The organism is Achromobacter deleyi, assembly GCF_902859705.1.
GTDB lineage: Bacteria > Pseudomonadota > Gammaproteobacteria > Burkholderiales > Burkholderiaceae_B > Achromobacter > Achromobacter deleyi.
The window spans coordinates 516,961-572,901 of record NZ_CADIJO010000001.1 but is presented as its reverse complement, the minus strand read 5'-3'; the positions used below and the strand labels follow the sequence as shown (position 1 = coordinate 572,901).

Below are 55,941 nucleotides of genomic sequence, written 5' to 3'. Positions count from 1 at the left end.
AACGGCGGGGCCAAGGAAGTGGTGGCTACCCTGGGCGGCATCCCCAAGGACCGCACGCAGGCCTCGGGCGAAAGCCGCGAAGTGCAGAAGGGTCAGCTTGGCCTGGCGCTGCGCCCGCTGTCGCCGCAAGAGCAGGAAGCGTCGGGCACGCAAGGGCTGTTGATCGAGCAGTCGGCCGGGCCCGCCGCCAAGGCAGGCATCCAGGCGGGCGACGTACTGTTGTCGCTGAACGGCGTGCCGGTGCACAACGTCGGCCAGGTCAAGGACGCGCTGTCCAAGGCCGGCAAGACCGTGGCACTGCTGGTGCAGCGCGGAGAAGACAAGATCTTCGTGCCGGTGCAGTTGGGTTGAACCGCGGGGATTGAACCGCGGGATTGAACCGCTGATTTGAGCCGCAGCGCTGCACCGCGGCGTCACACCGACCGGCCGGGACTCCATCTGGAGCCCGGCCGGTTTGGCTTTATTCGGCGTCCGGCTGCTTGCCCGGCGCGGCCGCGTCGAAGGCGGCCAATTCGCGGCAGGCGGCGTCGATGCGCACCACCGTGGGCATGGCGCTCAGGTCGCATTCCAGGCGGCGCGCGTTGGCCACCTGCGGCACCAGGCAAAGATCGGCAATGGTGGGCGTATCGCCATGGCAGAACTTGCCGGTGGCTTGGGAGCCCGTCAATTGCGCTTCCAGGGCTTGCAGCCCCTGATCCACCCAGTGCCGATACCAGGCGTTCTTGGCGGCTTCGTCCACGCCCAGCGTGTGCTTCAGGTATTTCAGCACCCGCAGGTTGTTCAAGGGATGCGTGTCGCAGGCAATGCCCAACGCCAGGTCGCGCACCCGCGCGCGGCCGATCGGGTCCGCCGGCAACAGCGGCACCTGCGGATGGGTTTCTTCCAGGTACTCGATGATGGCCAGCGACTGGCCGATGACGGCGTCGCCGTCGATCAGCGTGGGCACCAGGCCCGTCGGATTGACCTTGCGATAGCCGGGCGACAACTGCTGCCCGCCATCCTTCAAGAGATGCACAGCCAGGTATTCGTACGGCAGGCCTTTCAGGTTCAGGGCGATGCGCACCCGGTACGCGGCCGAGCTGCGGAAATAGCTGTACAACTGCATGAAGTCTCCTTGGTTCTTGTCGCGCGCAACGCCCGCCGGGCGTTGCGTCTATCGGGGTGCGCTCGAGCGCTGCGCGTCTATTCCAGCGATTCGGTCTGCGCGGCCTTGCGCGACAGGCCCTTGGGCAGCGGGAACGCCACGTTTTCTTCCAGGCCCGGCATGGTGCGTACCGACACCGCGCCCAATTCCTTGACGCGGGCGATCACCTGCTGCACCAGGATCTCCGGCGCCGAGGCCCCGGCAGTGACGCCGATGCGCTTGCGCCCGACCAGCCAGGCCGGATCGATGGATTGCGCGCCGTCGATCAGGTACGACGCCACGCCCATGCGGTCGGCGACTTCACGCAGGCGATTGGAATTTGAGCTGTTGGGGCTGCCCACCACCAGCACCAGGTCGCACTCGGGCGACAGCACCTTGACCGCGTCCTGGCGGTTCTGGGTGGCATAGCAGATGTCGCTTTTCTTGGGCTCGACGATGCTGGGAAAGCGCGCTTTGAGCGCCTTGGAGACAGCCGCGGCGTCGTCCACCGACAGCGTCGTCTGCGTGACGTAGGCAAGGTTGTCGGGATTGGTGACTTCCAGGCCGGCCACGTCTTCGACGGTCTCGACCAGATACATGCCGCCCTGGGCCTGGCCCAGCGTGCCCTCGACTTCCGGATGGCCCTTGTGGCCGATCATGATGATCTCGCGGCCGGCCGCGCGCATGCGGGCGACCTCGATGTGGACCTTGGTGACCAGCGGGCAGGTGGCATCGAACACCTGCAAGCCGCGGGCGTCGGCCTCGGCCCGGACCGCCTTGGACACGCCATGGGCCGAGAAGACGACGATCGCGCCCGCGGGCGCATCTTCGAGTTCGTCGATGAAGATGGCGCCCTTGGCGCGCAGGTCTTCGACCACGTAGCGGTTGTGCACGATTTCGTGGCGCACGTAGATCGGCGCGCCGTGAAGTTCGAGCGCGCGCTCGACGATGTCGATGGCGCGATCGACGCCGGCACAGAAGCCGCGCGGCTGCGCCAGCAGGACTTCGGCGTCGGCAGCGGTGACGACCTGGCTCATCAGAGAACTCCCAACAGCGCCACGTCGACTCGCAACCGGACGCCCGCAAGCGGGTGATTGAAATCGAACAGCGCCGATTCCTCGTTGATTTCCTTGAGCACGCCCGAATAGCGCCCGCCGTTGGGCGCGGCGAATTCGACCAGGTCACCCGGCTCGAAGGTGGCGTCCGCGCCGGCATGTTCGGCCAGCATCTTGCGCGTGACGCGCTGGATCAGTTCAGGGTTGCGGTCGCCATAGGCGTCGGCGGGCTCGATGGTGACGCTGAAGCGGTCGCCCTCGGCCTTGCCCAGCAAGGCGGTTTCCAGGCCCGGCGCCCATTGGCCGCTGCCCATCTGCAGCGTGGCCGGACGGCCGTCGAAGGTGTCGGTGAACACCGAATCCTGGCCCGGCCCGGAGGCCAGCGTGATGCGGTAGTGCAGCGTCAGGTAGGAGTCCGGACGGACCAAAACGTTCACTTCATTAGAGGCGATGCTCACGATCTGCCACCGTGTTTAAACAGTAAGTAAACCCTGATTTTAGAGCCTCTTATGAAATTGTCTGTGCGGGTGTCCAAACACGAGCGTCCCCGAGAGCGTCTGCTGCGTCACGGCGCCGCCGCGTTACAAAATGCCGAGCTGCTCGCCATCGGCCTGCGCACCGGGGTGCCGGGCCTGAACGTGCTGGACCTGTCCGGCCGGCTGCTCGAACGTTTTTCCGGGCTGCGCGGGCTATTGGGGGCCACGCCGGAAGAATTGCTGGCCGTGCCCGGCCTAGGCACCGCCAAGGCCTGCTCCCTGGCAGCGGTGCTGGAACTGGCCAAGCGCGCCGTCGAAGAAGAACTCACCCGTGACAGCACGCTGGACCACCCTGCCCGGGTGAAACAATATTGCAAGGTCACGCTGGCGCACCGCCGCGTCGAACACTGCATCGCCCTCTACCTGGACAGCCAGTTGCGGCTGATCGCCAGCGGCGAACTGGCGCGCGGCACGCTGTCGCAGGCGTCCGTCTATCCCCGCGAGGTCGTGCGCGAGGCGCTGCGGCACCACGCGGCGGCCCTGATCGTGGCGCACAACCATCCATCGGGCCTGGCCGAACCCAGCGCGGCCGACCAGGCCTTCACCCGGCACCTGAAACAGGCGTTGGCGCTGGTGGACGTTTCGCTGGTGGACCACCTGATCGTCGCGGGCGACGAAGTCGCATCCATGGCGGAGCTGGGCCGCTTATGAACGCGGCGCCCGGGGGCTGCGTCCCAACCGGGATTTCGTTAGACTACGGCCCGAGATTGTTTTAGGCTTAACCTAATTTCCGCTTTCGCGACCCAGCGACTTCCATGAAACGCCTGTGGGACATTTCCCCGCCCGTCTCCACGGCTTCGCCCGTGTTTCCGGGCGACACGCCGTACCGCCAGCAATGGAAGTGGTCGCTCGCGCCCGGCTGTCCGGTCAACGTCAGCGAAATCACGCTGTCGCCGCACGTGGGCGCGCATGCCGATGCGCCCCTGCACTACCAGAACGGCGCCGCCGCCATCGGCGCGGTGTCGCTCGAGCCGTTCCTGGGTCCTTGCCGCGTCATCCACGCGATCGACTGCGGCCCGCTCATCACCCCCGAACACCTGCTGCACGCGGCCGCCAACCTGCCCCCGCGCATCCTGGTGCGCACGGCCAAGCACGCCGCCCAGGAATGGTGGACCGACGACTTCTCGGCCTACGCGCCCCAAACCATCGAATGGCTGGCCGAACGCGGCGTCATGCTGATCGGGTTGGACACCCCCAGCATCGACCCCGCGTCCAGCAAGACCCTGGACAGCCATCACACCATCTTGCGCCACGACATGCGGGTTCTCGAGAACCTGGTGCTCGATGACGTACCGGAAGGCGATTACGAACTGATCGCCCTGCCGCTGGCTCTGGTCCAGGCTGACGCCAGCCCGGTGCGCGCCATCTTGCGCGAACTGGGCTGAAACACCGGCCGTCGGGCAGGCCGGGCGCAACCAGCATTGCGGCGCGGCAAGCGCGCCCGTGCCTTGCGCCGGCCGCCCGCTTTGTGAAAGAAGCACGACCATGACACACCTATCCGATCCGCGCATGGCGCTTGCCTGCGCCTGCCTGCCTTTCTCTGGCTGGCGCAGCCTGCCCGCGTCCGCCCGCCGCGCCGCGCCGCCCTGCGGAGGCCAAGCATGAGCCGCCCCGAACGCCCCGAAGACATCGTCCGTGAAGAAAAGGCGCAGCTGGATTTCACGCGCGACATGACCTACGGCGACTACCTGCACCTGGATGCGCTGCTGGGCGCCCAGCACCCGCTGTCGCCCGAGCACAACGAGATGCTGTTCATCGTGCAGCACCAGACCAGCGAGCTCTGGATGAAGCTGATGCTGCACGAGCTGCGCGCGGCCATCGCCAACCTGGCCGCGGACCGCCTGCAGCCGGCTTTCAAGATGCTGGCCCGCGTCAGCAAGATCATGGAACAGCTGGTGCACGCCTGGGACGTGCTGGCGACCATGACCCCGCCCGAGTATTCCGCCCTGCGCCCCTACCTGGCGCGGTCCAGCGGCTTTCAGAGCTACCAGTACCGCCAGATCGAATTCCTGCTGGGCAACAAGAACGCAGCCATGCTCAAGCCGCACGCGCATCGCGAAGACCTGCTTGCCCAGGTGCGCCAGGCCTACGAGGCGCCGTCGCTGTATGACGAATCGCTGCGCCTGCTGGCCCGCCACGGCGTCACGGTGCCGGCCGACCACCTGGAACGCGACTGGACCCAGCCCTACCAGGCGTCGGACGGCGTCGAGCAGGCCTGGCTGACGGTCTACCGCGACACGGACCGCTACTGGGACCTGTACCAGTTGGGCGAAAAGCTGACCGACCTGGAAGACGCCTTCCGCCTGTGGCGTTTCCGCCACGTCACCACGGTCGAACGCGTCATCGGCTTCAAGCGCGGCACCGGCGGCACGTCGGGCGTGGATTACCTGCGGCGCATGCTGGAAGTGGTGCTGTTTCCCGAAATCTGGAAGCTGCGCACGGAACTCTGATCGCCGGCCACCCTGTCCCCATATAGAGGAACGCGGGCGGCGCTGCGCAGCGCCACCCGCAACCCCTGGCCGATCCAGCCGATCCCATGCTAGAATTCGCAGTTACTTTTCGGATACGTGGCAAGAACAGCGGCAGTCCATTGTGGCAACCCCAGTGGCACCCCACAGCGGCACCCCGCGCGATCCTGCTGGCGACCCTAACTTTTGAACGGCTCTTGTCTGAGCCCTAGGAAAGCACCATGAAAGAAGGCATTCACCCCGAATACCGCGAAGTCGTCTTCGCCGACCTGCAAACGGGCAACAAGTTCATCACCCGTTCGACGGTCCACACGCGCGAATCCATCGAACTCGATGGCAAGACGTACCCGCTCTTCAAGTGCGACGTGACCTCCGAATCGCACCCGTTCTACACGGGCGCCCAGACGCGTATCGTCGAAACCGGCCGCGTGGAAAAGTTCCGCGCCCGTTTCGCCCGTACGGCCGGCACGGTCAAGTCCGCTTCCTGATCCTGTCGCTCCTGCGGGAGTCACAGCAAAAAGGCAGCCTTCGGGCTGCTTTTTTTTCCCCGGGCCCTGCTCATCGTCACACCAGGGGCTGGCGCTTCCCGATCACTCGGTTACATTAACGCCCGTGTCCCCACTTTCTATTTCCACTCCGGCCCGGCTCACGTCGGTTGCCACCGCAAAGCTGCCCAGGCTGATTCTGCTTGGGCTGGCGCTGGCCTACATCGTAGCGGGCCTGTTCATGCGCGACCCGTGGAAAACGGATGACGCGGTCGGCCTGGCCACGATGATCACCGCCATCCGCGAAGGCGGCATCACCTGGCTGCTGCCGCAAGTGGGGCACCTGGCCCATGCCGAGGAAGGCCCGCTGATCACCTGGGTGGGTGCGGTATCGATCTGGCTGTTCGGCCCGTTCATCGGCGACATCACCGCCGGCCGTCTGCCGAACCTGCTGTGGTTCGGCATTACGGCCATGAGCGTCTGGTACGGCACCTACCTGCTGGGCCGCCGCAGCGAAGCCCAGCCGCTGGCCCTGCCGTTTGGCGGCGAACCCGAACCACGCGACTACGGCCGCATGCTGGCCGACGCCGCGCTGCTGTTGCTGCTGGCAACCGTCGGCATCCTGCAGCGCACCCATGAAACCACCGTCGTGCCGGCCATCATGGCATGCCAGGCCCTGGCGTTCTATTCGATGGCGCGCACGGTGGATCGCCCGATCTCCGGCGCCACCACGCTGGGCATCGCGGTCGCGGCCAGTTTCCTCACCCGAGGCTGGGTCGGCGCCTTGCCGGTCATGGTCGCCGCCCTGCTCGCCTTCTATCCGCGCGGCCCCTTGTGGAAGCACAAGCGTTGGCTGCCCTGGGCCGCACTGGTCGCCGCCGCGCTGATCCTGGCCTGGTGGATACCGGCAAGCCATAGCAGCGAATACTGGATCCGCAACTGGAAGAGCTGGAACCTGTCGTCGTTCGCCGTGCCTCCGTGGCGCGACGTCGGCCGCACCCTGCGCGATCTGCCGTGGTACCTGTGGCCCACCTGGCCACTGGCGCTCGTGGCCATCTGGCGCTGGCGCGCCTGGATCTACGCGCCGCATATCTGGCTGCCGCTGATGCTGCTGATCTGCGCGGCGCTGGTGCTGTTCGGGCTGGACGAAGCCAGCGATTCCGAATACGTGCTGATGGCCGTGCCGTGCGCAGTGCTGGGCGCATTCTCGCTGCCGACCCTGCGGCGCGGCGTGGTCAATACGCTGGACTGGTTCGCGGTGATGTGTTTTTCGCTCACGGCCGCCACCGCCTGGCTGGGCTGGGTCGCCCTGCACTTCCAATGGCCCGCCCAGATTTCGCGCAACATCGGCCGCCAGACGACCGGCTACGAGCCGGTGATTTCCTGGGGCGCGTTTGCCCTGGCGGTCGTGTTCACCCTCAGCTGGATCGCGCTGGTGGTCTGGCGCCTTCGGGTCAAGCCGCAGGCCCTGTGGCGCGGCACCGTGCTGTCGGCCGGCGGCCTGACCGTGACCTGGATCCTGCTGGTGCTGCTGTGGCAGCCCGCGGTCGACTACGCCCGCAGCTATCGCACGGTGTCGGGTGAACTCGCCCAGGCCGTGGCGCAGAACACCCGTCCTGGCGAATGCGTGCGCGGACTCAGCCTGGGCAGCGGCCAGCGCGCGTCGTTCCTGATTTTCAATAATCTGACGTTCACCTTCGACTCCAAGTGCACGCTGGTGCTGCAGCAGACCACCAACCAGAGCCTGCGCGACAACACCGCCGCCTACAGCGACAGCGCCGACGTGCTGTGGCAGGGCGGACGTCGCGCCGACCGCCAGGAGGTGTTCCGCCTGCTGCGCGTCGGCCCCAACCGATGACCCCTTCCCTCGCGGCGCCGATCTCTTTCGGCGCCACCCTGCGCGGCATCGCCAAACAGGCCTGGCCGGTGCTGATCAGCCAGTGGGCCGGCATCTCGTTCGGCGTGCTGGACACCGCCATGACCGGCCACGCCAGCGCCACCGACCTGGCGGCGATGGCGCTGTCCGCCTCTATCTACATCACCATTTTCGTGGGGCTGATGGGCGTCGTGCACGCGCTCATTCCCATCCTGGCGCAGCACTTCGGCGCCGGCAACAACCTGGAAGTCGGCCGCAGCTGGGGCCAGGGCGTCTGGCTGGCGCTGGGCCTGTCGGTGGTGGGCGCCATCCTGATGCTGTTCCCGGACCTGTGGCTGTCCATGTCGGGCAATGTCGACCCCGCCGTGCGCGACCGCGTCGCGTCGTACCTGCGCGCACTGGTGCTGGCGCTGCCCGCCGCCCTGGTGTTTCGCACCATCTACGCGCTGGGCACGTCGGTGTCGCGCCCCAAGCTGGTCATGGCGATCAACCTGACCGCCATCGGCTTCAAGGCCTTCTTCAACTGGCTGTTCATCTACGGCAACCTGGGCCTGCCCGCCATGGGCGCCACTGGCGCCGGGCTGGCCACCGCGCTCGTCTCGTGGATGAGCCTGGGGCTGGGCCTGTGGGTGGTCACCCATGACCGCTACTACCGCCGCTTCCACCTGCACGTGGGCCGGCCCGACTGGAAGTCGCTCAAGGAACTGCTGCGCCTGGGCATCCCGATGGGCGGTTCGTACCTGGTGGAAGTGTCCGCCTTCACCTTCATGGCGCTGCTGGTGGCACGCGAAGGCACGTACGTCACCGGCGGCCACCAGATCATGTCGAACCTGGCGGCGCTGTGCTACATGATGCCGATGGCGCTGGGGGTGGCCACCGCCGCGCTGACGGCGCAGGCGATCGGCGCCGGCAATCTGGCGCACGCGCATCGCACCGGCATGGCCGGCCTGGCGCTGGGGCTGATGGGCGCGCTATTGACGGCGGTGGTGTTGCTGGCCGGCCGGCCGCTGATCCTGGCCGCCTACACGGGCGATCCCCAGGTCGCCGCGGTCGCCACCACGCTGCTGGCGGTGCTGCCGCTGTTCCACCTGTTCGACTCGATGCAATGCATCAACTCGTACCTGCTGCGGGCCTACAAGGTGGCCGTGGTGCCGCTGCTGCTGCAGACGGTGGCGCTGGCCGGCGTTGGCCTGGTCGGCGGCTGGTGGTTTGGCTTCGGCCCGGGACGCGGCGGCCTGGACGGGCTACGCAACGTTCTGGTGCCGGGTTCACCGCAAGGCGCCGGCAGCATGTGGCTGATGGCGATGGTGGGGTTGGCGCTGTCCGCAGCACTGCTGCACTTCTGGTACCGGCACATCGTGCGCACCGTCGCGAAATAGGCGGGACCCGCCCAAAAAAAAGGCAGCGATGGCTGCCTTTTTTATTGCGAAGCAGCGTCGCTGCGCCGCCTGTGCGCGGCGCGGGACGCTGCACCCGCCTCAGCCCTTGGGCCGCTTGTCGATCACGCGGCGGGCCTTGCCCGTCAAGGTGCGTTCGACATGGCCCGATTCCGACACCTGGATGCGGGCGCTGACGCCGATGTGCGTCTTGACCGCATGCTGCAATTGCTTGCCCAGGGCGGCGCGTTCCGCATCCGACAGGGTCGAGAATTCGGCGCGCACTTCGGTCAGGATCTCGAGCTCGTCCATATTGCCCGAGCGCGACAGCACCAGTTGGTAGTGCGGCGCCAGTTGCGCGATCTTCAGGACCAGTTCTTCGACCTGCGTCGGGAACATGTTCACGCCGCGCACGATCAGCATGTCGTCACTGCGGCCGGTGATCTTGCCGATGCGGCGCATGCTGCGCGCGGTGGGCGGCAACAGGCGCGTCAGGTCGCGGGTGCGGTAGCGGATGATGGGCATCGCTTCCTTGGTGAGCGAGGTGAAGACCAGTTCGCCCGGCTCGCCGTCCGCGACGGGCTCGCCCGTGTCCGGATTGATGATCTCGGCGTAGAAATGGTCTTCCCAGACGACCGGGCCGTCCTTGGTTTCGACGCACTCGCTGGCCACGCCGGGGCCCATCACTTCGGACAGGCCGTAGATGTCGACGGCGTCGATGCCGGCTTCGGCTTCGATGTCGGCGCGCATCTGGCCGGTCCAGGGTTCGGCGCCGAAGATGCCGATGCGCAGCGAACTTTGACGCGGATCAATGCCCTGGCGACGCTGTTCTTCGAGAATATTGCAGAAATAGGAGGGCGTGACCATGATGATGTCCGGACGGAAATCGTTGATCAGCTGCACCTGCTTTTCAGTCTGTCCGCCCGACATCGGGATGACCGTGCATCCCAGCCGCTCGGCGCCGTAATGCGCGCCCAGGCCGCCCGTGAACAGGCCGTAGCCGTAGGCCACGTGCACCGTATCGCCGGGCTTGCCGCCAGCCGCACGGATCGAGCGCGCCACCAGGTTGGCCCAGTTGTCCAGGTCGCTCTTGGTGTAACCGACCACCGTGGGCTTGCCGGTCGTGCCGCTGGACGCGTGGATGCGCGAGATGCGCTCGCGCGGCACGGCGAACATGCCGAACGGATAGTTCTCGCGCAGTTCTTTCTTGGTGGTGAACGGGAACTTGGCAATGTCGGACAGCTGCTTCAGGTCGTCCGGATGCACGCCGGCCTCGTCAAAGGCCTTCTTGTAGTGCGGCACATTGTCGTAGGCATGCTTGACCGACCACTTCAGGCGTTGCAGCTGCAGCGCCCGCAGTTCGTCCTGGCTGGCATGCTCGATGGGGTCCAGCCCCGGCTTGCTCATGGTGTTGGACATGGTTATCTCTCTCCTGGAATTCTCTTTACGCCGGTCCGGGCGGCGCGGATTCGCTCCGCGCGCGCCTCGTCCGGCGGCCTTGTCTTGGGGGGATGGGCGGGTTCAGCCTTCAGCCGGCGTGCCGACGATCTGCCCCTTGATCCGGTACGAACGGCCGCGGAACAACGCGACGTTGCGGCCATCCTGGTTGGTCACGGTGACGTCGTAGACGCCGGTGCGGCCGGCCAGCGAACGCTCTTGCGCCACCGCCGTCAGCAGGTCGCCTTCGAAGCCGGGCGCCAGGTAGTCGATGGTGCAGCCCGAGGCCACGGTGCTGACGTTGCGCGAATTGCAGGAAAAGGCAAAGGCGCTGTCGGCCAGGGCGAAGATGAAGCCGCCGTGGCAGGTCTTGTGGCCGTTGAGCATGTCGGGACGCACCCGCATGGTCAGGCGGGCGTAGCCCGGCGCCATTTCCTCGACCTTCATGTCCAGGCCTTGCGACGCGGCGTCGCCGGCATACATCACCGTGCCCACGGCCTGCGCCAGTTCCTGGGGATCGGCCGGCGCCTCGACGGGCGGAACGTGCGTGCTCATCATTGCCCCTTGAACTGCGGTTCGCGTTTGCCCAGGAAGGCCGCCACGCCTTCGGCGTAATCGGCGCTGCGGCCCAGTTCGCGCATCATGTCGCGTTCCAGGTCCAGCTGGGTCGCCAGGTCGTTGCCCAGGCTGGCCTGCAAGGCCCGCTTGGTAAAGGCCAGGCCCTTGGTCGGGGCGCGCGAGAAATGCTGCGCCAGCTGATCGAGCGTGGCGTCGAACGCATCGTCGGCCACGCATTGCCAGATCAGGCCCCAGGCTTCGGCCTGGCGCGCGCTGAGCTTGTCGCCCAGCATTGCCAGCCCCATCGCGCGGGCACGTCCCACCAGGCGCGGCAGGACGAACGTGCCGCCCGTGTCGGGGATCAGGCCCAGCTTGCAGAACGACTGGATGAAGTTGGCCGATTCCTTGGCGATGACGATGTCGCCCGCGAATGCCAGGTTGGCGCCCGCCCCCGCCGCCACGCCGTTGACTCCCACCACGACGGGCAAGGGCAAGGCGTTCAGGCGGCGCACCAGCGGGCCGTAGAACTTGTCGACGGTCTCGCCCAGGTCGGGCGGCGTGCCGTCCGGCGCGGGCTTGCGCTCGCTCAGGTCCTGGCCGGCGCAAAAGCCGCGGCCGGCGCCGGTCAGCACCAGCACGCGCGCGCCTTCCGTTTCGACGCGCGTCAGGGCGTGGGCGACTTCGCCGTGCATGTTGGCGGTGAAGCTGTTGAGCTTGTCCGGGCGGTTCAGCGTCAGGCGCGCAATGCCGTTGGCGAGTTCGAACTGGATGTCTTGATAGTTCATGTCCGGGTCCGCCGCTTAGATGTGACGGCGGGTCTGCACCACGCGGAAGCGGTTCGACACGAAGGCCGTGTCGGACAGCGCCGCATTGGCGGCCGGGTTGGCGCCGGTGCCGTGGAAATCGCTGAAGGCGGCCGTCTGGTTGACGAAGACCGCGCCCGTCAGGTTCAACGACAGCGACACGCCGGATTCTTCGGCGGCGTCCTGCACCTGTTCAGCCACCTCGTTGTTGGTGGTGTAGGCCGACAGCGACAAGGCGCCGTGCTGGATCACGCTGTCGCGCGCCAGCTGGATGCTGTGCGCGGTGGAATCCGTGGCCACCACGAAGGCGATCGGGCCGAACCATTCCTGGCTGATGGCCGCGTTACCGGCTTCGGTGCGCAACACCAGCGGCGTGCGCACGCGGGCATTCTCGAACTGCGGGTGTACCAGCGTGCGGCTGTCGGCCACCACGGGCATGCCCAGCGCACGGGCCTTTTCGATGCGTTCCACGATGCCTTCGTTCTGGATCGCGCCGGTCAGTTCCACAGCCTTGGCGGCGTCGGCGCCCAGCTTGTCGACCGCGGCGCCCAGAGCGGCGGCAACCTCATCAAAGCTGACCCGGCCTTCCGGCGTCTGGATGCCGTCGCGCGGCACGTAGATGTTCTGCGGCGCCGTGCACATCTGGCCCGAATACAGGGCCAGCGAGAACGCCAGGTTGCGCGCCACGCCCTTCAGGTCGGCGGCCGAATCAATGATGACCTGGTTGACGCCAGCCTTCTCGGTGTAGACCAGCGCCTGGCGGGCGTTGTTCTCGAGCCAGTCGCCGTTGGCGGTGCTGCCGGTGAAGTCGATGATCTTGACGGCCGGGTCCAGCGCCAGTTGACGGGCGGTGTCTTCGTCGGCGGCATGCGCGGCCAGCTGCACCACGTCGGGATCGAAACCGGCTTCCTGCAGCACTTCGCGCGCCACCTTCACGGTGAGCGCCAGCGGCAGGATCGCGCCGGGGTGCGGCTTGACGATGACGGTGTTGCCGGTGGCCAGGCTGGCGAACAGGCCGGGGTAGCCGTTCCAGGTCGGGAAGGTCGAGCAGCCGATCACCAGGGCCACGCCGCGCGGCACCACGGTGAAGTGCTTTTCCATGCGGATCGGCTCGTTCTTGCCCTGCGGCTTTTCCCAGATGGCCACGCCGGGAATGCGCGACATTTCCTGCCAGGCATACACCACGGCTTCAAAGCCGCGATCCTGCGCGTGCGGGCCGCCGGCCTGGAAGGCCATCATGAAGCCCTGGCCGGTGGTGTGCTGCACCGCGTAGGCCATCTCGAAGCTGAGCTTGTTCAGGCGGGCCAGGATCTCGAGCGACACGCCCACCCAGGCCTGCGGGCCGGCACGGCGCCAGTCTGCCAGCGCACGCTTGGCGGCCGCGACCAGCTTGGGGGCCGGCACGTGGGGATAGGTGATGCCCAGGTCGAAACCGTAGGGGGACTTTTCGCCGCCCACGGTGCCGTCGGCATCGTGCTGCGTCAGCGGAAACGGCTTGCCCTGAAACGCTTCGAAGGCGGCGCGGCCGTCATCGTTGGCGGTTTCGCCGTAGTTGCGGGGGCTGGGGGATTCGGCAAACGGGCTCCAGTAGCCGCGCAGCGAGGCGGCGGCCAGGGCCTGTTCCAGCAGGGCTTGATGGCGTTCGAAGAATTTCTGGGACACTGCGTCTCTCCAAATATTGAATATTCTCTGCCCGGCCAGACCGGCCGGAACCGATGACTTGTCTCGCGGCGGTCAGGTTTCCTGGTCGAAATCGATGACCAGGCGGTCGCTGACCGGAAAGCTCTGGCAGCTCAGGATGAAGCCCCGAGCCACCTCGTAATCTTCGAGGGCGAAGTTGGCATCCATGTCGACTTCGCCTTCCACCACCTTGCAGCGGCAGGTGGAACACACCCCGCCCTTGCACGAATACGGCAGCTCGATACCTTGCGCCAGCGCCGAATCCAGCACGCTGTCCTTGTTCTTGTCGATGACGAACTTGCGGCTGTGGCCGTCCTGCACCACGGTCACCTCGCATTGCCCCTTGCCGGGGGCCTGGCGGGCTTCCTGCCCGGTGCGCAGCGCACGCGGGCCCTTGGGCGCGCCGAACAGCTCGAACTTGATGTTCGCCTTCGGGATGCCGCGAGCCTGCAGACGTTCGACCACGCTTTCGGTCATGGTCTGCGGACCGCACACAAAAGCGTAATCGATATCCTCGGGGCTCATCCAGGCCGACATCAGCTGGTCGACCTTGTCGCCATCCAGGCGGCCATTGAAGAGTTCGATGTCCTGGGTTTCGCGGCTCATCACATAGACCAGCGAGAACCGTTCCATGTACAGGTTCTTCAGGTCTTCGATTTCTTCGCGAAACAGCACGGCCGACGACGCGCGGTTGCCGAAGAACAGCGTGAACTTGCTGTCGGGCTCGGTCGACAGCGCGGTCTTGACCAGCGAGAACACCGGCGTGATGCCGCTGCCCACCGCGAAGGCCACGTAGTGGCGCGCGTTCTCGGGCGAAAAGTCGACGGTGAAGTTGCCCGCCGGCGCCATCACTTCCAGCGTCTGGCCCGGTTGCAGTTCATGGTTGGCCCAGCTGGAAAACGCGCCTTCGTCGACTTTCTTGATGGCCACGCGCAAGAGCTTGTCGCGCGGCGCCGAACAGATCGAATACGAGCGGCGCAGTTCTTCGCCGTTCAACTGCGTGCGCAGCGTCAGGTATTGCCCGGGCAGGAAGGCGAATTCATCGGCCAGCGTGTCGGGCAGGTCAAAGGTGACGACCACCGCGTCGCGCGTGTTGCGCGCCACCGAGGCCACCTTCAGGGAATGGAATTGGTTCAGGCTCATGGGAAACCACGCTCAGTGAGTCTTGAAATAATCGAAGGGCTCGCGGCAGGCGACGCAGCGATACAGCGCCTTGCACGACGTCGAGCCGAAATTGCTGACCAGGCGCGTATCGCGCGAACCGCAGCGCGGGCACTCGATGGCCGGGCCGGCGGCGCGCCGGCTGATGCCCGAGATATCGATGGCCTGCTGCGCGGGCGCGGCGATGCCGTAGCCCTTGAGCGCGGCGCGCCCTTTTTCGCTCATCCAGTCGGTGGTCCAGGCAGGCGACAGGCGGGTCTGCACGTGGACTTCGCCAATGCCATGGCGCGCCAGGACCTGGCGGATGTCTTCGGTGATCTCGCGCATCGCGGGGCAGCCTGAATAGGTAGGCGTGATGACGACCACACAGGCCTGCCCGTCCCAGGACACCTCGCGCACCACGCCCAGGTCGACCACCGACAGCACGGGGATCTCCGGATCGGGGACCTCCTGCAGCCAGGCGTAGACCTGGTCGATGGACACGGGCGCCAGCGCGTTCACCAGGTGGCTCCCGGATAGGCGCGCGGCAGGAACTGCATCTCGGCCAGCACGTAGCCCAGCTCTTCGGTGTGCTTGCCTTGCCGGCCGCCGCGATACGCCAGGTGGTCCGCGGCCGCGGCGTCGGGCACCGTCAGGGTGGCTTCCTGCAGCACTTCGCGCACGTGCTGGTCCCAGGGGCCGCGCAGGGCAGCCAGTTCACAGCCGATGCCGCGCGCGGCCATGTCCTGGTCGATCGCATCGTCGGCGAACAGCTCGCCGGTGAAACGCCAGGCGTCATCGAGGGCCGCCTGCATGCGCGCATGGCTGACCTCGGTGCCGTCGCCCAGGCGCACCACCATGTCGGACGAGCGCCGCACGTGGTAGGTGACCTCTTTGATCGACTTGGCGGCAATGGCGGCCACGCGCTCGTCGGACGATTCGGCCAGGCGCTGCAGCAGGAAGTAATGCCACACGTCGAACAGGAACTGGCGCGCCATGGTGTCGGCGTAGTTGCCGTTGGGCCGTTCGACCAGCAGCGGGTTGTGGAACTGGTGGGCGTCGCGCAGGTAGGCCAGCGCGTCTTCGTCGCGGCCGGCGCCTTCGACTTCACCGGCCAGCGTCAGCCACATGCGGGCCTGGCCCAGCAGGTCCAGCGCGGTGTTGGTCAACGCCAGGTCTTCTTCCAGGATGGGGCCGTGCCCGGTCCAGGCGCCCAGGCGCTGCGACAGGATCAGCGAGCTGTCGCCCAGGCGCAGCAGGTATTCAAAGAAAGTCTTGTCCATGTCTCCCCCGCCGTCTTACATGTGCTTGATTTCTTCGGGCATCGGGAAAAACGTCGGATGCCGGTAGACCTTGCTGTTGGCCGGCTCGAACAACGGGTCCTTGTCGCCGGGGCTGCTGGCCGAGATGTCGGCGGCGCGCACGACCCAGATGCTCAGGCCTTCGTTGCGGCGCGTGTAGACGTCGCGGGCGTGGTTGATCGCCATTTCCGCATCGGGGGCGTGCAGGCTGCCCACGTGCTTGTGCGCCAGGCCGTGCTGGCTGCGGATGAACACTTCCCACAGAGGCCAGTCTTTGCTCATGATGGATATCCTCGAATGCCGGGCGCGCGGCGCCCGGGTATGAATAAGTGATGGAGTGGCAGTGCCGGGCCGGGGCCCGGCCAGGTTCAGGCAGCCTTGCGTTCGGCCTGCTTGTCGGCGTAGGCGACCAGCGCGTCGCGCACCCAGGCGCCGTCTTCGTGCGCCTTGACGCGCGCGGCCAGGCGCTCGCGGTTGCAGGGGCCGTTGCCCTTGAGCACCGCATAGAACTCGGACCAGTCGATTTCGCCGAAGTCGTAGTGGCCGCGTTCGGCGTTCCACTTCAGTTCGGGATCCGGCACGGTCAGGCCCAGGAATTCGGCCTGCGGCACGGTCTGGTCGACCATCTTCTGGCGCAGTTCGTCGTTGGAGAAGAGCTTGATCTTCCAGGCCATCGACTGGGCGCTGTTGGGCGAGTCGGCATCAGAGGGGCCGAACATCATCAGCGCCGGCCACCACCAGCGGTTCAGGGAGTCCTGCACCATCGCCTTCTGTTCGGGCGTGCCGTGCAGGCACATCTGCATCAGCAGGTCATAGCCCTGGCGCTGGTGAAAGGACTCTTCCTTACAGACGCGCACCATGGCCCGCGCGTACGGGCCGTACGAACAGCGGCACAGCGGGATCTGGTTGATGATGGCCGAGCCGTCGACCAGCCAGCCGATCATGCCGATATCGGCCCAGCTGAGCGTGGGGTAATTGAAGATGCTGGAGTACTTGGCGCGGCCGGCATGCAGGTCGTCGATCAGGTCGTCGCGCGACACGCCCAGGGTTTCGGCGGCGCTGTACAGGTACAGCCCGTGGCCGGCTTCGTCCTGCACCTTGGCCAGAAGGATGGCCTTGCGCTTGAGCGACGGCGCGCGGGTGATCCAGTTGCCTTCGGGCAGCATGCCGACGATTTCAGAGTGCGCGTGCTGCGAGATCTGGCGCACCAGCGTCTTGCGGTAGGCCTCGGGCATCCAGTCCTTGGCCTCGATCCGCACGCCATCGTCGATGCGGCGCTGGAACGTCTGTTCCGGGCCTTCGAGCTGGTCCGCGGTCTTGACCTGCTTGACGCCGGTTTCGACGAGTTGAGCGTACATGGTTGTCTCCTTGAGACGGTTTGCGCAAACGCAAAGCAAACGTCGCGCAGTGCCGTCATGTCATAGGTGGATTATTTAATACAAAAAAACCATTGTCAAACTCAAATCTGTATCACATTGGATTTATGTATCATATCGAGGATCCCGATACCGGCCGTCCCCGGCCCCCCTTATGGCAAACCCTCAGTCGCCCCTGGACCGTTACCTGTCACGCCTGATCAAGAACGATCCGCCGCGGGCCAAATCCCTGTGCGTGAGCCTGCTGGGAGACGCCCTGACGCTGCATGGCGGCGCCATCTGGCTGGGCGACCTGATCGAGCTGCTGGCCCCCCTGGGGATCAACGAGCGCCTGCTGCGCACCAGCGTGTTCCGGCTGGTGGCGCAGAACTGGCTGCAATCCGAACGCCACGGCCGGCGCAGCCTCTACCTGATTTCCGAACACGGCGCGCGCCATACCGCACACGCCTCGCAGCGCATCTACGAGGGCGCGCCGCGCGACTGGAACGGGGAATGGACGCTGGTGGCTTTGCCGCGCACCGGCAACGGCCTGGCCGAACGCGCCGAGCTGCGCCGTGAATTGGTCTGGGAAGGCTTCGGCATGATCGCGCCGGGCCTGTTCGCCCATCCGCACACCGAGGCCCGCGCGGCCCACGAAATCCTGGAAAAGCTGGGCATCCCCGACCGCGCCCTGGTGCTGTCGGCGCGCGACCTGGCCGGCGCGGGCGGCCTGCCCATCGCCAGCCTGGCCTCGCAATGCTGGAACCTGGACGACGTGGCCGAGCAATACCGGCAATTCATCAAGAATTTCGGTCCGCTGGAAAAATTGCTGGAAGACGCCCCGGCGCCCGCCGAGGCGTTCATCGCCCGGGTGCTGCTGCTGCACAGCTGGCGCCGCATCGTGCTGCATGACCCCCAACTGCCCACGCCCATGCTGCCGGACAACTGGCCGGGCCACGCGGCGCGTGAATTGTGCGGGCGGATCTACTGGCGGGTCTTCGATGCGTCGGAAGCGCACCTGGACGCCCTGGCGGGCAAGGACAACGACCGCTATACGCCGTTGACGGCCGAAGGCGAGTCGCGCTTCGGCGGACGGCCGCCTGCCGCCTGACTGACGCGCCCAGGCAGCAACGGGTCAGTCCGTGGCCGCGGGCGGCGGCATCGCCACGCCCAGGTCATGCACATGGCATTCACCGGCCGCATCGCGGCCCGCCCCCGGCGCCTCCAGCCCCCGCGCCATCGCAATGAAACTCAGCGTCCAGCGGGCGCGCACGGGGCGGCCCAGCGCCTGGCCGGTATCTGCGTCGATGCCGCTGGGCACGTCCAGCGCCAGTACCGGCGCGACACCGCTGTTGAGGCGGTCGATCAGGACCTGCCAGGACGCTTCCAGGGGACGATTCAGGCCGATACCGAACAGGCCATCGATGACAACGGCATAGCCGTCGGGATCAGGCAAGGCGGCAAGCGAAGCGCCGCCCGCTTCATGCCAGCGCAGCCAGGCGCGGGAGGCATCGGGCGGCAAGGCATCCGGCCCGGACGGCAGATAGAGGTCGACCGCGTAGCCAAGCGCCTTGAGCCGCGTGGCCGCGGTGAGCGCATCGCCGCCGTTGTTGCCCGGGCCGGCCACGGCCAGCACCCGGGCGGGCGGCACAAACCGCGACGCGATGAAATCGGCCGCGGCGGCGCCCGCGATGGGCATCAGTTCCCGCCCCTGCGCCAGGGCCAGCCGTTCGGCCTGGCGTATCCGGGCAACGGGAAAGGACGCCATGGTGCTTACACCTTGAGGAAGTGCTCGCGGTAGTACTTGAGTTCGTCGATGGATTCGTAGATGTCGGCCAGCGCTTCGTGGCGGCTTTTCTTCTCGAAGCCCTTGTATACCGCGGGGGCCCAGCGACGCGCCAATTCCTTCAGCGTGCTGACGTCCAGGTTGCGGTAATGGAAGAACTGTTCCAGGCGCGGCATGTAAGCAAACATGAACCGGCGGTCCTGGCTGATGGTGTTGCCGCACAAGGGCGATTTGCCCGCCGGCACGTGCTGCGCAAGAAACGCCAACAGCGTATCCTCTGCTTGCGATTCGGAAATCGTCGATGCGCGCACCTTGTCGATCAGGCCGCTCTTGCCGTGGGTGGACTTGTTCCAGTTGTCCATGGCGTCAAGCTGGCTGTCGGACTGGTGCACCACCAGCACGGGGCCTTCGGCGACCACGGTCAGGTCGGCCTCGGTCACCACCACGGCGACCTCGATGATGCGTTCTTTTTCAGGGTCAAGGCCGGTCATTTCCATGTCGAGCCAGACCAGGCGGTTTTCGTTCACAGCCATATAATTTGCCTATAAAACACGCGATTTTCGCACATACCTACTTGAGCCTGCCGCATTGCCCATGTTCACACTGCTGTTCGTTGCCTTCCTGCTGACCGATATCGCCGTGCGCATGTGGCTGGCCACCCGGCAGATCCGCCACGTGGCCCGCAACCGCGACCAGGTACCGCCCGAATTCTCGCATCGTATCGGCCTGGCCAGCCACCAGCGGGCGGCCGACTATACGGTGGCGCGGGTCAGGCTGGGCATGCTCGAACGCACCTACGACGCCATCCTGCTGGTATGCCTGACGCTGATGGGAGGATTGCAGGCGATCGATCTGCTGGTAGGCCAGCTTACCAGCAATGATTTCCTGCGCCAGATGCTGTTGCTGGTCGCCGTGGCGCTGCTGCTCGGCCTGCTGGGCCTGCCCTTCACATTGTGGCGCCAGTTCAAGCTCGAAGCCCGTTTCGGCTTCAACCGCATGACGCCCGAACTGTTCCTGTCCGACGCATTCAAGGGCCTGCTGGTCGCCGCCGCGCTGGGCCTGCCGCTGGCCGCCGCGGTGCTCTGGCTGATGGGTAGCGCCGGCCAATACTGGTGGGTCTGGGCCTGGGCGCTCTGGACCGCCTTCAACCTGGCGCTGCTGATCATCTACCCGATGTTCATCGCGCCGCTGTTCAACAAGTTCACACCGCTGTCCGACCCCGAACTGGCCGGACGCATCCAGCGCCTAGCCCAGCGCTGCGGCTTTGCGCTGAACGGCCTCTTCGTCATGGACGGCTCACGCCGCTCGGCGCATGGCAACGCCTATTTCACCGGCTTTGGCCGCTCGCGCCGCATCGTGTTCTTCGACACCTTGCTGGCCCGCCTGAACGCCGACGAAATCGAAGCCGTGCTGGCCCACGAACTGGGCCATTTCGCCAAGCGCCACATCATCAAGCGCATCCTGTTCAGCTTTGCCGCCGCACTGGGCTTTTTCGCCATCCTGGGCTGGGTCGCGCAGCAACCGTGGTTCTACGAAGGGCTGGGCGTACTGCCGCAATTGGGCGGGCGCAACGATGCCATGGCGCTGTTGCTGTTCTTTTTGGCCATCCCGGTCTTCACTTTCATCTTCACGCCGCTGGCCAGCTGGTATTCGCGCCGCGACGAATTCGAAGCCGACCGCTACGCGGCCGAACAAAGCTCGCCCGACCGCCTGGTATCCGCCCTGGTCAAGCTCTACGACGACAACGCCGCCACCCTGACACCCGATCCCGTGCACTCTGCCTTCTACGATAGCCATCCCCCCGCCGCCGTGCGCATCCGCCACCTGATGGCGCCCGCGGCATGAGCCTGTCCGACCGCTCCAAGGCCACCTTCGCCAGCGCGCCGCAAGACAGCGCGCCTGCCAATGCCGCCAACGAAGGCCGCATCATCGCGGCCCACGGCCGCCACTACACGGTAGAACTGGCCGACGGCAGCCTGCGCAAGTGCTTCCCGCGGGGCAAGAAGGCCGGCGCGGCCGTCGGCGACCGGGTCCGCATCACGCCCCAGGGCCAGGACGAAGGCGCCATCGACGCCATCCTGCCGCGGCGCAACCTGCTGTACCGGTCAGACGAAATGCGCTCCAAGCAGTTTGCGTCCAATGTCGACCAACTGCTGATCGTCGTCGCGGTGCAGCCCACGTTCTCGGACGACCTGACCGGCCGGGCGCTGGCCGGCGCCTGGAGCGCCGGCATCGCGCCGCTGATCATCCTGAACAAGACCGACCTCGTCGACGCCCTGCCCGCCGCCCGCGCGCGCCTGGCGCCCATCGCCGCGCTGGGCGTGGACATCGTCGAACTGAGCGCGCTGGAACCCGAAAAGGTGCATACCGTGCTGGCCCCGCGCCTGGCGGGCCGCACCAACCTGCTGCTGGGGCAAAGCGGCATGGGCAAGTCCACGCTGCTGAACGCCCTGATCCCCGACGCCCTGGCGGCCACGCGCGAACACTCCACGGCGCTGGACATGGGCAAGCACACCACCACCAGCACCCGCCTGTATCACCTGCCGGCGCCCGGTGGCGACCTGATCGATTCGCCTGGGTTCCAGGCCTTTGGGCTGCAGCACCTGACCCGCGAAGACATCATTCGCGGCTTTCCCGAATTCACCCTGCCGATCGAGTCCTGCCGCTTCTACAACTGCACCCACCGCCACGAGCCGGGCTGCGGCGTGGTCGCGGCGCTGCAAGCGGGCAAGATCGACCCGGCCCGCTATGCGCTGTACCAGCGCATCCTGGAAGAAAACCTGGCGGGCCAGCAGCGGTACTAGGAATCAGCGCGGCTGAAAGCCGTTGCGCAGCAGGTGGTACAGGTTGCGCAGCATGCCGGCCGTGGCGCCCCAGATGAAGTGCCGGCCGTAGGGCATGCCGTAGTAGTGGCGCACCCGGCCATCGTCCAGCCGCGCCTCGTACAGGCGGTGGTTGGCCGGATCCATCAGGAACGACAGCGGCACCTCGAACACCTCGGCCACCTCGAACGCATCAGGCGCCAGCTGGAAGCCGGGCGTGACCAGCGACACCACCGGAATGATCGAAAAACCCGTGGCCGTCAGGTAGGGCGGCATGCTGCCCAGCACTTCGACGTGGTTGGCGGGCAAGCCGGTTTCTTCCTGCGCCTCGCGCAGCGCCGCGGCAATCGGCGTGGCATCGCTGGTTTCGATGCGGCCACCGGGAAAGCTGACCTGGCCCGCATGATCGTGCAGGTGCGCAGCGCGCTGGGTCAGCATGATGTGCACGCCATCGGTGCGCGTCACCAGCGGAATCAGCACGGCTGCCGGCACCGGCACGCCTTCGCGGCCGGGATAGCGCAGATCGTTGTCGCGCGACAGTTCCAGCGTCCAGGTAGACGGCTGGCTGAGTGTGCCGCGCAGCAAGTCGGGCGTCAGCAGATTGGCGGGCACCGCCGGCAGGGAATCGTTGGCGACAACCCATGGCTGCGACGCCGGATCGAATCCGGGACGCGCCAGCGGCCGCCTGGGCCGAGCAGAAGACGAGGAATCAGACATTCGGCTTTTCAAATAGAAAAAGGCACCCTCGCAGGTGCCTTTTTAACCCGGAAACCCGTGCCGAACGAAAACGCTGGATGGCGTGTGCGTCCGACACTGGTAGGGCCGTGTGCCGATAAGCGATCAAGCCGCCGAGGCTTGCTTGCTGACCAGCTTTTCCTTGATACGTGCCGACTTGCCCGAGCGGTTGCGCAGGTAGTACAGCTTGGCGCGGCGCACGTCGCCGCGGCGCTTGACTTCGATGCCGGCGATTTGCGGCGAGTACAGCTGGAACGTACGTTCCACGGCTTCACCCGACGAAATCTTGCGCACGGTGAACGCGGAGTTCAGGCCGCGGTTGCGCTTGGCGATCACGACGCCTTCGAAGGCCTGCACGCGCTTGCGGGTGCCTTCAACGACGTTCACGCTCACGATGACGGTGTCACCGGGAGCAAATTCAGGCTTGGCTTGGCCGCCGGTCAGGCGGGCAATCTCTTCCTGTTCCAGGATAGCGATAAGGTTCATGAGAACTCCTAGATCATCATGCCTTGCGGACTAAAAACGCTTTGCCAGTCAATGTCGTTTTAGTGTTGATCGGGTCGTTGGAATCCTGTTGGAACCCATTGACCATGTACCGCAAGCAGAGGATGAGATTTGGCAAACCAATGATTCTACACCAAAATTTGCCTGGAGCGTCAGGTAACATGGCGGCCTGCCCACCGCTTTGCGGTACCCTAGCAGTTCCTGTAACAAACACGTCACAAGACGCTGTCTTTCCCCATGTCGTATTCGTCCCTGATATTGGTCGTCCTGGCGGCGATGGCCCACGCAACGTGGAATCTCCTCGCCAAGCGCGCGGCCATGGTGGGCGCTCCCTTCGTGTTTGCCTACGGGCTGTGCGCCTCGGTGCTGTATGCCCCCTGGGTGATCTGGGTGCTGCTGCACGACGGCATGACATGGACCTGGCCCGTGGTGGCCGCGATCCTGACGTCCAGCCTGTTGCACCTGGGCTACAGCCTGTGCCTGCAACGCGGCTACCAGGTGGCGGACCTGTCGGTGGTGTACCCCATTGCCCGAGGTACCGGCCCCCTGCTCTCGACCACCGGCGCCTTTCTGCTGCTGCGCGAACCCGCCACCGGCACCGGCATTGCCGGCATGCTGTGCGTGGTGATCGGGGTGCTGCTGATCGCCACCCAGGGACGGCTGTCGATTTTCCGCAACGCCCAGGCCTGGGTGGGCGTGCGCTGGGGCATGGTGATCGGCCTGTTCATCGCCGCCTACACGGTGGTGGACGCCTACGGCGTGAAGGTACTGTTGATCAGCCCGGTGCTGTTCGACTGGTTTACCTGCGTGACCCGCACCACCATGATGACGCCCCACATGCTGCGCCGACGCACCCAGGCCTGGGAATCCATGCGCGGCCACTGGCACCTGGCGCTGGCGGTAGGCCTGCTGTCGCCGCTGGGGTACATCCTGGTGCTGTATGCCTTGCGCAACGGCGCGCCGCTCAGCCTGGTGGCCCCCGCCCGGGAAATGTCGATGATGCTGGGCACCCTGGCCGGCATGTTCCTCTTGCGCGAGAAAGTCGGCCCGGGCCGGCTGGCCGGCTGCCTGTCGATTCTGGCCGGCGTGGTGCTGCTGGGGTCGACCTGACCCCGGCGAGGGTCAGAATCCGCCGGCCGCGCCCAGCCACATCAGCGCGGGGATCATGGCGCCCCATGCCAGCACCAGCACCACATCCACCACCATGCTCTTGACGCTGACCTGATCGGACACCGGTTCGACCGTGGCGTTGCCCAGGCTGCGTTCGCGCGGGCCGCGCACGACGTTGCCGGCAGCGGGCGCCGCCACATCGGTGGCGGCCGGGGGAAACGGCCACTTGCCCGGCAGGGTGCCGAACGTACGGACACGTTGCACGGCACGGCGCAGCGGGGTCAGCGATACGGCGGCAAGATCGTCCGGCAGGACGGAGAGTTGAGCGGTGTTCATGGGAACTCCTTGGTAGCGCGGTAAAAACGACAGTCAGAATCGACGGGCAACAGCAACGGACTCGGGCGAACAAGGTCGGGCGAACGGCAAGGGCCGTCCGGCGCCATGGCGTCAGTCAAACAAGGACAACTGCCCGGCAGCCACGGCGCGCCATTGGCGCTCGCCGCGCCCAAAGGCGCCGGCCGCCGGTGAGCGGCTGGGCGTGGCACCGGACGGGGTGCCGGAAAAAGGGACCCCTGAAGACGCTTTCGCGCCAACCGGGGATAGGGAAACGGGGGCCGCCCCTGCGGCCGTTGAAAACAGGGCTCCGGCGCCACCGGCCGCCAAGGGCGGCTGGAAACGGTCGGCATCCAGCGCCAGGCGATGGCGATTCAGGCCCAGCTTGCGCGTGGCCACCGCGAACCGCTGGCGCAGCAGGTCGGCCCAGATGCCGGTGCCGCGCATGCGCGAGCCGAAGTTGGGATCGTTGCGGCGGCCGTTGCGCAGGTCTTCGATGCGATGCAGCACGCGCTGGGCGCGATCCGGGTAGTGGGCGTTGAGCCAGTCTTCGAACAGGGTTTTGACTTCCCAGGGCAGCCGAATGACGGTGTAGCTGGCATAGTGCGCGCCGGCCGCCTTGGATTCCTGCAGGATGTGCTCCATGGCGTCGTCGTTGATGAACGGGATCACGGGCGCTACCAGCACCCCTACGGGCACCCCGGCGGCCGTGAGGTTGCTCACGGCTTCCAGGCGGCGCCAGGGCGCGGCCGCGCGGGGTTCCAGCGTGCGGGCCATGCCGGCATCCAGCGTGGTGATGCTCATGTAGACCACCACCAGCTTCTGCTCGGCCAGCGCGGCAAGGAGATCCAGGTCGCGGGCGACCAGGGCGTTCTTGGTAACGATGGTGACCGGGTGCCGGGTTTCCAGCATCAGTTCGAGCATGCCGCGCGTCAGGCGCCAGTCGCGTTCGATGGGCTGATAGGCGTCGGTGGCCGACCCGATATTGATGGGCGACGGCTTGTAGCCCGGGCGGCTGATTTCGGCCCGCAGCGCCTCTACCGCATTGGCCTTGGCCACCAGGCGGGTTTCGAAGTCCAGCCCGGGGGAATAACCCAGGTAGGAATGCGTGGGCCGGGCGTAGCAGTAGACGCAGCCGTGTTCGCATCCCCGGTATGGGTTGACCGCCACATCGAAGGGAATGTCGGGCGAATCGTTGCGCGACAGGATCTTGCGGGCTTCTTCGGCCGTGACGGTCGTCTTGGGGGCCGCGGGCGCCAGTCGGGCGTCGGGCAGGATGGGAATGACTTTGGGGGAAATATCGGGGACAGCATCGACGAAATCAGCCGGGAGGCCCGAAGCGGACCAGCCGTCGTCGACCTGCACGCGATCATCGCGCTGAAAGCGATGCCGAACATTAGTAACCGCACCCCGACCGCGCAAGGCGGCGGGGGCGGCAGCCGGGGACCCAGAACCGGCGGGAAAAGAATGATCGGTGCGTGCCATGAAAACTACTGTACAAAAACACAGTGGTTTTGACAAGCACCAAAAGCCTTTTCGTAAGACAGCCCCACTTTACCGCAAGACGAAGACGCCGTCCGGACAATTCGATTTCATCTTGCGATATCGGCCGGAAACCCGCACCAGCATTGGGTTTGGAATAAAAACAACACCCCTTTTTCGGGGCTACAGGGGTGTTGTTTCGCGGCCTGCTTGCGGTTTACCGAAGCATGCCCGCCGCCGCCGTCTGATGCGTGGCCTCGTCGATCAAAATGAAGGCGCCCGTGGCCGCGACATCGTCGTACCGATCGACCGCCAACGCTTCGCGCGTGGTGAACGTGACGCGGCCGATGTCGTTCATGCGCAGCGTGCCTTCCGTGTTCTGCACTTCCTGCAGTTCGTGGATATCGCGATGCGACAGCACCGCGCGGATCTTCGCCGACGTCAGTCGCGTGCCGTGCTTGAGCAAGTACTTGCGCGCCGGGTTCAGCGGTTGCGCGTCGAGCCAGCACAGCTCGGCTTCGAACTCGCGCGCGACTTGCGCTTGCGCCTCTGAATGCACGATCACGTCGCCGCGCGACACATCGACATCGCGATCCAGCACCAGCGTGACCGAATCGCCCGCCACCGCTTCATCCAGCACGCGGTCGAACACGCGCACTTCGCGCACGCGCGCCGACACGCCCGACGGCTGCACCGTGACCTCGTCACCCGGGCGCAGCACGCCGCTGGCGATGCGGCCGGCATAGCCGCGGAAGTCTTCCTTGCGATCACCGTCGTGACGCGCCACCCATTGCACCGGAAAGCGCAGCGGTCCGCTGCGGCCATCGCCGGACAGGTCCAGCGATTCCAGCAGCGTCAGCAGCGGCTGCCCCGTGTACCAGGGTGTCTTGTCCGACAGCGTCACCACGTTGTCGCCGTTCAGCGCCGACAGCGGCAGCGCGTCGAAGTGCGCGATGCCCAGCTTGCCCGCCAGGTCGGCATAGGCGTCGCGGATGCGTTCGAACACCGCGCGGTCCCAGTCCACCAGGTCCATCTTGTTGACCGCCACCACGATGTGGCGGATGCCGAGCAGCCGGGCGATGGTGCTGTGGCGCTTGGTCTGCGGCAGCAGCTTGCCGTCGGCAGCGCGGGTAGCGTCGATCAGGATCACGGCCACGTCCGCAGTGGACGCGCCGGTCACCATGTTGCGCGTGTACTGCTCGTGGCCCGGCGCGTCGGCGATGATGAACTTGCGCGCCGGTGTCGAAAAGTAGCGGTAGGCCACGTCGATCGTGATGCCCTGCTCGCGCTCGGCCTCCAGGCCGTCGGTCAGCAGCGAGAAGTCGATACCGCCTTCGGCCACGCGCTTGTACTTGGCGCGCGAGATCGCATCCAGCTGGTCGGCAAACACGCCCTTGCTGTCATACAGCAGGCGGCCGATCAGCGTCGATTTGCCATCGTCGACCGAACCGGCCGTGATCAGGCGCAGCACGCCCGTGCCGGCGCCCGAAAGAAAAGAATCGTTTACTGCATTCATGTGCGTCCCCTGTGGCCGGCGCTGCGCCGGCCGCTCGTGCAATCAGAAATAGCCCTCTTTCTTGCGGCGCTCCATCGAGGCCTCGGAAGTCTGGTCGTCCATGCGCGTGGCGCCGCGCTCGGTGATGTCGGTCACGGCCGTCTCGGCGATGATGGCGGCGGTGTCGGCGGCGTCGGACGCCACCGGGCAGGTGCAGGAAATATCGCCCACCGTGCGAAACCGCACCGGCAGGCGCTCGACCGTCTCGCCGTCCTGCGGCGGCGTCAGGCGCGTGACCGGCACCAGCAGCCCCTTGCGCCGGACCACCTCGCGCTCGTGGCTGAAATAGATCGGCGGCAGGGCCAGCTGCTCGCGCTGGATGTACTGCCAGACGTCCAGCTCGGTCCAGTTCGAGATCGGGAACACCCGCATGTTCTCGCCGCGGTGCACCCGCGTGTTGAACAGGTTCCACAGTTCCGGGCGCTGGGCCTTGGGATCCCATTGGCCGAACTCGTCGCGGAACGAAAAGATGCGTTCCTTGGCGCGCGCCTTTTCCTCGTCGCGGCGGGCGCCGCCGATGCAGGCGTCAAAGCCGAATTCCTCGATGGCCTCCAGCAGCGTCACGGCCTGGGCCGCATTGCGTGAATCGGTCTCGCGGCGCAGCACCACGCTGCCCCGCTTGATCGAGTCTTCCACGCTGCGCACGATCAACGTCTCGCCCAGCTCGGCGGCGCGGGCATCGCGAAAGGCGATGACCTCGTCGAAGTTGTGGCCCGTGTCGATGTGCATCAGCGGAAACGGAAAGCGCCCGGGGCGGAATGCCTTCTCGGCCAGGCGCAGCAGCACCACCGAGTCCTTGCCGCCCGAGAACAGCAGCACGGGCTTTTCGCTTTCCGCGGCCACCTCGCGCATGATGAATATGGCTTCCGATTCCAGCCAGTCCAGGTGGCTGCGTTGGATCACTGCGGACATAGGTATTCCCCTAAAACAGATTTCTGATGAGCGGCGGGCGTCACGTGCGCGCCGGCACGACGCTGATGACGCGGTTGCCAGCGTGCAGGCCGCATTCCTTGGAATCGGACGATTCCCACCACCACCGCCCCGCCCTCAGGTCTTCGCCTGGACGGATCGCGCGGGTACAGGGCTCGCAACCGATGGACGGGTAGCCCTGGTCGTGCAGCGGGTTGTACGGAATGCCCAAGGCGCGAATCGCGCCCCAGACGTCCGCCTCGCTCCAGTCGGCCAGCGGGTTGAATTTGTAGAGGCCGAAGGTCTTGTCGTCTTCTTCCAGGTGCAATTCGCCGCGCGTGGCCGACTGCGCTCGCCGCTGGCCTGTGATCCAGGCGCCCCGCCCGGCCAGCGCACGCTTGAGCGGTTCGACCTTGCGGATCTGGCAACAGGTCTTGCGCAGGTCCACGCTTTCATAGAACGCAAAGGCGCCGTGTTCGGCCACGTGACGCTCGACCGCCTCGGCGACCGGCCGGTACACGGTGATGTCACGGCCGTAGCGCTCGCGCACGGCGTCCAGCACGCCCAGCGTTTCCGCATGCAGGCGGCCGGTGTCCAGCGTGAAGACCTCCAGGTCCAGCCCGGCGTCATAGATGGCGTGCGTCAGCACCATGTCCTCGGCCGCCAGCGACGAGGCCAGCGCGGCGTCGGGATAGCGCTGGCGGATGTCCGCCAGCCTGGTGATCAGGTCAGCCCAGCGGGCGGCCAGCGCCGGATCGGCATCCAGTGCGGCCTGCGGGGACAGTTCAGTTGTCGTCATGATTGCACCGCGAAAATGCGCGCCCGGCGCGGACGCGCCAGCAGGGTTTCACCGTCCTGCAGCCCCAGTTCCCGGTACAGGTGCTCGGGCACTTCGGCTTCAAGGATGGCGTCGGAATCCTGGCGAGTCAGTTCCAGGTAGGCGCTGGGGCCGGCCAGGTAGGCGTGCGCCAGGCGCACCGGGATGCCGTCGCCGCCCGCGCGATAGCGTTCGATATCGAACTCGTGCGGCCGCACGTAGGCTGTGGCGCGCTGGTTTTCGGCCTGCGCCAGTTCAGGCGCCGGCAGCGACAGGCCGGCGCCTTCCCAGACGCCGCGGCTGGCCACGCCCTGCAACTGGTTCACGTCGCCCAGGAAGCCGTAGACGAACGGCGTGGCCGGGCCTTCCCAGACTTCGCGCGGCGTGCCCACCTGTTCGATCTTGCCGGCGTTCATCAGCACCACCCGGTCGGCCACTTCCAGCGCCTCTTCCTGGTCATGCGTGACGAACACACTGGCTACGTTCAGCTCGTCGTGCAGGCGGCGCAGCCAGCGGCGCAGTTCCTTGCGCACCTTGGCGTCCAGCGCGCCGAACGGCTCGTCCAGCAGCAGCACGCGCGGTTCGACCGCCAAGGCGCGCGCCAGGGCAATGCGCTGACGCTGGCCGCCCGACAGCTGGGCCGGATAGCGGTCCGCCAGCCAATCCAGCTGCACCAGCCCCAGCAGGTCATGCACCTTGCGCTGGATCTGGTCTTCCGACGGCCGCTGCGAACGGTGCTTGACCCGCAGTCCGAAGGCCACGTTCTCGAACACGGTCATGTGCTTGAACAGCGCGTAATGCTGGAACACAAATCCCACCTGGCGCTGGCGCACGTCCACGGACGTCGCGTCTTCACCGGCGAACAGCACGCTGCCGCTGTCGGCCGCTTCCAGCCCCGCGATGATGCGCAGCAACGTGGTCTTGCCACAGCCCGATGGCCCCAGCAGCGCCACCAGCTCGCCCGTCTCGATGTGCAGGGATACGTCGTTCAGCGCCCGGAACTGGCCGAAACGCTTGGATAGGTTGCGAACTTCGATGCTCATGCTTGTCTCCGTCTGGCCGGCCGCATCAGGCGGCGGCCGGCTTGATGGCCGTCACGGGCCCGGGATATTCGACCGGCAGTTCCGCCGCCCGCAGATAGCGCGCGTTGCGCCACTCGACCACGTTCTTGGCCACCAGCGTCACCAGCGCCAGGAGCGCCAACAGCGAGGCCACCGCGAACGCCGCCGAGTACTGATATTCGTTGTAGAGAATCTCGACGTGCAGGGTCATGGTGTTGGTCAGGCCGCGGATCTGGCCGGACACGACCGACACCGCGCCAAACTCGCCCATCGCGCGCGCATTGCAGAGAATCGCGCCGTACAGCAGGCCCCACTTGATATTGGGCAGCGTCACCCGCCAGAAGATCTGCCAGCCGCTGGCGCCCAGCGTCAGCGCGGCCTGCTCTTCTTCGCTGCCCTGCGCCTGCATCAGCGGAATCAGCTCGCGCGCGACGAACGGAAAGGTCACGAACAGCGTGGCCAGGATGATGCCGGGCACGGCGTAGACGATCTTGATGTCGTTGTCCTGCAGCCAGCCGCCGAACCAGCCTTGGGTACCGAACAGCAGCACGAACACCAGCCCCGCCACCACTGGCGACACCGAAAACGGCAAGTCGATCAGGGTGATCAGGAACTGCTTGCCGCGGAACTGGAATTTGGTGATGGCCCAGGCCGCGGCCACGCCGAACACCAGGTTCACCGGCAGCGCAATGGCCGCCACCAGCAGCGTCAGCTTGATGGCCGACCAGGCATCGGGTTCGACGATGGCATCCAGATACAGCTGCCAGCCCTTGCGGAACGCCTCGATGAACACGGCGGCCAGCGGCACCAGCAGAAACAGCGTCAGAAAGCCCAGCGCCAGAAACAGCAGCACGCCGCGCACCCAGCGCGGCTCGGTCAGGTGGGCCGGACGGTCTACAGCGCTCATGCCTGTCTCCCCAAGCCGCGACGGGCTTGCCAGCCCTGCAGCAGATTGATGACCAGCAGCAGCACGAAGGACAACGCCAGCATCACGGTCGCGATCGCCGCAGCGCCGGCATAGTCGAACTGCTCCAGCTTGGCGATGATCAGAAGCGGCGTGATCTCGGACACCATCGGCATGTTGCCGGCGATGAAAACCACCGACCCGTATTCCCCCACTGCGCGCGCGAATGCCAGCGCGAACCCGGTCATCAGCGCGGGCAGGATCGTGGGCAGCAGCACGCGGCGGATGGTCTGCCAGCGGTCGGCGCCCAGGCTGGCCGCGGCTTCCTCGATCTCGCGTTCGACGTCTTCCAGCACCGGCTGCACCGTGCGCACCACGAACGGCACGCCGATGAAGATCAGCGCAATCACGATACCCAGCGGCGTGAACGCCACTTTCAGACCGAACCACTCGGCCAGCGGCGCGCCCAGCCAGCCTTTTTCGGAATACAGCGCCGTCAGCGCGATGCCGGCCACCGCCGTGGGCAAAGCGAACGGCAGGTCGACCAGGGCGTCCAGGATCTTCTTGCCGGGAAAGCGATAACGCACCAGCACCCAGGCCACGATGGTGCCGAACACCAGGTTCACCAGCGCCGCCAGCAGCGATGCGCCGAAGGTCAGCTGGTACGACGCCACCACGCGCGGCGCCGTCACGGCGTCCCAGAAACCCTGCCAACCGAGCGAGGCGCTCTTGATCGGCAAGGCCGCCAGGGGGATCAGCACGAGCACGCTCAGGTACAGCACCGCGTAGCCCATGGAAATGCCGAAACCGGGCAGCACGCCCGGGCTGTTGCGCCGAACGGCAAAAGGCGCCTGCGCGCCCTTTGCCGCCGGAATCGAGGCTGAAGTCATGGCCGTCGTCCGCTGGTTGTCCGCTTATTTCTTCTGCGGCTGGTAGATCTGGTCAAACGTGCCGCCGTCGCTGAAGTGATCCTTCTGCGCCTTGCGCCAGCCGCCGAAGATCTTGTCGTCGATCGTCACCAGCTTGACCTTCGGGAATTTGCTTTCGTACTTGGCGGCCACGGTCTTGTCGATCGGGCGGTAGTAGTTCTTGGCGATGATTTCCTGCGCGGCGGGCGTGTACAGGAATTCAAGATAGGCTTGCGCCGCGGCGCGGGTGCCCTTCTTGTCGACGATCTTGTCGACGATGGCCACGGGCGGCTCGGCCAGGATGGACAGCGACGGCACCACGATATCGAACTTGTCCGGACCCAGTTCCTCGAGCGCCAGGAAGGCCTCGTTTTCCCAGGCCAGCAGCACGTCGCCCACGCCGCGCTCGACGAAGGTGGTGGTGGCACCACGGGCACCGGTATCCAGCACCGGCACATGCTTGAGCAGATCGCCGACGTAGGCGCGCGCCTTCTCTTCGCTGCCGCCGTTCTTTTCCAGCGCGTAGGCCCAGGCCGCCAGGTAATTCCAGCGCGCGCCGCCCGAGGTCTTCGGGTTGGGCGTGATCACCTGCACGCCGTCCTTGATGAGGTCGTCCCAGTCCTTGATCTGCTTGGGGTTGCCCTTGCGCACCAGGAACACGATGGTCGAGGTGTACGGCGAGCTGTTCTGCGGCAGGCGCGCCTGCCAGTTCTCGGGCACCAGGCCGCGATCGGCGATGGCGTCGATGTCGTAGGCCAGCGCCAGCGTCACCACGTCGGCTTCCAGCCCGTCGATGACCGAGCGCGCCTGGCGGCCCGAACCGCCGTGCGACTGGCGAATCGTCAGATCGACGTTGGCCTTTTCCTTGTATTGCTTGATGAAGGCGTCATCGATGGCGCGGTACAGCTCGCGCGTCGGATCGTAGGACACGTTCAACAGGGTCTGCTTCTGCTGCGCCTGGGCCGGCGCGATCGCGGCAAAGGACACCGTCACTGCGGCCAAGGCGGCCAACCAACCCGCTTTCCTGAAAGACATTCCTTGCTCCCTTCCCGTGTTTGGCAATGTGGAAGCAAGTTTGCCGGGGGCCTGTTCTGAACGGAACGAATCATTCTTTGATTGCTCATCGCTCCCAGGCATATAGCGCAGCGGTGCGCGGCGCCCCCAAAATGCAAAAAAGCCGCGCTTTCCCAGGGGAAAACGCGGCGCTACGGGCCTTGCCCGCCGAAATCGGGCAAGGCGGCGCGGGCCGCCTTGCGCACGATTTTCTTATTTACTTATTCGGTTGCGGCGTAATGCGCAGGTACGGGCGCACGGCCTTGTAGCCCTTGGGGAATTTCTGCTTGATCACGGCTTCGTCCTGCAGGGACGGAACGATGATCACGTCGTCGCCGTCTTCCCAGTTGACCGGCGTGGCCACGCTGTGGCTGTCGGTCAGCTGCAGCGAATCGATGACGCGCAGGATCTCGTTGAAGTTGCGGCCGGTGCTGGCCGGGTACGTGATGGTCAGGCGAACCTTCTTGTTCGGGTCGATGATGAACACCGAGCGCACCGTCAGGGTGGCGTTGGCGTTCGGGTGGATCATGTCGTACAGCTCGGACACCTTGCGGTCCTTGTCGGCCAGGATCGGGAAATTGACCTTGGTGGACTGCGTGTCGTTGATGTCTTCGATCCACTTGCTGTGCGAATCGGCGCCGTCCACGGACAGGGCCAGTACTTTCACGTTGCGCTTGGCGAATTCATCGGCCAGCTTGGCGGTGTAGCCCAGCTCGGTCGTGCAGACCGGCGTGAAGTCGGCCGGATGCGAGAAAAGGACACCCCAGCTATTGCCCAGATACTCATGGAAGCGGATCGGGCCGGCCGAGGATTCCTGTTCGAAATCGGGGGCGGTATCGCCCAGGCGTAGATGACTCATGGTGTCTCCTGCGTGCGCATTCAGGTTTGCGGAACCGGCGGGTCTCCAGGCCCGGGACCCACCGGGTAATCGTTTCAGTGGCGGCAAGGGCCGCCCCGGAAATCGATTCTTCCATCAAACCTGTTGCGGGGGAAATACGCAAGGCATATAACCTTATGCAATATTCGCAGCGGCCCCGCACGCGTCCGCGACCACCCCGGCGCGCACCGCGGCGGACAGCGCCAAGGCGCGCGGCAGGATGTGCGCCGCATAGAACAATCCGGTGGCCAGCTTCTCGCGGTGGAACGGATCGGTCGAGCCCCCGGCCAGACGCCGGCGGCATGCCAGCACCGCGCGCGCCATCTGCCAGCCGCCATGCACCACGCCGGCCAGCATCAGGTAAGGCACGCTGCTGGAATAGACCGCGCGGATGTTCGCGGCCGATTGCTCAAGTATGAATTCCACCCCGGCCTCATAGGCCTGGATCGCGCTGTCCAGGTTGTCGCGCAGCAAGCGCAGGCCATCGCGCTCGGCGCCCGAAGCGCGCGAGGATTCGGCCTCGACCGCCCGCAGCGTTTCGCGCATGGCAGCGATGGCGGCGTAGGCCGTGGCGCCCGCGTCGCGTTGCGTCTTGCGGCTGACCAGGTCGTTGGCCTGGATCGCGGTGGTGCCTTCATAGATGGGCAGGATGCGGGCATCGCGGTAATACTGCGCCGCGCCGGTCTCTTCGATGTAGCCCATGCCGCCGTGCACCTGGATGCCCAGCGACGCCACCTCGACGGCGGACTCGGTCGAAAAGCCCTTCACGATGGGCACCATGTATTCGTAGAACGCCCGGTTGCGGGCGCGCTGCTCGGGATCGGGATGGTGCGTGCCCTTGTCGTGCGCCGCCGCCGTCACATAAGACACGGCCCGCGCCGCCTCGGTCAGCGCCTTCATGGTCAGCAGCATGCGCTGCACGTCCGGATGGCGCGCGATAGCGACCGGCGCGGCCGAGCCTTCCACTGCCCGCCCCTGCACCCGCTCGCGTGCATAGGCCAGCGCGTGCTGGTAGGCGCGTTCGGACACGCCGATGCCCTGCTGCCCCACCGAATAGCGGGCGGCGTTCATCATGATGAACATGTATTCCAGCCCGCGGTTCAGCTCGCCCACCAGGTAGCCCACCGCGCCCTCGCCGGCTTCCCCCTTGCCCGAGCCGTACAGCAGCACCGCGGTGGGGCTGCCGTGGATGCCCAGCTTGTGCTCCAGCGACGCGCACCAGACGTCGTTGCGCGCACCCAGGCTGCCGTCGGCGCCGACCAGGAACTTGGGCACGATGAACAGCGAAATGCCCTTCACCCCAGGCGGGGCGTCCGGCGTGCGCGCCAGCACCAGGTGGATGATGTTCTCGGCCAGGTCGTGCTCGCCGTAAGTGATGAAGATCTTCTGGCCGGACAACCGGAAGCTGCCGTCTTCCTGGCGCACGGCGCGCGTGGCCACCTGCGCCAGGTCCGAACCGGCCTGCGGCTCGGTCAGGTTCATGGTGCCCGTCCACTTGCCGCCGATCAAATTGGGGACGAACTTTTTTCGTTGCTCGTCGGACCCCACCGTCAGGATGGCCTCGATCACGCCGTCGGTCAGCATCGGACACAACGAGAATGCCAGGCTGGCCGCCTGGATGTTTTCGCCAGGCGCGGCGGCGACCAGCTTGGGCAGCCCTTGCCCGCCCCAGGCCTGCGGATGCTGCAGGCCCTGCCAGCCCCCGGCGGCATAGTCCTTGAAACCCTGCGCGTAGCCCGGCGTGGCCGTCACGTGCCCATCGTTCCAGACGGGCGGCCGGGTGTCGCCCGGCACGTTCAGCGGCGCAATCGCCTGCTCGACGAAGCGGCCATTTTCTTCCAGGATGGCGTCCACCAGGTCGGGCGTCACCTCTTCGAAGCCGGGCAATTTCAGGACGTCGTCCAGGCCAGCCAGTTCTTTCAGCGCAAAGCGGAAATCCTGCAGAGGGGTAAGGTAGGGCATCGTGTCTCCATGAGCCTGTCGTCCGTGACGGCGGACGCGGCGGTATGCGGGGGGGCGCCGCCTTCGGTGACACGCGTGGCGCGGGTCGATGGACGGTCTCGGTGGTTTCCCTAACCGATCTTAAACCCTCAACCGCGGTTTGCGGGCGCGCCGCTCGCAAAGTCGCCGCGACAACCGCGCCGCATCACCGGCACCGCACTGCGCGGTCTACTCAGCTCAGGTGATACGCCAGCGACACGATGATCGGCCCCAGCACCGGCAGCAGCACGTTGGCGATGGCGTAGGTGACGGTATAGCCCAGCAGCGGCACGGCGCTGCCGCTCGCCCCCAGAATCGCGCTGATGGCCGGCGTGCTGACGTGCTGGCCGGCGATGGCCCCCACCAGCAGCGGCCCTTCTATCTTGAGCAGCTTGTGGCCGACCCACAGCGACAGGCAGGCCGGCCCCAGGGACACCAGCAGCCCGATCAAGGGCAGCACGGCGCCATGCTCGCGGATCAGCGACACCGCTTCGGGCCCGGCCGACAGCCCGACGCAGGCCACGAACACCGCCAGCCCCAGGTCCTTGAGCAACTGCACCGCGTGGTCGGGCATATGGCCCAGCGCGGGCCGCTTGGCGTTGATCCAGCCGCACACCAGGCCGCTGACCAGGGCGCCGCCACCGCTGCCCAGAGAAACCGGAATGCCCCACAGGCGCGCGCTCAGGCTGCCTATCAGCAACCCGGCCAGGATGCCGAACGCCAGGAACACCAGGTCGGTGACGCCGCTGCGGCGCAGTTCGTTGCCCAGCGCCGCCCCGGCCTCGGACAGTTCCGGCTCGGTGCCCACCAGCGTCACCAGGTCGCCGTACTGCACCACCGTGGCGGGCGTGACCGGCAACATGTGCCCGGATCGCTGGATCGATTGCAGAAACACGCCGCGGGCCCGCTTGGCGCGCGGCCGCTGGGCCAGTTCGCCCACCGTATGGCCGTTGACTGCCTTCTTGCTGACGATGATCGCCAGCTCGCTCAACTGCAGATCATCGGCGTGGGCTTCGGGCAGCTGGATTTCCGGCCCGATCACCGAGCCGGCCCGCAACGCGAAACGGCGCAGGCCCAGCACCACCACGATGTCGCCAGTCGCCAGCGTGTCGCCGGGTTCGGCGTCGACCGCCTCGCCATTGCGCAGGATGCGGCTGATGGCCGTGCGCCCGCCCAGCGCCGCCTCGACCTCGGCCACCGTCTTGCCGTCCGCATCCTTGACCACGTGCGAACGTCCCACCAGGCGCGGCAGCGTCGGCAGGTTGCTGTCTTCGCTTTCCCCCGAGGCCACGCCCAGCTTTTCTTCCAGCGCCTTGGATGCCTCGCGCAGATTGATGCGCAGCAGGGCCGGCGCCACCTGGCTGGTGAAGAAGACGATGCTGATCAGTCCCACCAGGTAGGTCAGCGTGTAGGCCGTGGCGATGTTGGCTTCCATGCGCTGCACGTCGGCATCGGGCAGGCCCAGGTGCTTGAGCGCTTCGGCGGCGGTACCCACCACCGCCGATTCGGTCGCCGCACCGGCTGCCAGGCCGGCCGCGGTGCCCGCGTCCAGCCCGAACAGCGGCACGGCCGCCAGCACGATGGTCAGCACCAGCAAGGCTTCGATCACCGGCAGCACGATGTAGCGCAGGCTGGAACGGTTCAGGTTGGCAAAGAACTGCGGCCCGCCTGAATAGCCCATGGCGAAGATGAACAGGGCGAACGCGACCTCTTTCAGGTCGCCGCGCATCTGGCAGCCGGTCTGGCCGATCAACAGGGCGACGATCAGCGTGCCGCACACGCCGCCCAGTTGAATCGGCCCGACCTTGAGCTTGCCGATCAGGTATCCCAACCCCACCGTCAGGAACAGCACCGCGATGGGAACGCTATTGAAAAACCCGACTGAGCACGTCATAAGGTCATGTCGCCCTGGTGGTTGCTGCTGGGTGCTACTTGCCCGCCGTGGCCTTCTTGGCGGAACGTTCCGCCTTGGCGGCCTGCTTCACCGCTTTTTTGACGGCCTTCTTGGCGGCGCCCTTGTCGCCGGCCTTGCGCTTGGCCGCCGATGCCTTGACGGTCTGGCCCTTGCCCGCGGTCGGGCCCGAACGCACCAGCTGGCCGGCCTTCCAGGCTTCGACGTATTCCGTGGCGGCCTCGACCATGTGCTTGCCGATCTTGGAATAGTCGCCATCGTCCAGGTTGGCCAGCGAGATGCGGATGGACCAAGGCGGGCCGCCGAAGCCGCCGCCGTCCATCAGCACCACGCCCGACTTCTCGGCCAGGCGGAACAGGAAGTCCACCGGTTCGTAGTTCGTCGTCATGTACTTGCAGAAGGCGTCGCCGTAGGTGTTCTTGGCCCACACCATGAAGTCCAGCTCGACGTAGTACCAGCCGCGCATCGGATCTTCCGGCGGCAGCGGCGCCCCCAGGCCGCGCCACAGCGCATCGCGGCGCGCCCGCACGATCTGCATCGTCAGGTGCTTGTACGCATCCTTCAGGTCCAGCAGGTGCGACAAGGCGAAAAAGCCCATCTGCACCTGCTGCGGCAGCGACAGGCCGGCGGTGTGGTTCAGCGCCACGTTGCGGCTGTCGGCCACCATCCGGTCAATGAACTTGAGCTTTTCCGGCTCCATCGTCATGGCACCATAACGCTTGTTCAGGCGCTGCTTCCACGACGCGGGCAATTCAGCGATGCGGCGATCCATCGTGTTCTTTTCGTGGGTCGCGATCACGCCCAGGCGCCAGCCCGTGCACCCGAAGTTCTTCGAGAACGAATAGACGCAGATGGTGTTGTGCGGCACCTCGGCCATCAGCGAACGGAAGTTCGGCACGAAGGTGCCGTACACGTCGTCGGTCACCAGCACCAGGTCCGGATTCTTGCGGATCAGGCCCACGATCTGCTTCATCTCTACCGGGCTGAACGCTACCGACGGAGGATTGCTGGGGTTCACCGTCACCGCCAGCTTGATCTTCGGGTTCTCCAGCTTGGCGATCTCGGTGGCCGGATAGTGCCAGTCGTGGGTGCCGTCGGCGCGCACGCTGCTGGCATTGATGGCCACGATCTTGAACTGGAAGCGCTCCAGGTGCGCGATTTCGATATACGGGGTGAAGGTCGGCAGGAACAGCGCGATGGTGTCGCCCTGCTTGAGCAGGCCGTTCTGCATCAGCGAGTCGAAGATGTAGCACATGGCCGCCGTGCCGCCTTCGACCGGGAACAGGTCGAACTTGCCCTTGGGCGGACGGCCGTCGCACATTTCCTTGATCAGGTAGTCGTGCACCACCTGCTCCAGGTGCACCAGCGACCGGGGCGGCACGGGGTAGTTGTCGCCGATGATGCTGTCGGTCAGCTCATGGATCCATTCGTCCGGCACGAAGTTCTTGATCTTGACGCCATACTCCAGCACCCCGGCCAGGAAGTCCGCCCCGGCAGCGCCCTTGTTCTTGGACAGGAACTTGCGCAGCCGGTCGGCGCAGCCCTTCTTGGGCGGCATGCCCGCCAGGATCACGTCATCGCGCACCCGGCGCGCTTCCTTCATGGCGAACTGGCCCAGCAGGAAGAACGCGTCGCGCGGTTCGGTGGCGATCCAGTTGGGGTTGCCGCGGCCGGCGTTCAGCATGGTCAGCGCGGCGGTCTGCTGGCTGTCCTTGGCCAGGGTGATCAGGTAGTCCTTCAGCTCGAAGGGCGACAGTTGCTCCAGGTCGCGCTGGCGGGAACGGGTGGTTTTCAGGGCCGAGGCCAGGCTGACGGTGAGAGGCGCGGTGGAAGCCATTATTCAGTACTCCTGGTTTGCGATTTGACAGGCGCTTGCCGGGGATTTCCCCCGTATCCGCTTGATGCCCCGCCCGCGCTGCGCGAGCGGGGATTTGCCGCTAGGTCATCAACATGACGATGACGATGCCCCAGATGATGAGCAAGGTGTTACCGATGGCATAAGGCACGGTGTAGCCCAGCGCGGGCACCTGGCTCTTGGCGGTCTCGGTGATCTGCCCGATGGCCGCCGTGGTGGTGCGGGCGCCGGCGCAGACCCCCAGCACGATGGCCGGGTGGAACTTGAACACGTAGCGGGCGATATACACCCCCAGGATCATCGGTATGCTGGTGGCGATGATGCCGGCGATGAACAGCTTGGCGCCCAATTGCTGGAAGCCCAGCACGAAGCCCGGCCCGGAACTGATGCCGACCACTGCCACGAAGGCCGTCAGGCCGACGGATGTCAGGAACCAATGCACGGGCTCTGGCACCCGCCCGAACGTCGGATGCACCGACCGCAGGTAGCCGAAGATCAGGCCGGCGATCAGCGAGCCGCCCGAGGTCGACAGGGTGATGGGAATGCCGCTCACGGTCAGCACCAGCGTGCCGAACAGGCCCCCCAGCAAGATGCCGAAGCCCACGAACACCATGTCGGTCTGCTCGGTGGGACGGTCCACGTAGCCCACTTTGCCGACCACCCGTTCCACGTCGCGCTTGGCGCCCAGGATGAACAGGTGATCGCCGCGGTCCAGCTTCAGCCCCCAGTTGACCGGCATTTCGTGGCCGCCGCGCACCACTTTGCGCAGGAACACGCCCCGGCCCAGCTGGCGCACCGATTCCAGCTCGGAAATCTCCTTGACGGTCTTGCCGGCCAGGTTCTTGTTGGTCAGCACCACCTCGATGATTTCGGCGGGCAGGTTGAGCAGGTCGCGGTCCTCGACTTCGGTGCCGATGATGCCGGCCGCCTGCAGCACCAGCGCATCGTGCCGGCCGGTCACGCCCAGCACATCGCCGGCCTGCAGCACGGTGGTGGAATCGTTGTCGATGATCTGGTCGCCGCGGCGGATGCGTTCGACGAACACGCGCGCCTCGACGAAGTGCGATTCCAATTCACCGACAGTCTTGCCGACGTATTCCAGGTGCTCGAGCTTGTAGGCGCGGGCCGTGAACTTGCGGTAGCCGGACAGTTCCATCGAATCGGAAGAGCCAGACATCTTGGCCTCGTACTCCTTGCACTCCTTGACGATGTCCACCCGCATCAGCTTGGGTCCCAGCGATGCCAGCAGCCAGGCGCTGCCGACCGTGCCGAAGATGTAGCAGACGGCATAGGCCACCGGAATGCTGTCGATCCATTTCTTCTTGGTCGCCGCATCGATGCCCAGGCCGTTGATCGTGTCGGTCGCCACGCCCATCACGGCTGAAATCGTCTGCGCGCCGGCCAGCAAGCCCGCACCGGTACCCGCGTCAAAGCCAAAGCCCACGGCTGTCGCCCAGGTGACCAGCAGGCAGATGACGCAGATGACGACGGCGAAGATGACCTGCGGCAGGCCATCGCTTTTCATGCCACGGAAGAATTGCGGTCCGACGCCGTAGCCCAGGCCGAACAGGAACAACAGGAAAAAGACTTGCTTGACGATAGGGGCGATGGTGATGTCGAGCTGGCCGACCAGCACGCCGACCAGCAAGGTGCCGGTCACTGCCCCCAGGTTGAATCCGAATATTTTCTTGGCCCCTATCCAGTACCCCAGACCCAGGGTGAGGAAGATTGCAAGCTCCGGATATTTTCGCAGAGTGTCAAAGAACCATTCCATCCCGAATCTCCTTCGTTATGTATAGGCCAAGCACTTGCGCGAATCTAGCTGCGCGCGGAACACATTATCAGAATCTTTCCAAAGATCAAAAGTTTTAGTGGGTCGATATCAAATAGTTTCGATTGTCAGCCGGCCATGAAAAAACCCGCGGACATAATGTCCGCGGGTTTTGGGTACCACTGGAATATCGAGGCTTACAGCGCGCCGGTCAGTTCGGGAACGACCTGGAACAAATCGCCCACCAGGCCATAATCGGCCACGCCGAAAATCGGCGCCTCGGGGTCTTTGTTGATGGCCACGATGACCTTCGAATCCTTCATGCCGGCCAGATGCTGGATGGCGCCCGAGATGCCCACCGCCACGTACAGCTGCGGCGCAACAATCTTGCCGGTCTGGCCGACCTGCCAGTCGTTGGGGGCGTAGCCCGCGTCGACGGCTGCGCGCGATGCGCCCAGCGCGGCGCCCAGCTTGTCAGCCAGCGGATCCAGGATCTTGAAGTTCTCGGCGCTGCCCAGGCCACGGCCGCCGGACACGACGACGCGGGCGCCGGCCAGTTCCGGACGGTCGCTCTTGGCGACTTCGCGGCCGACGAAGCTCGACAGGCCCGAATCGGCCACGGCGGCGACGTCTTCCACGGCGGCCGAGCCACCCTGCGCGGCCACGGCGTCAAAGCCGGTGGTACGCACGGTGATGACCTTGACCGAGTCGGCCGATTGCACGGTGGCAATGGCGTTGCCGGCGTAGATCGGACGCTGGAAGGTGTCGGCGGATTCCACGCCGATGATGTCCGAGATCTGGGCGACATCGAGCTTCGCGGCCACGCGCGGGGCCACGTTCTTGCCCGAGGCGGTAGCCGGGAACAGGATGTGGCTGTAGTTCGAGGCCACGGCCAGCACCTGGGCCGCGACGTTTTCGGCCAGGCCATCGGCCAGTTGCGGGGCATCGGCCAGCAGCACCTTGGCCACGCCGGCCGCTTGCGCGGCCTGGTCGGCCACGGCGCGGGCGTTGGCGCCGGCGACCAGCACGTGGACGTCGCCTCCGATCTTGGCGGCGGCGGCGACGGCGTTCAGGGTTGCGCCCTTGAGCTGGGCGTTATCGTGTTCGGCAATAACCAGCGTCGTCATCTCAGACCACCTTCGCTTCGTTCTTGAGTTTGTCCACCAGGGCCGCGACATCGGCCACCTTGATGCCGGCCTTGCGGGCGGGCGGCTCGCTGACCTTCAAGGTCTTCAGGCGCGGCGCGGGGTCCACGCCCAGGTCTTGCGGCGTGACGGTGTCCAGCTGCTTCTTCTTGGCCTTCATGATGTTGGGCAGCGTGACGTAACGCGGCTCGTTCAGGCGCAAGTCGGTGGTGACGATGGCGGGCAGCTTGAGCGTCAGGGTTTCCAGGCCGCCGTCGACTTCACGGGTGACCGTGACCTTGCCGTCGGCCAGTTCGACCTTGCTGGCGAACGTGGCTTGCGGCCAGTCCAGCAGCGCGGCCAGCATCTGGCCGGTCTGGTTGGCGTCGTCGTCGATGGCTTGCTTGCCCAGGATCACCAGTTGCGGTTGTTCCTTGTCGACCAGGGCCTTGAGCAGCTTGGCCACGGCCAGCGGCTGCAGCTCGGCGTCGGTCTGGACCAGCACGCCGCGGTCGGCACCGATTGCCATGGCGGTGCGCAGGGTTTCCTGGCATTGCGCAACGCCGCAAGAAACCGCCACGACTTCGGCCACGGCGCCCTTTTCCTTCAGGCGGGTGGCTTCTTCGACGGCGATTTCGTCAAAGGGGTTCATGGACATCTTCACATTGGCGATATCCACGCCAGTCTGATCAGACTTGACGCGCACCTTGACGTTGTAGTCAACGACGCGCTTGACAGGTACCAACACCTTCATCCCGCTGCCTCCAAATGGAAATTAATTACCCGGCGTATGCGCCGGGATCGCATTGCACAATTTTTTCCTGATTCTACAGCTTCGCCAGCGCCCGTATATGCGCCACGACGCTGCGGCCCAGGGCGGACAGGTTGTAACCGCCCTCGAGCGTGCTGACGATCCGGCCCTGGCAGTGGCGTTCGGCCACGTCCACGAGCTGCTCGGTGATCCAGGCATAGTCGGCCTCCACCAGCCCCATCTGCCCCATATCGTCCTCGCGATGGGCATCGAAGCCGGCTGATATCAAGATGAGTTCCGGGCGGTGCGCTTCCAGGCGCGGCAGCCAGGTATCGGTGACGATGGGGCGCACGGCCGCGCCCGTCGTATAGGCGGCCACCGGCACGTTCAGCATGTTGGCGGCCGGGTCGGCCGTGCCGCTGTTGGGAAAGAACGGGTGCTGGAAAAAGCTGCACATCAGCACGCGGTCGTCGCCCGCGAAGACATCTTCGGTGCCGTTGCCGTGGTGCACGTCGAAATCGACGATGGCCACTCGCGACAGGCCGTGGAAATCCAGCGCATGGCGGGCCGCGATGGCCACGTTGTTCAAGAAGCAGAAGCCCATGGCCTGCGAGCGGCAGGCGTGGTGCCCGGGCGGACGCACCGCACAAAAGGCCGTGCGGGCCTCGCCGCCCATCACCGCGTCGACCGCCGCCACCCCTGCGCCAGCCGCATGCAGCGCGGCCTCGTAGGTGTGCGGGTTCATGAGGGTGTCGGGATCTATCGGGTAATACCCGTGGTCCGGCGTATGTTCGCGCAAACTGTCCAGATACTGGACAGTGTGCACGCGCAGCAGGTCGTGGCGGGACGCCTGAGGCGCCTGCCGGTCGTCCAGATAAGGCATCAAGCCGCTGGCGAGCAATTGGTCGGAAATGGCATCCAGCCTCTGCGGGCTCTCCGGATGCCAACTGCCCATTTCATGCAAGCGGCATGCCGGGTGGGTAAGATACATGGTCTCCATAAGGAAGATTATGTTCATCTGTCGGCGAATACTGCAACTCGGAACCCTGACGGCCCTCCTGGCCGGATGCTCCACCACCGCTCCCACCGCCCCGAATTCGACCGCCGCCCTGACGCCGGCGGCCACCGGCACCGCTCCCATCCGCATCGGACCCACCACGCCGACACCCGGCTCCGACACGGCGGATGACGGCCCGGCCACCCTGACGCCCTCGGGCGCCCTGCGGCCCGAGGTGCGCGCCTTCGTCGAATCGCTGGCGGCCGAACGCAACCTGCCGCTCAAGCCAATGGTGTCGGCGCTGGAAGGCGCGCGCTACAACGCCACGGTGGCGCGCCTGATCGCGCCGTCGCCCCCGGGCAAGAAAATCTGGCGCAGCTGGCTGACCTACCGTTCGCGGTTTGTGGAACCCAAGCGCATCGGCTGGGGCGTGGAGTTCTACAACGAACACCGCGACCAGCTCAACCAGGCGGCGCAGCGCTTTGGCGTGCCGGCCCCGATCATCGCGTCGATCATCGGCGTTGAAACGCTGTATGGCCGCAACATGGGCAACTTCCGCGTGCTCGACGCGCTGGCCACCCTGGCCTTCGACTACCCGGACCCGGCCAAGCCCGAACGCGCCACCATGTTCCGTGGCCAATTGGCCGACTTTCTGACGCTGGTCATGAACGGCAAGCTGGATCTCGAAACTCGCGGTTCGTATGCGGGCGCCATCGGCATGCCGCAGTTCATGCCCACCAGCATCAAGCACTACGCGGTGGACGGCGACGACAGCGGCCATATCGACCTGACCAACAACACCCGCGACGCGATCATGTCGGTGGGCAGCTTCCTGGCGCAGCATGGCTGGCAACGCGGCCTGCCGGTGTTCGCACCGGTGACCCTGCCGGCAGACCCCACCGCGCTGGTCGATGGCGGCCTGGAGCCCAAGCAAAGCTGGACCAGCCTGACCGCCGCGGGCGCACGCCTGCAGCCCGGGGCCTCGAGCACCGGCTGGGGCAACCAGCCGCTGGGCGTGGTGGATCTGGTCGAAGAAGCCCGCGGCACCGCCCAATACCGCGTGGGCACGCCCAACTTCTTCGCGCTGACCAAGTACAACCGCAGCTATTTCTACGCCACCTCGGTGGCCGATCTGGCCAGCGAAATCGAGGCCCGGGTCGGCCGCTGACCCCGCACGCCGCACAGACAACGGGCCCGGCTTGCCGCCGGGCCCGTACTTTTTCAGCCGAACGCTTTCAGCCGTGGGGCACCGCCGCTCAGACCGTGGCCACCGGCGTGGCAGGCGAACCGACTGCACCCGGCAGATTCAAGGGCGGTGCGGTCAACAGGAACCGGCTGCGGCCATGCGCGGCCAGCCAGCGGGCCAGCGCGCCCAGGTACCACATCTCACCGATCGGCATGCCCAGCTTGAAGATGCAATGGTGATGCAGCGGCAATGCGGCGCAGCAGGCGTTGGGCTTTTGCGTCGGGTAGATTTCCAGCGCGTGGTTGTCCGACGCCATGGCGGCCACTTTCGAATCGGTGATCCACCGCAGCAGCCTGTCGTCGCTGCCATCCAGGCCGGCGCAGATCTCGTGCAAGGTGTGGGGGTCCGGCTCGCGGTTCTTTTCCAGCAGGGCATCGCCGAATTCGGTATGGAACAGCACGATATCGCCCTGCTCGATCTCGATCCGGTCCGCTTCCAGGATACGCATCAGGTCGTCGTAGCCCACCGCTTTCTGCTCGCGGCCGTAGTGCCGGGCCAGATCGACCATCACGCCCCGGCTTTGCAGGCACGACTCGGCCAGGTGCGTGATGTCCAGCTTCTTGGCATTCGACGCGCCGCCCCGGCCCAGGTCGGTCTTGGCAAAACCGTTGTCCACGTCGTAGTCCACCGGCCCCACCACGTGCTCATTGGGGCGGTAGCCGTTGTAGTAGACGCGTTCGGGCAGGCCGTCGCCGTTGGCGTCGAACAGCGCGCCCACGTGCGCCAGCGAATCCCATTGGGTCGAGTACTGCAGGCTCATCTCGACGATGTCGTCGCTGAGCACGTCGACACAGCCCGGACGCAGCCGCCCAAGCGGGAAGTTCAGGTACAGGTCGCCGTCCCTTTCGGTGGGGCGCAGCTTGGGCGGATGGCGCCGGACATTGACGCCGTTGCCTCCGGGATAGTCCAGCGGCAGCGACAGGCAGAAGCTCAATCCTTCGCGGACTTCCTGGATCGCCTTCATCACGTTCGCGGAGGTGATGTAATTCAGGCAACCTCTTTGGTCATCAGGGCCGAAGTCCCCCCAGTTCGATCCCTCGGGACGGTTCTTCCATCTCATGCGTCGCAACTCCTAGGCGATTAACTGCGAATTGACATAAATTTATCACGTATAGGATAATATCATCATGGATGTGAAAACAGCCGCTCGGGTCCTCGATGTCCTGAACCTCTTCGCCGAGGCGCAGAAGCCGCTGCTTTACAGCGAAATCGCAGCCCAGATGGAGATCCCGCTGTCCAGTTGCCATGGCCTGCTAAAGACCATGGTCGCGCGCGGCTACCTCTATGAAATCGGCAAGAAGCACGGCTACTACCCCACCCAGAAGCTGATCCACGTCGCTACGCTGATCTGCCGCAGCGATCCCCTGAACGCGGTGATCGAACCGGTCCTGGCGCGCGTGCGCGACATCACCGGCGAAACCGCCCTGCTGGCCAAGCTGGCGGACGACAAGGTGGTGTACCTGATCGTGGCCGAATCCAAGCAGACCATCCGCTTCTCGCACCAGCCTGGCGGCTTCAAGGCGGCGCACGCCACCAGCTCGGGCAAGGCCCTGCTGTCGGTGCTGACCGAAGACGAACGCCAGAAATGGTTCAAGACCTATACGGGATTCACCCGCTATACCGAAACCACGCTCACCAGCCAGGCCGCGTTCGAACGCGACCTGCAGGCCGGCATCCAGCGCGGCTGGCAACGTTCCATCGGCGAAAACGTCGAGGACGTGATGTCCATCTCGCTGGGCTTTCGCGCCTATGAGCAACCCTTCGCCATCGTGGTGGCCGGCCCCTTGGGGCGCATGCAGAAAAACGAAGCCGCCACTGGAAAACAACTGGAAGAGGTCAAGGGGCTGCTGCTCGCGGCCCTGCCCTCGGCCAATCTAACCTTTGTAGGAGAAGACAGCTGATGAACAAGCGCACTTTGCTCGCCGCGGCAGGTTCGGCGATCGCCATCGCGGCGTTGCCGCTGGCCAGCGCGCAGGCGCAAGACGCCTATCCCGACAAACCGATCCGCGTGATCATGCCGTGGGCGGCGGGCGGCCCGACCGACGTCGTGGGCCGCGTGATCGCGGTGCGCATGGGCGAGATCCTGGGCCATCCGCTGGTGATCGAAAGCCGGCCCGGCGCCAGCGGCACCATCGGTGCCGCCCAGGTGGCGCGTGCGCCGGCCGATGGCTACACGGTGCTGATGAATCCGTCGGTGCAGGGCATCTACCCCGCCCAGTTCAAGAGCCTGACCTTCGATCCCATCAAGGATTTCCGCATGGTCGGCGTGCTCGGCACGGTGCCCATGGTGGCGGTGGTGCCGCCCGATTCGAAGTTCAAGACCTTCGGCGAGCTGATCGCCCAGGCCAAGGCCCAGCCGGGCACGCTCAGCTTCGCATCCCCCGGCGTGGCGACCCTGCCGCACCTGGCCGGCGAGCTGATCAACACCACCACCAAGGCGTCGATCTCGCACGTGGGCTACCGCGGCAGCAGCCCGGCCCTGACCGATGTGGCCGGCGGCCATGTCGACCTGATGTACGCGCCGCTGGCGCCCGCCCTGCCCCTGATCCAGAGCGGCAAGGTGCGCCCGCTGGCCGTCACCACCAAGGCCCGCCTGGCCGAGCTGCCCGACGTGCCCACCATCGCCGAAAACGGCCTGCCGGGCTTTGACATCGTCACCTGGTACGGCATGTGGGTGCCCAAGGACACGCCGGAGCCCATCATCGCCAAGCTGAACAAGGCCATGATCGAAGCGTCGCAGTCGCCCAAGGTGATCGACGCCCTGAAGTCGCAAGGCACCCTGCCCAGCACGATGAGCTACCAGGAAGCCGAAGCCTTCAACCTGGCCGAAAGCGCACGCTGGATCAAGGTCATGAAAGACGCCAACATCCAGCCGGAATAAGCGTCAGGGCGCTTGCTGCGGCCCGAAAGCAAAAGCCCCGCGCACCAGAGACGATCCGGTGCGCGGGGCTTTTTTTCGGGGGCGTGACGCGGCCGCCCGGCCCTGCAATCAGTTGAAGACGCCCGTGGACAGGTAACGGTCGCCGCGGTCGCAGACGATGAACACGATGGTCGCATCGTTGACGCGCTCGGCCACGCGCAGAGCCGCCACCAGGGCGCCGGCAGACGAGATGCCGCCGAAGATGCCTTCTTCGGATGCCAGGCGGCGCGCCATGACCTCGGCGTCGGCCTGCTCGATGGATTCGTAGGCGTCGACACGGCTGCGATCGAAGATCTTGGGCAGATAGGCCTCGGGCCACTTGCGGATGCCGGGAATGGACGAGCCTTCGGCCGGCTGCGCCCCCACCACCTGCACCGCGGGATTGCGCGATTTCAGGTAGGTGGACACCCCCATGATCGTGCCCGTGGTGCCCATGGCGCTGACGAAGTGGGTCACGCGGCCGTCGGTCTGGTTCCAGATTTCCGGGCCGGTGGTTTCGATATGAGCGCGGGGGTTGTCGGGGTTGGCGAACTGGTCCAGCACCAGGCCCCGGCCATCGGCCTGCATTTCGGTGGCCAGGTCGCGGGCATATTCCATGCCGCCCTTGTCGGCCGGCGTCAGGATCAGTTCGGCGCCGTAGGCCGTCATGGCGGCGCGGCGTTCCACCGAAAGGTTGTCGGGCATGATCAGGATCATGCGGTAGCCGCGCATGGCGGCCGCCATGGCCAGGGCGATGCCGGTATTGCCGCTGGTGGCTTCGATCAGCGTATCGCCGGGCTTGATGTCGCCGCGCTCTTCCGCATGCTTGATCATGGACAGCGCCGGGCGATCCTTGACCGACCCCGCGGGATTGTTGCCTTCCAGCTTGGCCAGGATGACGTTGCCCCGCGCGGCGCCCGCGGCTCCGGGGATGCGCTGCAGACGCACCAACGGCGTATTGCCGACGGTCTGCTCGATGGTGGGATAGGTGGTAGTCATGAGGCCGATCATAACTCTCCCCGGCGCGGGCCGAGGCGAAAAGCCGCGCTCGCGCCAGGGGTTCATGGCGCGATCATGGGCGAGGCCGCGCCGTGGCGGGCGGCTTGGCAGATTGGGCCGCAACGCCTGCCTTGGCGCTGGCGGGGCCCGCTGCTCCTGCCGCGCCCATGGCGGGCTTGGCACCGGATCGGGCCGGGTTCGCCGCAAGGTCTGGCGCCACGGCGCTCTTGGCCGCGGGTGCGCCGCCCACCGTCAGGCCGGCCGCCTCCAATGCCTGGGCTTTCTTCGCACTGATGCCGCGCACGCGTTCGGCCAGGTCTTGCAAGGATTCGAACTTGCCGCCGCGATCGCGCTCGCGCACGATGGTTTCCGCCGTACGCGGACCGATGCCGCGGATGCCCTCGAGCTGCTGCGCGGTGGCGCCATTGACGTCGACCGCATGCGCGGGAGCGCTGACCAGCCCCGCCGCCAGCAGGGCCGTGCCCAGCGCCAGCCGCAGCACGCGGCGCGCTGCACTCGCCGCCGTCCGTGGCCGGCGCCAAGGCGCTGCAAGTCGGGGCGCAACATGGGGGGTCACATGAAGCACCGCTGGGTTCGCCACATGGGTCGCCAGATCAGCCGCCACGGTGGAATGCAAAAAGGGATTCATGAACAGGTCTCCGGATAAGGGCGGCGCAACGGCTGTTGCACCACGACCTGATCATGGCCCGGCGCGCATCGGCGATGCCTGGCCAGTGAACGGTTGCATCCACCCCGGCAACCACCCGGGCGAAAAAAAGCCACCAGCAGGCGGTGGCTTTCTCAAGGCGACAGGCAAGCGCCCACCTGGCCCGGCGGGCAGCCCGGCAGCCCTACTTGCGGGCGCGCCAGTAGCGCACGTATTCGGCCACGCCCGTCTGCACGTCGCGCATGGGCGCGGTGAAGCCCGCCGCGCGCAGCTGGCTCACGTCGGCCTGGGTGTAGCTCTGGTAACGGCCCTTCAGGTCGTCCGGGAACGGGATGTAGCGGATCAGGTCCAGCTCGACCAGTTGGGCCAGCGTCAGTTGCGCTTCGCCGCGTTCGGCGCGCAAGGTGTTCACGACCGCCGCGGCGACGTCGTTGAACGGCTGTGCACGGCCGGTACCGCAGTTGAAGATGCCCGACGTTTCCGGGTGGTCCAGGAAATGCAGGTTCACGGCCACCACGTCTTCGACCGAGATGAAGTCGCGGCTCTGGCCGCCATCCACATAACCATCCCAGCCTGCGAACAGGCGCACGTGGCCGTGCTCCAGGAACTGGTTCATGTTGTGGAACGCCACCGACGCCATGCGCCCCTTGTGCTGCTCGTGCGGGCCGTAGACGTTGAAATAGCGCAGGCCGACGACTTGCGCCGTGAGGCTGTCCATGCGGGTGCGCAGCACCTGGTCGAACAGCAGCTTGGAATAGCCGTAGACGTTCAACGGGCCTTCGTTGGCCGGGTCTTCGACGTAGACCGACGAACCGCCATAGACGGCGGCCGACGAGGCATACAGGAACGGAATGCGGCGCGCCTGGCAGAACTCGAACAGCTCCAGCGTGACGCGGTAGTTGTTGTCCAGCATGTAGCGGCCGTTGCGCTCGGTGGTGTCCGAGCAGGCGCCCTGGTGCAGCACCGCACGGATTTCCGGCAGGCTGCCGTCGGCGACGCGACGACGGAAATCGTCCTTGTCGAGATAGTCGGCGATCTTGCAGTCGACCAGGTTGACGAACTTGTCGCCTTCGGTCAGGTCGTCGACCGCGATGATGTCCTGGATACCGCGGCGGTTCAGGCCCCGCACCAGGTTGCTGCCAATGAAGCCCGCGGCTCCGGTTACGACGATCATGAGAGTTCTCCTGCCAATTCGGCGGCGGTGACGACGGACGTGCCCAGCTTGCCCACGGCGATGCCGCCGGCCCGGTTGGCCCAGCCCATGGCATCCACCCACGGCAAGTCGATGGCGCGCGAGACGGCCAGCGTGGCCAGCACGGTATCACCCGCGCCGGATACGTCGAAGACCTCGTGCGCCTGCGCGTCGATGTGTTCGCGGCCCGTGTCGGTAAACAAAGTCATGCCTTGCTCGGAACGGGTCACGAGCAGGGCTTCCAGGTCCAGATCGGCGCGCAGGCGCTGCGCCCGATCGGTCAGTTCGGATTCGGTGTTCCAGCGGCCCACGGCCTGCTGCATTTCGGAACGGTTGGGCGTCACCAGCGTCGCGCCGCGATAGCGCGAGTAGTCGTCGCCCTTGGGGTCGACCAGCACGGGAATGCCGGCATTGCGGGCCAGCGCGATCAGCGACTCGACGCGCGCCAGCACGCCTTTGGCGTAGTCGGACAGCACCACGATGTCGTGGTTGGCCAGGTGGCGCGCCAGGGCGGCGTCGATGCTGTCCAGGGCTTCCTGCGCCGGATGCTGTTCGAAGTCGACCCGCAGCAACTGCTGCTGGCGGCCCAGCACGCGCATCTTCAGCGTCGTGTGCAGGCTGCGGTCAGTGATCAGGTCGGCCTGGATACCGGCCTCGGCAGACAGGCGGCGCACGCTGTCGCCGGCCTCGTCTTCGCCCAGTACGCCCACCAGGGTGACATGGCCGCCCAGCGCCGCGACGTTGCGGGCCACGTTGGCCGCGCCGCCCAGGCGGTCTTCGCGGCGCGCGACGCGCACGACCGGGACCGGCGCTTCGGGGGAGATGCGTTCCACTTCGCCGAACCAGTAGCGGTCCAGCATGACATCACCCACCACGAGCACGCGGCTATGCGAAATGGATTCGGCGGGAAATTGCTTCATTCAAGTTCTTCCAGACGACGCGGCGCGTAGGTCTCCCAGGCATTGCAGCCCGGGCATTGCCAATAGAAGCGGCGCGCTTGAAAACCGCAGCTCCGGCACGCGTAGCGGTCCAGACGTTGCGTATGCTTGTGGATCAGGCTGCGCAGCAGCGTGAGGTCGGCGCCGGGCACCGGACCTTGTTCGGTGGCGCCTTCGCCATTGGCGAGTTCGGCTTCGAGCAGGCGATCCAGGCCCAGCAGCGAGGGATGGCTGCGCAAGGCGCCACGGGCGAATGCCCAGGCGGGGGCAGACCCTTGCTGCACGCGCAATTCACGAAACACGACGTTGAACAGGTCGAGCGAGGCATGGCGCGCATACTGCCGCTGCAGCAGTTCAAGGCCGGCCGCGGCCTGATCGGCCACACGGTAGTTGGCCAACAACTGTTCAGCCACCAGGCCGGCGTATTCGGGGGCGTCGGTCATGACCGACTCCAGGTACAGGCGCTCGCGCTTGGGGTCTTGTTCGAGCAAGGCCAGGCGCGCGCGCAGCATGGCGGTGCGCACGATGGCGCCCTTGCTCGACATGCCCGCATCGGCCGTGGACAAGGCGTGGTCGGCGGCATCAAGCGCCGTGTGCGCGGCATCGACGTTGGGCGGCTTGGCCGCCAGCGCGGTGGCAGCCTGTTCGCAGTAGTAGTGCACGATCTGCGGCACAGGTTCGTCGACCAGGCCATGCAGCGTCTTGACGGCTTCGATGGCGCGCGGCCAGTCGTGTTCCGATTCGTAGATGCGGATCAGCGAACGCAGCGCCGGCAAGGCGTAGCGAGTGTCTTTGAGCTGCTCGAAACCACTTTCGGCGCGGTCCAGCATGCCGGCCTTGAGAAAATCCTGGGCCAGCTCGTGCTGTGCATGCTCGCGCTCGGCGACGGGCAGGTCGGACCGGTTCAACAGGCTCTGGTGCACGCGGATGGCGCGTTCCATTTCGCCGCGACGGCGAAACAGGCTACCCAGCGCGAAGTGCAGTTCGGTGGTTTCGGGGTCGAGCTTGGCGACTTCGACGAACGCATCGATGGCGCGGTCGGGCTGCTCGTTGAGCAGGAAATTCAGCCCCCGGAAATAAGAGTCAGGCAGGCTGCGGGTTTCCCGAAGCATCTGCCGGATGTCGAAGCGCGCGGCCAGCCAGCCCAGCGCGAACAACACCGGCACGAATATCAACCACCAAGGTTCAAAATCCACTGTGCGGGCTCTTGCGGTAATTCAGTACGGGAAAGTGGGCATGCCGAGTGCGCCGCGCCATCACAGCGGCGACATCGGGGCAACGGCTTCCGGCGGCACGACCGGCGTGGTGCCATTGACGGCGGCCTGGACGCGGTCGAGTTCGCGGCGCAGGCGAATGGCCTCGCGGCGGCGGCGCATGGCAGCGGGCACGGTCAGGAGCAGGCCGAACAGAGCGCCCACCACGAAGACCACCAGCATGACGACGATCAGCGGCACATCCTGCACGACGTAATCGGCGTAGAACTTCACGGCGACGGGATCGGTGTTCTTCAGTGCGAACATCAATACCGCCACGAACACGAGCAATCGCAGGGCCCAGACAAGGTAGCGCATGACGCATGCTCCTAAGTATTCAAGAGGGTCAATTGTAAGCGACCTCCACTACTGAAGGGAGGCCCCAAAAAACAAAGCCCCTTGATTGCTCAAGGGGCGTTGCTCGCGGTCCGATCTGCCCGAAGGCAGCCTTACTGGCCGGTGCCGTCAGTGCATGGCGTGAAGACCTGCCATGGACGGCATCGGTTCACTCGATCCAGAGGATTGAGCGTCCTCGTCGTTGCCGCCGACCAAGTCCACCCGCTCGCGCAATTCCTTGCCTGCCTTGAAGTGCGGCACCTGTTTGCCAGGCACCAGCACTTGTTCGCCAGATTTCGGATTGCGACCGATGCGGGGAGACCGCTGCGACAGCGAGAAGCTGCCAAAACCGCGGATCTCGATGCGCTGACCCGAGGCCAGGGCCTGGGTCATTGCGTCGAGCACGGTCTTGACCGCGTAATCGGTGTCGCGGGCGGCCAGCTGAGGATAGCGGGCCGCCAAGGCGGCGATCAGCTCCGACTTGGTCACGAATTAACCGTCGTTGCGCTGTTGGTCCAGCTTGGCCTTCAGCAGCGCGCCGAGGTTGGTGGTGCCGGACGAGGCGCTGGCATCGGACATGCGCTGGATCGTTTCGGCGGTTTCGGCGTTGTCGCGGGCCTTGATCGACAGTTGGATCGAGCGCGTCTTGCGGTCGATGTTGACGATCATGGCTTCGATGTTTTCGCCGGCGTTCAGGACGGTGGTGGCATCTTCGACGCGACCCGAGGAGATCTCGGAAGCGCGCAGGTAGCCTTCGACGTCCACGGACAGCGTCACGACGGCGCCCTTGGCTTCGACCGACTTGATGGTGCCCGGAACCACGGCGCCCTTGTCGAACGTGGCAACGAAGTTGTTGAAGGGGTCGCCTTCCAGCTGCTTGATGCCCAGCGAGATGCGTTCCTTGTCGGTATCGATGCCCAGAACCACGGCTTCGATCTCGTCGCCCTTCTTGAAGTTGCGCACGGCTTCTTCGCCGGTTTCCGTCCACGACAGGTCGGACAGGTGAACCAGGCCATCGATGCCGCCGGGCAGGCCGACGAACACGCCGAAGTCGGTGATCGACTTGATAGCGCCGCGGACCTTGTCACCACGCTTGAAGTTGGTGGCGAACTCTTCCCACGGGTTCTGGCGGCACTGCTTCATGCCCAGCGAGATGCGACGACGGTCTTCGTCGATTTCCAGGACCATGACTTCGACTTCTTCGCCCAGGGTCACGACCTTGCGCGGATCGACGTTCTTGTTGGTCCAGTCCATTTCGGAGACGTGCACCAGGCCTTCGATGCCGGCTTCGACTTCAACGAACGCGCCGTAGTCGGTGAGGTTCGTGACCTTGCCGAACAGGCGGGTGCCTTGCGGGTAGCGACGAGCCAGACCCACCCACGGATCTTCGCCCAGTTGCTTGACGCCCAGCGAGACGCGGCTCTTTTCCTGGTCGAACTTGAGGACCTTGGCTTCGACTTCCTGACCCACTTGCAGGACTTCGGAGGGGTGACGCACACGGCGCCAGGCCATGTCGGTGATGTGCAGCAGGCCGTCGATACCGCCCAGGTCCACGAACGCGCCGTAGTCGGTGATGTTCTTGACCACGCCCTTGACCACAGCACCTTCGTGCAGGGTTTCGAGCAGCTTCTGGCGCTCTTCGCCCATGCTGGCTTCCAGCACCTGGCGACGCGACAGCACGACGTTGTTGCGCTTGCGGTCGAGCTTGATGACCTTGAATTCGAGGGTCTTGCCTTCGTACGGGGTGGTGTCCTTGACCGGACGCAGATCCACCAGCGAACCCGGCAGGAACGCGCGGATGCCGTTGGTCATGACGGTCAGGCCGCCCTTCACCTTGCCGGTGATGGTGCCGGTAACCAGTTCGCCGTTTTCCAGGGCCTTTTCCAGCTGCAGCCAGGCCGACAGGCGCTTGGCGCGGTCACGCGACAGGATCGTGTCGCCGTAGCCGTTTTCCAGGGAATCGATGGCCACC

The 55,941-nt window shown here is 66.0% G+C and carries 56 protein-coding genes (2 of these 56 cut by a window edge); 14 read left to right on the top strand and 42 right to left on the bottom strand.

The features are described from left to right. Positions 1-351, top strand: the 3' portion of a protein-coding gene (locus tag HV798_RS02495) for a DegQ family serine endoprotease (protein WP_175195286.1). 1,095 nt of this gene lie to the left of the window's left edge; the window shows 351 of its 1,446 coding nt (coding positions 1,096-1,446); the start codon falls outside the window, past its left edge; its stop codon occupies positions 349-351. A 109-nt stretch (positions 352-460) separates the two neighbouring features. Here HV798_RS02495 and maiA read toward each other — a convergent pair whose 3' ends face one another. The 3 genes from maiA to HV798_RS02480 form a co-directional block, all read right to left on the bottom strand. Continuing rightward, positions 461-1,105, bottom strand: a complete 645-nt coding sequence (gene maiA, locus HV798_RS02490) for a maleylacetoacetate isomerase (RefSeq protein WP_025140216.1) — start codon at positions 1,103-1,105, stop codon at positions 461-463. Between the two features lie 77 nt (positions 1,106-1,182). Beyond that, positions 1,183-2,160 carry a 4-hydroxy-3-methylbut-2-enyl diphosphate reductase gene (ispH, locus tag HV798_RS02485; protein WP_175195288.1) on the bottom strand — a complete coding sequence of 326 codons (978 nt, stop codon included), beginning with the start codon at positions 2,158-2,160 and terminating at the stop codon, positions 1,183-1,185. Next, a complete protein-coding gene (locus HV798_RS02480; protein WP_025140214.1) occupies positions 2,160-2,636 on the bottom strand; it encodes an FKBP-type peptidyl-prolyl cis-trans isomerase in 477 nt (158 codons plus the stop codon). The genes ispH and HV798_RS02480 overlap by 1 nt, the downstream gene beginning before the upstream one ends. Positions 2,637-2,687: 51 nt before the next feature. On the opposite strand from HV798_RS02480, the gene radC reads away from it, so the two are divergent. The 6 genes from radC (at position 2,688) to HV798_RS02450 (ending at position 8,922) form a co-directional block, all read left to right on the top strand. Continuing rightward, positions 2,688-3,365, top strand: coding sequence for a RadC family protein (gene radC / locus HV798_RS02475; protein WP_175195290.1), 678 nt, complete (start codon positions 2,688-2,690; stop codon positions 3,363-3,365). Positions 3,366-3,469: 104 nt separating this feature from the next. Beyond that, a complete protein-coding gene (gene kynB / locus HV798_RS02470; RefSeq protein WP_175195292.1) occupies positions 3,470-4,099 on the top strand; it encodes an arylformamidase in 630 nt (209 codons plus the stop codon). A 216-nt stretch (positions 4,100-4,315) separates the two neighbouring features. Further along, a complete protein-coding gene (gene kynA, locus HV798_RS02465; RefSeq protein WP_175195294.1) occupies positions 4,316-5,164 on the top strand; it encodes a tryptophan 2,3-dioxygenase in 849 nt (282 codons plus the stop codon). 239 nt (positions 5,165-5,403) lie between these two features. Further along, a complete protein-coding gene (locus HV798_RS02460; RefSeq protein ID WP_025140210.1) occupies positions 5,404-5,670 on the top strand; it encodes a type B 50S ribosomal protein L31 in 267 nt (88 codons plus the stop codon). A gap of 124 nt (positions 5,671-5,794) precedes the next feature. Further along, complete coding sequence (locus HV798_RS02455) at positions 5,795-7,525, top strand: ArnT family glycosyltransferase (protein WP_175195295.1); 1,731 nt, start codon at positions 5,795-5,797, stop codon at positions 7,523-7,525. Continuing rightward, entirely contained in the window at positions 7,522-8,922 is a 1,401-nt protein-coding gene (locus tag HV798_RS02450) for an MATE family efflux transporter (protein ID WP_175195297.1), read from the top strand. The genes HV798_RS02455 and HV798_RS02450 overlap by 4 nt, the downstream gene beginning before the upstream one ends. Positions 8,923-9,021: 99 nt before the next feature. On the opposite strand, the gene paaK is transcribed toward HV798_RS02450, so the two are convergent. The 9 genes from paaK to paaA all read right to left on the bottom strand — a co-directional run bounded on the left by paaK (position 9,022) and on the right by paaA (position 17,196). Further along, entirely contained in the window at positions 9,022-10,338 is a 1,317-nt protein-coding gene (paaK, locus tag HV798_RS02445; protein ID WP_175195299.1) for a phenylacetate--CoA ligase PaaK, read from the bottom strand. 102 nt (positions 10,339-10,440) lie between these two features. Beyond that, a complete protein-coding gene (paaI, locus tag HV798_RS02440; RefSeq protein ID WP_025140206.1) occupies positions 10,441-10,911 on the bottom strand; it encodes a hydroxyphenylacetyl-CoA thioesterase PaaI in 471 nt (156 codons plus the stop codon). Continuing rightward, positions 10,911-11,699 (bottom strand): 2-(1,2-epoxy-1,2-dihydrophenyl)acetyl-CoA isomerase PaaG, encoded by a 789-nt coding sequence (gene paaG / locus HV798_RS02435; RefSeq protein WP_025140205.1) that lies wholly within the window; start codon positions 11,697-11,699, stop codon positions 10,911-10,913. Before paaG ends, paaI begins: the two co-directional genes overlap by 1 nt. Positions 11,700-11,714: 15 nt before the next feature. Then, positions 11,715-13,379: a phenylacetic acid degradation protein PaaN gene (gene paaN, locus HV798_RS02430; RefSeq protein ID WP_175195301.1), complete on the bottom strand. Its 1,665-nt coding sequence runs from the start codon at positions 13,377-13,379 to the stop codon at positions 11,715-11,717. A gap of 72 nt (positions 13,380-13,451) precedes the next feature. Beyond that, positions 13,452-14,540, bottom strand: a complete 1,089-nt coding sequence (gene paaE, locus HV798_RS02425; protein WP_175195303.1) for a 1,2-phenylacetyl-CoA epoxidase subunit PaaE — start codon at positions 14,538-14,540, stop codon at positions 13,452-13,454. Positions 14,541-14,552: 12 nt separating this feature from the next. Then, a complete protein-coding gene (gene paaD, locus HV798_RS02420) occupies positions 14,553-15,059 on the bottom strand; it encodes a 1,2-phenylacetyl-CoA epoxidase subunit PaaD (protein ID WP_025140202.1) in 507 nt (168 codons plus the stop codon). Beyond that, positions 15,056-15,820: a 1,2-phenylacetyl-CoA epoxidase subunit PaaC gene (gene paaC / locus HV798_RS02415; protein ID WP_175195305.1), complete on the bottom strand. Its 765-nt coding sequence runs from the start codon at positions 15,818-15,820 to the stop codon at positions 15,056-15,058. Before paaC ends, paaD begins: the two co-directional genes overlap by 4 nt. Positions 15,821-15,835: 15 nt before the next feature. Further along, positions 15,836-16,120 carry a 1,2-phenylacetyl-CoA epoxidase subunit PaaB gene (paaB, locus tag HV798_RS02410; RefSeq protein ID WP_175195307.1) on the bottom strand — a complete coding sequence of 95 codons (285 nt, stop codon included), beginning with the start codon at positions 16,118-16,120 and terminating at the stop codon, positions 15,836-15,838. A gap of 86 nt (positions 16,121-16,206) precedes the next feature. Continuing rightward, on the bottom strand, positions 16,207-17,196 hold the full coding sequence (paaA, locus tag HV798_RS02405; protein WP_175195309.1) for a 1,2-phenylacetyl-CoA epoxidase subunit PaaA: 990 nt from the start codon (positions 17,194-17,196) through the stop codon (positions 16,207-16,209). Positions 17,197-17,368: 172 nt separating this feature from the next. On the opposite strand from paaA, the gene paaX reads away from it, so the two are divergent. Next, entirely contained in the window at positions 17,369-18,304 is a 936-nt protein-coding gene (gene paaX / locus HV798_RS02400) for a phenylacetic acid degradation operon negative regulatory protein PaaX (RefSeq protein WP_025140198.1), read from the top strand. A gap of 24 nt (positions 18,305-18,328) precedes the next feature. Here the strand turns inward: paaX and HV798_RS02395 are convergent, their stop codons facing one another. Together HV798_RS02395 and orn are read right to left on the bottom strand one after the other, a co-directional pair. Beyond that, entirely contained in the window at positions 18,329-18,961 is a 633-nt protein-coding gene (locus tag HV798_RS02395) for an NAD(P)H-hydrate epimerase (RefSeq protein ID WP_175195311.1), read from the bottom strand. 5 nt (positions 18,962-18,966) lie between these two features. Then, positions 18,967-19,512: an oligoribonuclease gene (orn, locus tag HV798_RS02390; protein WP_025140196.1), complete on the bottom strand. Its 546-nt coding sequence runs from the start codon at positions 19,510-19,512 to the stop codon at positions 18,967-18,969. A 61-nt stretch (positions 19,513-19,573) separates the two neighbouring features. On the opposite strand from orn, the gene HV798_RS02385 reads away from it, so the two are divergent. Next, positions 19,574-20,824, top strand: coding sequence for a M48 family metallopeptidase (locus HV798_RS02385; protein WP_175195312.1), 1,251 nt, complete (start codon positions 19,574-19,576; stop codon positions 20,822-20,824). Beyond that, positions 20,821-21,783 carry a ribosome small subunit-dependent GTPase A gene (rsgA, locus tag HV798_RS02380; protein ID WP_175195320.1) on the top strand — a complete coding sequence of 321 codons (963 nt, stop codon included), beginning with the start codon at positions 20,821-20,823 and terminating at the stop codon, positions 21,781-21,783. The genes HV798_RS02385 and rsgA overlap by 4 nt, the downstream gene beginning before the upstream one ends. Positions 21,784-21,786: 3 nt before the next feature. Here the strand turns inward: rsgA and HV798_RS02375 are convergent, their stop codons facing one another. Next, the gene (locus HV798_RS02375) at positions 21,787-22,518 is read right to left on the bottom strand and encodes a CoA pyrophosphatase (protein ID WP_175195322.1); all 732 of its coding nucleotides are present in this window, start codon (positions 22,516-22,518) and stop codon (positions 21,787-21,789) included. A gap of 123 nt (positions 22,519-22,641) precedes the next feature. Further along, entirely contained in the window at positions 22,642-23,022 is a 381-nt protein-coding gene (gene rplS, locus HV798_RS02370; RefSeq protein ID WP_006218237.1) for a 50S ribosomal protein L19, read from the bottom strand. A gap of 255 nt (positions 23,023-23,277) precedes the next feature. Here rplS and HV798_RS02365 point away from each other — a divergent pair, with 255 nt between their 5' ends. After that, entirely contained in the window at positions 23,278-24,150 is an 873-nt protein-coding gene (locus tag HV798_RS02365; RefSeq protein ID WP_175195324.1) for a DMT family transporter, read from the top strand. A gap of 12 nt (positions 24,151-24,162) precedes the next feature. On the opposite strand, the gene HV798_RS02360 is transcribed toward HV798_RS02365, so the two are convergent. From HV798_RS02360 to HV798_RS02280, 17 genes are all read right to left on the bottom strand, one after another. After that, complete coding sequence (locus HV798_RS02360) at positions 24,163-24,486, bottom strand: hypothetical protein (RefSeq protein ID WP_175195326.1); 324 nt, start codon at positions 24,484-24,486, stop codon at positions 24,163-24,165. A gap of 111 nt (positions 24,487-24,597) precedes the next feature. Further along, complete coding sequence (locus HV798_RS02355; RefSeq protein ID WP_175195328.1) at positions 24,598-25,968, bottom strand: PA0069 family radical SAM protein; 1,371 nt, start codon at positions 25,966-25,968, stop codon at positions 24,598-24,600. A 214-nt stretch (positions 25,969-26,182) separates the two neighbouring features. Then, positions 26,183-27,481 carry a sulfate adenylyltransferase subunit 1 gene (locus HV798_RS02350; protein ID WP_175195330.1) on the bottom strand — a complete coding sequence of 433 codons (1,299 nt, stop codon included), beginning with the start codon at positions 27,479-27,481 and terminating at the stop codon, positions 26,183-26,185. A 42-nt stretch (positions 27,482-27,523) separates the two neighbouring features. Continuing rightward, positions 27,524-28,432, bottom strand: a complete 909-nt coding sequence (gene cysD / locus HV798_RS02345) for a sulfate adenylyltransferase subunit CysD (protein ID WP_025140188.1) — start codon at positions 28,430-28,432, stop codon at positions 27,524-27,526. A 40-nt stretch (positions 28,433-28,472) separates the two neighbouring features. Further along, positions 28,473-29,228, bottom strand: a complete 756-nt coding sequence (locus tag HV798_RS02340) for a phosphoadenylyl-sulfate reductase (RefSeq protein ID WP_175195332.1) — start codon at positions 29,226-29,228, stop codon at positions 28,473-28,475. After that, positions 29,225-30,289: a sulfate/molybdate ABC transporter ATP-binding protein gene (locus HV798_RS02335; protein WP_025140186.1), complete on the bottom strand. Its 1,065-nt coding sequence runs from the start codon at positions 30,287-30,289 to the stop codon at positions 29,225-29,227. The genes HV798_RS02340 and HV798_RS02335 overlap by 4 nt, the downstream gene beginning before the upstream one ends. 25 nt (positions 30,290-30,314) lie before the next feature. Beyond that, complete coding sequence (gene cysW / locus HV798_RS02330; protein WP_175195334.1) at positions 30,315-31,214, bottom strand: sulfate ABC transporter permease subunit CysW; 900 nt, start codon at positions 31,212-31,214, stop codon at positions 30,315-30,317. Beyond that, positions 31,211-32,101: a sulfate ABC transporter permease subunit CysT gene (gene cysT / locus HV798_RS02325; RefSeq protein WP_175195337.1), complete on the bottom strand. Its 891-nt coding sequence runs from the start codon at positions 32,099-32,101 to the stop codon at positions 31,211-31,213. The genes cysW and cysT overlap by 4 nt, the downstream gene beginning before the upstream one ends. A 24-nt stretch (positions 32,102-32,125) precedes the next feature. Beyond that, entirely contained in the window at positions 32,126-33,154 is a 1,029-nt protein-coding gene (locus tag HV798_RS02320; protein ID WP_025140183.1) for a sulfate ABC transporter substrate-binding protein, read from the bottom strand. A gap of 235 nt (positions 33,155-33,389) precedes the next feature. Continuing rightward, the gene (locus HV798_RS02315; protein ID WP_025140182.1) at positions 33,390-34,031 is read right to left on the bottom strand and encodes a peroxiredoxin; all 642 of its coding nucleotides are present in this window, start codon (positions 34,029-34,031) and stop codon (positions 33,390-33,392) included. A 153-nt stretch (positions 34,032-34,184) separates the two neighbouring features. Continuing rightward, on the bottom strand, positions 34,185-36,011 hold the full coding sequence (locus HV798_RS02310; RefSeq protein WP_175195341.1) for an acyl-CoA dehydrogenase: 1,827 nt from the start codon (positions 36,009-36,011) through the stop codon (positions 34,185-34,187). 211 nt (positions 36,012-36,222) lie between these two features. Next, positions 36,223-37,923, bottom strand: a complete 1,701-nt coding sequence (gene aspT / locus HV798_RS02305) for an aspartate-alanine antiporter (protein WP_175195343.1) — start codon at positions 37,921-37,923, stop codon at positions 36,223-36,225. Between the two features lie 34 nt (positions 37,924-37,957). Further along, entirely contained in the window at positions 37,958-39,778 is a 1,821-nt protein-coding gene (locus HV798_RS02300; protein WP_175195345.1) for a bifunctional aspartate transaminase/aspartate 4-decarboxylase, read from the bottom strand. A gap of 100 nt (positions 39,779-39,878) precedes the next feature. Further along, entirely contained in the window at positions 39,879-41,570 is a 1,692-nt protein-coding gene (gene aspT, locus HV798_RS02295) for an aspartate-alanine antiporter (protein WP_175195347.1), read from the bottom strand. A 194-nt stretch (positions 41,571-41,764) separates the two neighbouring features. Next, positions 41,765-42,694, bottom strand: a complete 930-nt coding sequence (locus tag HV798_RS02290; RefSeq protein ID WP_175195350.1) for an electron transfer flavoprotein subunit alpha/FixB family protein — start codon at positions 42,692-42,694, stop codon at positions 41,765-41,767. A 1-nt stretch (position 42,695) separates the two neighbouring features. Beyond that, positions 42,696-43,445 carry an electron transfer flavoprotein subunit beta/FixA family protein gene (locus HV798_RS02285; RefSeq protein ID WP_008164052.1) on the bottom strand — a complete coding sequence of 250 codons (750 nt, stop codon included), beginning with the start codon at positions 43,443-43,445 and terminating at the stop codon, positions 42,696-42,698. A gap of 73 nt (positions 43,446-43,518) precedes the next feature. Next, positions 43,519-44,442 carry a histone deacetylase family protein gene (locus HV798_RS02280; protein ID WP_175195352.1) on the bottom strand — a complete coding sequence of 308 codons (924 nt, stop codon included), beginning with the start codon at positions 44,440-44,442 and terminating at the stop codon, positions 43,519-43,521. 10 nt (positions 44,443-44,452) lie between these two features. Here HV798_RS02280 and mltB point away from each other — a divergent pair, with 10 nt between their 5' ends. After that, complete coding sequence (gene mltB, locus HV798_RS02275) at positions 44,453-45,607, top strand: lytic murein transglycosylase B (RefSeq protein ID WP_175195354.1); 1,155 nt, start codon at positions 44,453-44,455, stop codon at positions 45,605-45,607. Positions 45,608-45,695: 88 nt separating this feature from the next. On the opposite strand, the gene HV798_RS02270 is transcribed toward mltB, so the two are convergent. After that, positions 45,696-46,745, bottom strand: a complete 1,050-nt coding sequence (locus HV798_RS02270; RefSeq protein WP_175195356.1) for a cyclase family protein — start codon at positions 46,743-46,745, stop codon at positions 45,696-45,698. A gap of 67 nt (positions 46,746-46,812) precedes the next feature. Between HV798_RS02270 and HV798_RS02265 the strand changes: the two genes are divergently transcribed. Continuing rightward, positions 46,813-47,586: an IclR family transcriptional regulator gene (locus tag HV798_RS02265; RefSeq protein WP_025140172.1), complete on the top strand. Its 774-nt coding sequence runs from the start codon at positions 46,813-46,815 to the stop codon at positions 47,584-47,586. Then, the gene (locus tag HV798_RS02260) at positions 47,586-48,566 is read left to right on the top strand and encodes a Bug family tripartite tricarboxylate transporter substrate binding protein (protein ID WP_025140171.1); all 981 of its coding nucleotides are present in this window, start codon (positions 47,586-47,588) and stop codon (positions 48,564-48,566) included. Before HV798_RS02265 ends, HV798_RS02260 begins: the two co-directional genes overlap by 1 nt. Positions 48,567-48,674: 108 nt before the next feature. Here HV798_RS02260 and cysM read toward each other — a convergent pair whose 3' ends face one another. The 8 genes from cysM to rpsA form a co-directional block, all read right to left on the bottom strand. Then, positions 48,675-49,583: a cysteine synthase CysM gene (gene cysM / locus HV798_RS02255; RefSeq protein ID WP_175195358.1), complete on the bottom strand. Its 909-nt coding sequence runs from the start codon at positions 49,581-49,583 to the stop codon at positions 48,675-48,677. Between the two features lie 73 nt (positions 49,584-49,656). Further along, positions 49,657-50,085: a ComEA family DNA-binding protein gene (locus tag HV798_RS02250; protein WP_246288544.1), complete on the bottom strand. Its 429-nt coding sequence runs from the start codon at positions 50,083-50,085 to the stop codon at positions 49,657-49,659. A 349-nt stretch (positions 50,086-50,434) separates the two neighbouring features. Then, positions 50,435-51,424 (bottom strand): ADP-glyceromanno-heptose 6-epimerase, encoded by a 990-nt coding sequence (gene rfaD, locus HV798_RS02245; RefSeq protein ID WP_175195362.1) that lies wholly within the window; start codon positions 51,422-51,424, stop codon positions 50,435-50,437. Continuing rightward, entirely contained in the window at positions 51,421-52,362 is a 942-nt protein-coding gene (gene rfaE1, locus HV798_RS02240) for a D-glycero-beta-D-manno-heptose-7-phosphate kinase (protein ID WP_175195364.1), read from the bottom strand. Before rfaE1 ends, rfaD begins: the two co-directional genes overlap by 4 nt. After that, the gene (gene lapB, locus HV798_RS02235; protein WP_175195366.1) at positions 52,359-53,576 is read right to left on the bottom strand and encodes a lipopolysaccharide assembly protein LapB; all 1,218 of its coding nucleotides are present in this window, start codon (positions 53,574-53,576) and stop codon (positions 52,359-52,361) included. Before lapB ends, rfaE1 begins: the two co-directional genes overlap by 4 nt. 60 nt (positions 53,577-53,636) lie before the next feature. After that, positions 53,637-53,951 carry a lipopolysaccharide assembly protein LapA domain-containing protein gene (locus HV798_RS02230; protein WP_025140167.1) on the bottom strand — a complete coding sequence of 105 codons (315 nt, stop codon included), beginning with the start codon at positions 53,949-53,951 and terminating at the stop codon, positions 53,637-53,639. 147 nt (positions 53,952-54,098) lie between these two features. Beyond that, a complete protein-coding gene (locus HV798_RS02225) occupies positions 54,099-54,458 on the bottom strand; it encodes an integration host factor subunit beta (RefSeq protein ID WP_006388263.1) in 360 nt (119 codons plus the stop codon). A gap of 3 nt (positions 54,459-54,461) precedes the next feature. Then, positions 54,462-55,941, bottom strand: partial view of a 30S ribosomal protein S1 gene (rpsA, locus tag HV798_RS02220; RefSeq protein WP_025140166.1) — the 3' portion only. It continues 233 nt past the right edge of the window; 1,480 of the gene's 1,713 nt are visible here — the last part of the coding sequence; its start codon lies beyond the right edge, outside the window; the stop codon is at positions 54,462-54,464.

Bases quoted from the DNA above. Each gene is read 5' to 3' on its own strand.
- maiA (WP_025140216.1), bottom strand. From the start codon at position 1,105: ATGCAGTTGTACAGCTATTTCCGCAGCTCGGCCGCGTACCGGGTGCGC.
- ispH (WP_175195288.1), bottom strand. From the start codon at position 2,160: ATGAGCCAGGTCGTCACCGCTGCCGACGCCGAAGTCCTGCTGGCGCAG.
- radC (WP_175195290.1), top strand. From the start codon at position 2,688: ATGAAATTGTCTGTGCGGGTGTCCAAACACGAGCGTCCCCGAGAGCGT.
- kynB (WP_175195292.1), top strand. From the start codon at position 3,470: ATGAAACGCCTGTGGGACATTTCCCCGCCCGTCTCCACGGCTTCGCCC.
- kynA (WP_175195294.1), top strand. From the start codon at position 4,316: ATGAGCCGCCCCGAACGCCCCGAAGACATCGTCCGTGAAGAAAAGGCG.
- HV798_RS02460 (WP_025140210.1), top strand. From the start codon at position 5,404: ATGAAAGAAGGCATTCACCCCGAATACCGCGAAGTCGTCTTCGCCGAC.
- HV798_RS02450 (WP_175195297.1), top strand. From the start codon at position 7,522: ATGACCCCTTCCCTCGCGGCGCCGATCTCTTTCGGCGCCACCCTGCGC.
- paaK (WP_175195299.1), bottom strand. From the start codon at position 10,338: ATGTCCAACACCATGAGCAAGCCGGGGCTGGACCCCATCGAGCATGCC.
- paaI (WP_025140206.1), bottom strand. From the start codon at position 10,911: ATGAGCACGCACGTTCCGCCCGTCGAGGCGCCGGCCGATCCCCAGGAA.
- paaG (WP_025140205.1), bottom strand. From the start codon at position 11,699: ATGAACTATCAAGACATCCAGTTCGAACTCGCCAACGGCATTGCGCGC.
- paaE (WP_175195303.1), bottom strand. From the start codon at position 14,540: ATGAGCCTGAACCAATTCCATTCCCTGAAGGTGGCCTCGGTGGCGCGC.
- paaC (WP_175195305.1), bottom strand. From the start codon at position 15,820: ATGGACAAGACTTTCTTTGAATACCTGCTGCGCCTGGGCGACAGCTCG.
- paaB (WP_175195307.1), bottom strand. From the start codon at position 16,120: ATGAGCAAAGACTGGCCTCTGTGGGAAGTGTTCATCCGCAGCCAGCAC.
- paaA (WP_175195309.1), bottom strand. From the start codon at position 17,196: ATGTACGCTCAACTCGTCGAAACCGGCGTCAAGCAGGTCAAGACCGCG.
- paaX (WP_025140198.1), top strand. From the start codon at position 17,369: ATGGCAAACCCTCAGTCGCCCCTGGACCGTTACCTGTCACGCCTGATC.
- HV798_RS02395 (WP_175195311.1), bottom strand. From the start codon at position 18,961: ATGGCGTCCTTTCCCGTTGCCCGGATACGCCAGGCCGAACGGCTGGCC.
- orn (WP_025140196.1), bottom strand. From the start codon at position 19,512: ATGGCTGTGAACGAAAACCGCCTGGTCTGGCTCGACATGGAAATGACC.
- HV798_RS02385 (WP_175195312.1), top strand. From the start codon at position 19,574: ATGTTCACACTGCTGTTCGTTGCCTTCCTGCTGACCGATATCGCCGTG.
- rsgA (WP_175195320.1), top strand. From the start codon at position 20,821: ATGAGCCTGTCCGACCGCTCCAAGGCCACCTTCGCCAGCGCGCCGCAA.
- HV798_RS02375 (WP_175195322.1), bottom strand. From the start codon at position 22,518: ATGTCTGATTCCTCGTCTTCTGCTCGGCCCAGGCGGCCGCTGGCGCGT.
- rplS (WP_006218237.1), bottom strand. From the start codon at position 23,022: ATGAACCTTATCGCTATCCTGGAACAGGAAGAGATTGCCCGCCTGACC.
- HV798_RS02365 (WP_175195324.1), top strand. From the start codon at position 23,278: ATGTCGTATTCGTCCCTGATATTGGTCGTCCTGGCGGCGATGGCCCAC.
- HV798_RS02360 (WP_175195326.1), bottom strand. From the start codon at position 24,486: ATGAACACCGCTCAACTCTCCGTCCTGCCGGACGATCTTGCCGCCGTA.
- HV798_RS02355 (WP_175195328.1), bottom strand. From the start codon at position 25,968: ATGGCACGCACCGATCATTCTTTTCCCGCCGGTTCTGGGTCCCCGGCT.
- HV798_RS02350 (WP_175195330.1), bottom strand. From the start codon at position 27,481: ATGAATGCAGTAAACGATTCTTTTCTTTCGGGCGCCGGCACGGGCGTG.
- cysD (WP_025140188.1), bottom strand. From the start codon at position 28,432: ATGTCCGCAGTGATCCAACGCAGCCACCTGGACTGGCTGGAATCGGAA.
- HV798_RS02340 (WP_175195332.1), bottom strand. From the start codon at position 29,228: ATGACGACAACTGAACTGTCCCCGCAGGCCGCACTGGATGCCGATCCG.
- HV798_RS02335 (WP_025140186.1), bottom strand. From the start codon at position 30,289: ATGAGCATCGAAGTTCGCAACCTATCCAAGCGTTTCGGCCAGTTCCGG.
- cysW (WP_175195334.1), bottom strand. From the start codon at position 31,214: ATGAGCGCTGTAGACCGTCCGGCCCACCTGACCGAGCCGCGCTGGGTG.
- cysT (WP_175195337.1), bottom strand. From the start codon at position 32,101: ATGACTTCAGCCTCGATTCCGGCGGCAAAGGGCGCGCAGGCGCCTTTT.
- HV798_RS02320 (WP_025140183.1), bottom strand. From the start codon at position 33,154: ATGTCTTTCAGGAAAGCGGGTTGGTTGGCCGCCTTGGCCGCAGTGACG.
- HV798_RS02315 (WP_025140182.1), bottom strand. From the start codon at position 34,031: ATGAGTCATCTACGCCTGGGCGATACCGCCCCCGATTTCGAACAGGAA.
- HV798_RS02310 (WP_175195341.1), bottom strand. From the start codon at position 36,011: ATGCCCTACCTTACCCCTCTGCAGGATTTCCGCTTTGCGCTGAAAGAA.
- aspT (WP_175195343.1), bottom strand. From the start codon at position 37,923: ATGACGTGCTCAGTCGGGTTTTTCAATAGCGTTCCCATCGCGGTGCTG.
- HV798_RS02300 (WP_175195345.1), bottom strand. From the start codon at position 39,778: ATGGCTTCCACCGCGCCTCTCACCGTCAGCCTGGCCTCGGCCCTGAAA.
- aspT (WP_175195347.1), bottom strand. From the start codon at position 41,570: ATGGAATGGTTCTTTGACACTCTGCGAAAATATCCGGAGCTTGCAATC.
- HV798_RS02290 (WP_175195350.1), bottom strand. From the start codon at position 42,694: ATGACGACGCTGGTTATTGCCGAACACGATAACGCCCAGCTCAAGGGC.
- HV798_RS02285 (WP_008164052.1), bottom strand. From the start codon at position 43,445: ATGAAGGTGTTGGTACCTGTCAAGCGCGTCGTTGACTACAACGTCAAG.
- HV798_RS02280 (WP_175195352.1), bottom strand. From the start codon at position 44,442: ATGGAGACCATGTATCTTACCCACCCGGCATGCCGCTTGCATGAAATG.
- mltB (WP_175195354.1), top strand. From the start codon at position 44,453: ATGTTCATCTGTCGGCGAATACTGCAACTCGGAACCCTGACGGCCCTC.
- HV798_RS02270 (WP_175195356.1), bottom strand. From the start codon at position 46,745: ATGAGATGGAAGAACCGTCCCGAGGGATCGAACTGGGGGGACTTCGGC.
- HV798_RS02265 (WP_025140172.1), top strand. From the start codon at position 46,813: ATGGATGTGAAAACAGCCGCTCGGGTCCTCGATGTCCTGAACCTCTTC.
- HV798_RS02260 (WP_025140171.1), top strand. From the start codon at position 47,586: ATGAACAAGCGCACTTTGCTCGCCGCGGCAGGTTCGGCGATCGCCATC.
- cysM (WP_175195358.1), bottom strand. From the start codon at position 49,583: ATGACTACCACCTATCCCACCATCGAGCAGACCGTCGGCAATACGCCG.
- rfaD (WP_175195362.1), bottom strand. From the start codon at position 51,424: ATGATCGTCGTAACCGGAGCCGCGGGCTTCATTGGCAGCAACCTGGTG.
- rfaE1 (WP_175195364.1), bottom strand. From the start codon at position 52,362: ATGAAGCAATTTCCCGCCGAATCCATTTCGCATAGCCGCGTGCTCGTG.
- HV798_RS02230 (WP_025140167.1), bottom strand. From the start codon at position 53,951: ATGCGCTACCTTGTCTGGGCCCTGCGATTGCTCGTGTTCGTGGCGGTA.